This is a genomic window from Corynebacterium sp. HMSC074E01 (genome assembly GCF_001808885.1).
Lineage (GTDB): Bacteria > Actinomycetota > Actinomycetes > Mycobacteriales > Mycobacteriaceae > Corynebacterium.
Genome location: NZ_KV794835.1, coordinates 1 through 55,216 on the forward strand (window position 1 = coordinate 1; position 55,216 = coordinate 55,216).

General features: G+C 61.6%; 54 protein-coding genes, 2 tRNA genes and 1 pseudogene (1 of these 57 cut by a window edge). 37 read left to right on the plus strand and 20 right to left on the minus strand.

Annotated elements, in window-relative coordinates; all coding sequences use genetic code 11:
• Positions 1-122 precede the first annotated feature (122 nt).
• Positions 123-2,663 (minus strand): aminopeptidase N, encoded by a 2,541-nt coding sequence (gene pepN / locus HMPREF2537_RS03755; protein WP_070525675.1) that lies wholly within the window; start codon positions 2,661-2,663, stop codon positions 123-125.
• 101 nt (positions 2,664-2,764) lie between these two features.
• Here pepN and HMPREF2537_RS03760 point away from each other — a divergent pair, with 101 nt between their 5' ends.
• A complete protein-coding gene (locus HMPREF2537_RS03760) occupies positions 2,765-3,379 on the plus strand; it encodes a mycothiol-dependent nitroreductase Rv2466c family protein (protein WP_070525677.1) in 615 nt (204 codons plus the stop codon).
• 37 nt (positions 3,380-3,416) lie between these two features.
• Complete coding sequence (locus HMPREF2537_RS03765; protein WP_010191143.1) at positions 3,417-3,890, plus strand: ribose-5-phosphate isomerase; 474 nt, start codon at positions 3,417-3,419, stop codon at positions 3,888-3,890.
• On the opposite strand, the gene HMPREF2537_RS03770 is transcribed toward HMPREF2537_RS03765, so the two are convergent.
• A complete protein-coding gene (locus HMPREF2537_RS03770) occupies positions 3,887-4,714 on the minus strand; it encodes an aldo/keto reductase (RefSeq protein ID WP_070525679.1) in 828 nt (275 codons plus the stop codon). The genes HMPREF2537_RS03765 and HMPREF2537_RS03770 overlap by 4 nt on opposite strands.
• A 161-nt stretch (positions 4,715-4,875) precedes the next feature.
• Positions 4,876-4,950 (minus strand) — tRNA-Gly (locus HMPREF2537_RS03775).
• A 187-nt stretch (positions 4,951-5,137) separates the two neighbouring features.
• Here HMPREF2537_RS03775 and HMPREF2537_RS03780 point away from each other — a divergent pair.
• The 3 genes from HMPREF2537_RS03780 (at position 5,138) to tig (ending at position 7,603) form a co-directional block, all read left to right on the plus strand.
• Complete coding sequence (locus HMPREF2537_RS03780; RefSeq protein WP_070525681.1) at positions 5,138-5,959, plus strand: hypothetical protein; 822 nt, start codon at positions 5,138-5,140, stop codon at positions 5,957-5,959.
• Between the two features lie 138 nt (positions 5,960-6,097).
• Positions 6,098-6,171, plus strand: a tRNA-Pro gene (locus HMPREF2537_RS03785).
• A gap of 73 nt (positions 6,172-6,244) precedes the next feature.
• Positions 6,245-7,603: a trigger factor gene (tig, locus tag HMPREF2537_RS03790; RefSeq protein WP_070525683.1), complete on the plus strand. Its 1,359-nt coding sequence runs from the start codon at positions 6,245-6,247 to the stop codon at positions 7,601-7,603.
• Between the two features lie 173 nt (positions 7,604-7,776).
• Here the strand turns inward: tig and HMPREF2537_RS03795 are convergent, their stop codons facing one another.
• The 6 genes from HMPREF2537_RS03795 to HMPREF2537_RS03820 all read right to left on the minus strand — a co-directional run bounded on the left by HMPREF2537_RS03795 (position 7,777) and on the right by HMPREF2537_RS03820 (position 13,240).
• Positions 7,777-8,358, minus strand: a complete 582-nt coding sequence (locus HMPREF2537_RS03795; RefSeq protein WP_070447780.1) for an NADPH-dependent FMN reductase — start codon at positions 8,356-8,358, stop codon at positions 7,777-7,779.
• 39 nt (positions 8,359-8,397) lie between these two features.
• Entirely contained in the window at positions 8,398-8,670 is a 273-nt protein-coding gene (locus tag HMPREF2537_RS03800) for a hypothetical protein (RefSeq protein WP_034655492.1), read from the minus strand.
• The gene (gene nrdF / locus HMPREF2537_RS03805) at positions 8,654-9,679 is read right to left on the minus strand and encodes a class 1b ribonucleoside-diphosphate reductase subunit beta (RefSeq protein ID WP_023020918.1); all 1,026 of its coding nucleotides are present in this window, start codon (positions 9,677-9,679) and stop codon (positions 8,654-8,656) included. Before nrdF ends, HMPREF2537_RS03800 begins: the two co-directional genes overlap by 17 nt.
• A 51-nt stretch (positions 9,680-9,730) precedes the next feature.
• Positions 9,731-11,926, minus strand: coding sequence for a class 1b ribonucleoside-diphosphate reductase subunit alpha (gene nrdE, locus HMPREF2537_RS03810; RefSeq protein ID WP_070525685.1), 2,196 nt, complete (start codon positions 11,924-11,926; stop codon positions 9,731-9,733).
• A 50-nt stretch (positions 11,927-11,976) separates the two neighbouring features.
• Positions 11,977-12,444, minus strand: a complete 468-nt coding sequence (gene nrdI, locus HMPREF2537_RS03815) for a class Ib ribonucleoside-diphosphate reductase assembly flavoprotein NrdI (protein ID WP_005324049.1) — start codon at positions 12,442-12,444, stop codon at positions 11,977-11,979.
• A gap of 115 nt (positions 12,445-12,559) precedes the next feature.
• Positions 12,560-13,240: a metal-dependent transcriptional regulator gene (locus tag HMPREF2537_RS03820; protein WP_010190918.1), complete on the minus strand. Its 681-nt coding sequence runs from the start codon at positions 13,238-13,240 to the stop codon at positions 12,560-12,562.
• A gap of 138 nt (positions 13,241-13,378) precedes the next feature.
• Here HMPREF2537_RS03820 and HMPREF2537_RS03825 point away from each other — a divergent pair, with 138 nt between their 5' ends.
• Both HMPREF2537_RS03825 and HMPREF2537_RS03830 read left to right on the plus strand, forming a co-directional pair.
• Positions 13,379-13,978 (plus strand): ATP-dependent Clp protease proteolytic subunit, encoded by a 600-nt coding sequence (locus tag HMPREF2537_RS03825; protein ID WP_010190917.1) that lies wholly within the window; start codon positions 13,379-13,381, stop codon positions 13,976-13,978.
• A 21-nt stretch (positions 13,979-13,999) separates the two neighbouring features.
• The gene (locus tag HMPREF2537_RS03830; RefSeq protein WP_010190916.1) at positions 14,000-14,623 is read left to right on the plus strand and encodes an ATP-dependent Clp protease proteolytic subunit; all 624 of its coding nucleotides are present in this window, start codon (positions 14,000-14,002) and stop codon (positions 14,621-14,623) included.
• Positions 14,624-14,676: 53 nt separating this feature from the next.
• On the opposite strand, the gene fabG is transcribed toward HMPREF2537_RS03830, so the two are convergent.
• Together fabG and HMPREF2537_RS03840 are read right to left on the minus strand one after the other, a co-directional pair.
• Entirely contained in the window at positions 14,677-15,447 is a 771-nt protein-coding gene (fabG, locus tag HMPREF2537_RS03835) for a 3-oxoacyl-ACP reductase FabG (protein ID WP_070525688.1), read from the minus strand.
• Positions 15,448-15,487: 40 nt separating this feature from the next.
• Complete coding sequence (locus HMPREF2537_RS03840; RefSeq protein WP_070525690.1) at positions 15,488-16,792, minus strand: MFS transporter; 1,305 nt, start codon at positions 16,790-16,792, stop codon at positions 15,488-15,490.
• Positions 16,793-16,990: 198 nt separating this feature from the next.
• Here HMPREF2537_RS03840 and clpX point away from each other — a divergent pair, with 198 nt between their 5' ends.
• Positions 16,991-18,286 carry an ATP-dependent Clp protease ATP-binding subunit ClpX gene (gene clpX / locus HMPREF2537_RS03845; RefSeq protein WP_070525692.1) on the plus strand — a complete coding sequence of 432 codons (1,296 nt, stop codon included), beginning with the start codon at positions 16,991-16,993 and terminating at the stop codon, positions 18,284-18,286.
• 261 nt (positions 18,287-18,547) lie between these two features.
• Here clpX and HMPREF2537_RS03850 read toward each other — a convergent pair whose 3' ends face one another.
• Positions 18,548-19,291: a TetR/AcrR family transcriptional regulator gene (locus tag HMPREF2537_RS03850; RefSeq protein WP_070525695.1), complete on the minus strand. Its 744-nt coding sequence runs from the start codon at positions 19,289-19,291 to the stop codon at positions 18,548-18,550.
• A gap of 175 nt (positions 19,292-19,466) precedes the next feature.
• On the opposite strand from HMPREF2537_RS03850, the gene HMPREF2537_RS03855 reads away from it, so the two are divergent.
• Positions 19,467-20,429, plus strand: coding sequence for a malate dehydrogenase (locus tag HMPREF2537_RS03855; protein WP_070525697.1), 963 nt, complete (start codon positions 19,467-19,469; stop codon positions 20,427-20,429).
• On the opposite strand, the gene panC is transcribed toward HMPREF2537_RS03855, so the two are convergent.
• Both panC and panB read right to left on the minus strand, forming a co-directional pair.
• Positions 20,426-21,247, minus strand: coding sequence for a pantoate--beta-alanine ligase (gene panC, locus HMPREF2537_RS03860; RefSeq protein WP_070525701.1), 822 nt, complete (start codon positions 21,245-21,247; stop codon positions 20,426-20,428). The genes HMPREF2537_RS03855 and panC overlap by 4 nt on opposite strands.
• Positions 21,248-21,257: 10 nt before the next feature.
• Positions 21,258-22,079 carry a 3-methyl-2-oxobutanoate hydroxymethyltransferase gene (gene panB / locus HMPREF2537_RS03865; protein ID WP_070525703.1) on the minus strand — a complete coding sequence of 274 codons (822 nt, stop codon included), beginning with the start codon at positions 22,077-22,079 and terminating at the stop codon, positions 21,258-21,260.
• Between the two features lie 57 nt (positions 22,080-22,136).
• Between panB and HMPREF2537_RS03870 the strand changes: the two genes are divergently transcribed.
• Genes HMPREF2537_RS03870 through ndk form a run of 6 tightly spaced genes read left to right on the plus strand, consistent with a single transcriptional unit; the run spans position 22,137 to position 28,528 of the window.
• Positions 22,137-24,875 (plus strand): valine--tRNA ligase, encoded by a 2,739-nt coding sequence (locus HMPREF2537_RS03870; protein WP_070525705.1) that lies wholly within the window; start codon positions 22,137-22,139, stop codon positions 24,873-24,875.
• Positions 24,875-26,404 carry a bifunctional tetrahydrofolate synthase/dihydrofolate synthase gene (locus HMPREF2537_RS03875; RefSeq protein ID WP_070525707.1) on the plus strand — a complete coding sequence of 510 codons (1,530 nt, stop codon included), beginning with the start codon at positions 24,875-24,877 and terminating at the stop codon, positions 26,402-26,404. Before HMPREF2537_RS03870 ends, HMPREF2537_RS03875 begins: the two co-directional genes overlap by 1 nt.
• The gene (locus tag HMPREF2537_RS03880; protein ID WP_010190895.1) at positions 26,401-26,847 is read left to right on the plus strand and encodes a DUF4233 domain-containing protein; all 447 of its coding nucleotides are present in this window, start codon (positions 26,401-26,403) and stop codon (positions 26,845-26,847) included. The genes HMPREF2537_RS03875 and HMPREF2537_RS03880 overlap by 4 nt, the downstream gene beginning before the upstream one ends.
• A gap of 48 nt (positions 26,848-26,895) precedes the next feature.
• A complete protein-coding gene (locus tag HMPREF2537_RS03885) occupies positions 26,896-27,741 on the plus strand; it encodes an alpha/beta hydrolase (RefSeq protein WP_070525748.1) in 846 nt (281 codons plus the stop codon).
• Positions 27,742-27,746: 5 nt separating this feature from the next.
• The gene (locus HMPREF2537_RS03890) at positions 27,747-28,058 is read left to right on the plus strand and encodes a hypothetical protein (protein ID WP_070525709.1); all 312 of its coding nucleotides are present in this window, start codon (positions 27,747-27,749) and stop codon (positions 28,056-28,058) included.
• A gap of 59 nt (positions 28,059-28,117) precedes the next feature.
• On the plus strand, positions 28,118-28,528 hold the full coding sequence (gene ndk / locus HMPREF2537_RS03895) for a nucleoside-diphosphate kinase (RefSeq protein ID WP_039676402.1): 411 nt from the start codon (positions 28,118-28,120) through the stop codon (positions 28,526-28,528).
• A gap of 119 nt (positions 28,529-28,647) precedes the next feature.
• Here ndk and HMPREF2537_RS03900 read toward each other — a convergent pair whose 3' ends face one another.
• Positions 28,648-28,998, minus strand: a complete 351-nt coding sequence (locus HMPREF2537_RS03900) for an ArsR/SmtB family transcription factor (protein ID WP_046648980.1) — start codon at positions 28,996-28,998, stop codon at positions 28,648-28,650.
• A gap of 113 nt (positions 28,999-29,111) precedes the next feature.
• On the opposite strand from HMPREF2537_RS03900, the pseudogene arsB reads away from it, so the two are divergent.
• Positions 29,112-30,176, plus strand: a pseudogene (gene arsB, locus HMPREF2537_RS03905) (ACR3 family arsenite efflux transporter).
• Here arsB and HMPREF2537_RS03910 read toward each other — a convergent pair.
• Entirely contained in the window at positions 30,173-30,976 is an 804-nt protein-coding gene (locus tag HMPREF2537_RS03910) for a hypothetical protein (RefSeq protein WP_246818757.1), read from the minus strand. The pseudogene arsB and the gene HMPREF2537_RS03910 sit on opposite strands and share 4 nt — an antisense overlap.
• A 157-nt stretch (positions 30,977-31,133) precedes the next feature.
• Between HMPREF2537_RS03910 and HMPREF2537_RS03915 the strand changes: the two genes are divergently transcribed.
• The 20 genes from HMPREF2537_RS03915 (at position 31,134) to HMPREF2537_RS04010 (ending at position 50,968) form a co-directional block, all read left to right on the plus strand.
• Positions 31,134-34,337 carry a translation initiation factor IF-2 N-terminal domain-containing protein gene (locus tag HMPREF2537_RS03915; protein WP_070525713.1) on the plus strand — a complete coding sequence of 1,068 codons (3,204 nt, stop codon included), beginning with the start codon at positions 31,134-31,136 and terminating at the stop codon, positions 34,335-34,337.
• A 200-nt stretch (positions 34,338-34,537) separates the two neighbouring features.
• Entirely contained in the window at positions 34,538-34,843 is a 306-nt protein-coding gene (gene rplU, locus HMPREF2537_RS03920; protein ID WP_010190885.1) for a 50S ribosomal protein L21, read from the plus strand.
• A gap of 43 nt (positions 34,844-34,886) precedes the next feature.
• Positions 34,887-35,165: a 50S ribosomal protein L27 gene (rpmA, locus tag HMPREF2537_RS03925; RefSeq protein WP_010190882.1), complete on the plus strand. Its 279-nt coding sequence runs from the start codon at positions 34,887-34,889 to the stop codon at positions 35,163-35,165.
• Positions 35,166-35,324: 159 nt separating this feature from the next.
• Positions 35,325-36,854: a GTPase ObgE gene (gene obgE / locus HMPREF2537_RS03930; RefSeq protein ID WP_070525715.1), complete on the plus strand. Its 1,530-nt coding sequence runs from the start codon at positions 35,325-35,327 to the stop codon at positions 36,852-36,854.
• Positions 36,855-36,945: 91 nt separating this feature from the next.
• The gene (gene proB, locus HMPREF2537_RS03935) at positions 36,946-38,106 is read left to right on the plus strand and encodes a glutamate 5-kinase (RefSeq protein ID WP_246820232.1); all 1,161 of its coding nucleotides are present in this window, start codon (positions 36,946-36,948) and stop codon (positions 38,104-38,106) included.
• On the plus strand, positions 38,106-39,035 hold the full coding sequence (locus HMPREF2537_RS03940) for a D-isomer specific 2-hydroxyacid dehydrogenase family protein (protein WP_070525719.1): 930 nt from the start codon (positions 38,106-38,108) through the stop codon (positions 39,033-39,035). Before proB ends, HMPREF2537_RS03940 begins: the two co-directional genes overlap by 1 nt.
• A gap of 15 nt (positions 39,036-39,050) precedes the next feature.
• On the plus strand, positions 39,051-39,956 hold the full coding sequence (locus tag HMPREF2537_RS03945; protein WP_070525721.1) for a D-isomer specific 2-hydroxyacid dehydrogenase family protein: 906 nt from the start codon (positions 39,051-39,053) through the stop codon (positions 39,954-39,956).
• Positions 39,956-40,462 (plus strand): DUF1707 SHOCT-like domain-containing protein, encoded by a 507-nt coding sequence (locus tag HMPREF2537_RS03950; RefSeq protein WP_070525723.1) that lies wholly within the window; start codon positions 39,956-39,958, stop codon positions 40,460-40,462. Before HMPREF2537_RS03945 ends, HMPREF2537_RS03950 begins: the two co-directional genes overlap by 1 nt.
• A 76-nt stretch (positions 40,463-40,538) precedes the next feature.
• Positions 40,539-41,807 carry a glutamate-5-semialdehyde dehydrogenase gene (locus HMPREF2537_RS03955; protein ID WP_070525725.1) on the plus strand — a complete coding sequence of 423 codons (1,269 nt, stop codon included), beginning with the start codon at positions 40,539-40,541 and terminating at the stop codon, positions 41,805-41,807.
• 836 nt (positions 41,808-42,643) lie between these two features.
• Positions 42,644-43,549 carry a cutinase family protein gene (locus HMPREF2537_RS03960; protein WP_070525727.1) on the plus strand — a complete coding sequence of 302 codons (906 nt, stop codon included), beginning with the start codon at positions 42,644-42,646 and terminating at the stop codon, positions 43,547-43,549.
• A 10-nt stretch (positions 43,550-43,559) separates the two neighbouring features.
• On the plus strand, positions 43,560-44,417 hold the full coding sequence (locus HMPREF2537_RS03965; protein ID WP_070525728.1) for a cutinase family protein: 858 nt from the start codon (positions 43,560-43,562) through the stop codon (positions 44,415-44,417).
• The gene (gene nadD / locus HMPREF2537_RS03970) at positions 44,410-45,027 is read left to right on the plus strand and encodes a nicotinate-nucleotide adenylyltransferase (protein ID WP_070519506.1); all 618 of its coding nucleotides are present in this window, start codon (positions 44,410-44,412) and stop codon (positions 45,025-45,027) included. Before HMPREF2537_RS03965 ends, nadD begins: the two co-directional genes overlap by 8 nt.
• A gap of 93 nt (positions 45,028-45,120) precedes the next feature.
• Positions 45,121-45,588 (plus strand): ribosome silencing factor, encoded by a 468-nt coding sequence (gene rsfS / locus HMPREF2537_RS03975; RefSeq protein ID WP_070525730.1) that lies wholly within the window; start codon positions 45,121-45,123, stop codon positions 45,586-45,588.
• On the plus strand, positions 45,585-46,283 hold the full coding sequence (locus HMPREF2537_RS03980; protein ID WP_070525732.1) for a histidine phosphatase family protein: 699 nt from the start codon (positions 45,585-45,587) through the stop codon (positions 46,281-46,283). Before rsfS ends, HMPREF2537_RS03980 begins: the two co-directional genes overlap by 4 nt.
• The gene (locus HMPREF2537_RS03985) at positions 46,283-47,071 is read left to right on the plus strand and encodes a DegV family protein (protein ID WP_010190864.1); all 789 of its coding nucleotides are present in this window, start codon (positions 46,283-46,285) and stop codon (positions 47,069-47,071) included. Before HMPREF2537_RS03980 ends, HMPREF2537_RS03985 begins: the two co-directional genes overlap by 1 nt.
• Positions 47,072-47,156: 85 nt before the next feature.
• On the plus strand, positions 47,157-47,759 hold the full coding sequence (locus HMPREF2537_RS03990) for a ComEA family DNA-binding protein (RefSeq protein WP_070525734.1): 603 nt from the start codon (positions 47,157-47,159) through the stop codon (positions 47,757-47,759).
• Positions 47,756-49,006, plus strand: coding sequence for a ComEC/Rec2 family competence protein (locus HMPREF2537_RS03995; protein WP_070525735.1), 1,251 nt, complete (start codon positions 47,756-47,758; stop codon positions 49,004-49,006). The genes HMPREF2537_RS03990 and HMPREF2537_RS03995 overlap by 4 nt, the downstream gene beginning before the upstream one ends.
• A complete protein-coding gene (gene holA, locus HMPREF2537_RS04000) occupies positions 49,003-49,950 on the plus strand; it encodes a DNA polymerase III subunit delta (RefSeq protein WP_070525737.1) in 948 nt (315 codons plus the stop codon). Before HMPREF2537_RS03995 ends, holA begins: the two co-directional genes overlap by 4 nt.
• A gap of 11 nt (positions 49,951-49,961) precedes the next feature.
• Positions 49,962-50,330 (plus strand): ankyrin repeat domain-containing protein, encoded by a 369-nt coding sequence (locus HMPREF2537_RS04005; RefSeq protein WP_070525739.1) that lies wholly within the window; start codon positions 49,962-49,964, stop codon positions 50,328-50,330.
• Entirely contained in the window at positions 50,327-50,968 is a 642-nt protein-coding gene (locus HMPREF2537_RS04010; protein WP_070525741.1) for a LysE family translocator, read from the plus strand. Before HMPREF2537_RS04005 ends, HMPREF2537_RS04010 begins: the two co-directional genes overlap by 4 nt.
• Here HMPREF2537_RS04010 and HMPREF2537_RS04015 read toward each other — a convergent pair.
• The 4 genes from HMPREF2537_RS04015 to HMPREF2537_RS04030 all read right to left on the minus strand — a co-directional run bounded on the left by HMPREF2537_RS04015 (position 50,965) and on the right by HMPREF2537_RS04030 (position 53,849).
• A complete protein-coding gene (locus HMPREF2537_RS04015) occupies positions 50,965-52,143 on the minus strand; it encodes a type II restriction enzyme (protein WP_246820230.1) in 1,179 nt (392 codons plus the stop codon). The genes HMPREF2537_RS04010 and HMPREF2537_RS04015 overlap by 4 nt on opposite strands.
• Complete coding sequence (locus HMPREF2537_RS04020; RefSeq protein ID WP_070525744.1) at positions 52,136-52,945, minus strand: DNA adenine methylase; 810 nt, start codon at positions 52,943-52,945, stop codon at positions 52,136-52,138. The genes HMPREF2537_RS04015 and HMPREF2537_RS04020 overlap by 8 nt, the downstream gene beginning before the upstream one ends.
• Entirely contained in the window at positions 52,946-53,209 is a 264-nt protein-coding gene (rpsT, locus tag HMPREF2537_RS04025; RefSeq protein WP_010190855.1) for a 30S ribosomal protein S20, read from the minus strand. It lies immediately after the preceding gene.
• A gap of 118 nt (positions 53,210-53,327) precedes the next feature.
• The gene (locus HMPREF2537_RS04030; protein WP_070447893.1) at positions 53,328-53,849 is read right to left on the minus strand and encodes a type II toxin-antitoxin system PemK/MazF family toxin; all 522 of its coding nucleotides are present in this window, start codon (positions 53,847-53,849) and stop codon (positions 53,328-53,330) included.
• A gap of 18 nt (positions 53,850-53,867) precedes the next feature.
• Between HMPREF2537_RS04030 and lepA the strand changes: the two genes are divergently transcribed.
• Positions 53,868-55,216, plus strand: partial view of a translation elongation factor 4 gene (lepA, locus tag HMPREF2537_RS04035; protein WP_010190853.1) — the 5' portion only. Its footprint extends 499 nt past the window's final position; the window shows 1,349 of its 1,848 coding nt (coding positions 1-1,349); its start codon is at positions 53,868-53,870; its stop codon lies beyond the right edge, outside the window.

The following is a 55,216-nucleotide window of genomic DNA, read 5'->3' on the forward strand; positions in this document are numbered from 1 at the left end:
GTTGGCCACAGGTCGGGTTAATGCCGGCCAAAGGGCGGGAAAGGGAGTGGCTGCGGGCAAGGGGGGGAGGAGGAGGAACTGGCATGAGAAAAGCCCCTCAGGGGAGGGGCTAGACGCGTGTGCTAACCGCGGTCGACGGCGCGGTTGCGCAGGGCGCGGGCGAGGCGGTCACGTTGCTCGGTCACGGCGCGGCGCAGGCCACCGGCCAGGTCGCGGGAGAGGAACTCGTCGGCGCGGTCGAGGGTCTCCTGGCTGACATCCCAGCGCGGGAACAACCCGGTCACCGTGGTCAAGGCAATCTCGTTGGACTGCGCGGACCAAATCTTTTCCGCCACGTCGAAGAACTCAGTACTCGGCAGGAGTTCATCGGAACCCACGAAAGTCAGGCCCGCTAGCTTCGACTCCAAGTCGCGGTTGCCCAGTTCACCGGCGACAATCTCGTCCCACACCGCGCGCTTGTTGTCCTCGGTATTAACCGCGGCCAACGCTTTAAGTGAGGCCTGGTAGCCCGTCGCGGTGTTATCGCGCTTGAGTTCCTCAGCCACCGCCGTCATGGCGGCGCCGGCGGCCTCGGGGCCGGTGACGTCGGCAAGCGAGCCATCGGCGATGAGCGCGGTGAGCGCCTTCCAGCGCAGGCCCGCATCCGAGGAGGTCTTAAGGAGCTCCTGGAAGAAGGCGCGGGAGGCGTCGTGAAGCTTGATGCCGGCCAGCGCCTGGGTGAAGACGATGGAGCGCTCGGCGCTATCGGAGCGGGCGCCGTCAAGGAGGGCGCGAGCAAGCTGCGTATCCTCCTTTGCCCACTCTGGGTCGGCGTAGGTTGATTGGGCCGTTGCGGCCTGGGTGAGGATGCGCTCCAATACGGCGAGCTCGGTCTCCGCTGCCGCACCGCGGGCCACGAGCGCCACGAAATCGCGGGCGCGCATGGTACCTGCCCGGGTCATCTCCCACGCGGTGGACCAGCACAAAGTGCGGGCCATGGGGTCCTCGAACTTGTCGACATTCTCCAACAGGAACTGCAGGGAACCGGCGTCCAGCTCGATGAGGCAGTAGGTCAGGTCATCGTCGTTAGGCAGCACGAAGTCGATGTCCGCCTGCTTGCGGCCAATGAGTTCCGGAATCTCGGTGGAGGCGCCATCGATATCCATCTCGATGCGCTCGGTGCGCACCACCTTCTCACCCTGCAGGGCGTAAACGCCGACGGCGACGCGGTGTGTGCGCAGAGTATCGCCGCGCTGGGTGAGATAGGCCTGAGTAATGGTGCCGGACTCGTCCGTCGCCAATGCCATGCCCAGCGTGTTGACTCCTGAAGTCTTCAACCACTGCTGCGCCCAGAAGGACAGGTCGCGGCCCGAGGCCTCCTCCAAGTGGCGCAGCAGATCCCCGAACGTGGCATTCGACCACTGGTGCTCCTGGAAGTGGCGGCGCACCCCGGCAAAGAAGTTCTCGCGGCCCACGTAGGCCTGCAACTGCTTCAGCACCGACGCCCCCTTGGCGTAGGTGATGCCGTCGAAGTTCTGCTCCACGGTCTCAATGTCAGAAGCATCCGTGGAAATCGGGTGCGTCGTGGGCAGCTGATCCTGCTGGTAGGCCCAGGCTTTCTCCACGTTGGCAAAGGTCACCCAGGCGGTGTCATATTCGGTCTCTTCTGCTTGGGAAATCGCCGCCGACCAGGTGGCGAAGGACTCGTTGAGCCACAGGTCATCCCACCACTGCATGGTCACGAGGTCACCGAACCACATGTGCGCCAGCTCGTGCAGGATGGTGTCCGCGCGGCGCTCGTACTTGTAGTGCGAGGCTTGCGACGTAAAGACGTACTCATCGCGAATGGTCACGCAGCCGGCGTTCTCCATTGCACCGGCGTTGAACTCCGGCACGAAAATCTGGTCATATTTGCCAAAGGGGTAGGCAAAGCCGAAGTTGCGGTGGTAGAAATCGAAGCCCTGCTTGGTCTCCGTGAACAGGCGCTCCGCATCGAGCGATTCCAGCAGGGAGGGGCGGCAGTAAATACCCAACGGCACCTCAACGGACTTAGCAGGTGAGCCCTCCGGGTGCTCCGTCAGCGTGCCTGTCCACGTATCCGTCACGCCCACGTACGGGCCTGCGCACAGCGCAATCAGGTACGTCGACAGCGGGTAATCCACCGCAGCGCTCACGGTGTTGCTTGAACGCGTGATGGGGGAGTTCGTAATCACCGTCCAGTGCTCTGGGACCTCGAAGGTCAGCGAGTACGTCGCCTTCAAATCCGGCTGGTCAAAGCAGGCGAAGACACGCTTGGCGTCGGCAGTCTCGAACTGGGTGTAGAGGTAAGCCTCGCCGTCGACCGGATCGACGAAGCGGTGCAGGCCCTCGCCCGTGCGTGAATAGCGGATTTTCGCCACGACCTTCAGCTCATACTCTGCCACCTGCAAACCCGATAGCGGGATCCCGTACGTCGGGTCATAAGCACTGGTGGGCAGGGGAGCGCCGTTGAGGCGGACCTCGAGAAGCTCGTCACCGCGCAAGTCAATAAACGTAGAACCGGCCTTCTTAACTCGGAACTTCACCACCGTGGTGGAGGTGAAATACTCCTCTCCGGTGAGGTCCAAGGCGACGTCGTAGTGGCTTACCTCCACCATGTCGGAGCGCTGCTGGGCTTCCTCGCGGGTGAGGTTAATCGAGGTCATAAGGTGCATCTCCTCTTTCTCTGTACCTAAAGTCTCTGCACCAGCGTAGTCACCCGCCTAGGGTGGGGTGCCAAAGACCACACAAACAAAGGAGATTTACTATGGCTCAACAAGTTACGTTCTGGTTCGACTGCTCATGCCCCTTCGCATGGCTAACCTCGCGCTGGATTAAGGAGGTGGAGAAGGTCCGCGATATCGAGGTTACCTTCCAGCCGATGTCCCTGTCCGTGCTCAACAAGGGCCGCGACCTGGATCCGGAGTACATGAAGATGATGGAAGCCAACTGGGGTCCTGCCCGCGTGGCGGCCAAGATTGCCGTGGAGGCCCCGGAGAAGGTCGATGCCTTCTACACCGCGATGGGCACCCGCATCCACACGGAGGGCCAGGGCGGCAAGAAGGGTTACGGCGCCTACGACGACATCATCAAGCAGGCGCTTGACGACGTCTCCCTCCCCGCCGACTTCGCCTCCGTGGCCAACACCGAAGAGATGGATGAAAAGCTCACCGAGTTCCACAACCGCGGCATCTCCGAGGTCGGTGATGAGGTCGGCACCCCGGTGGTGAAGTTCGGTGATACTGCCTTCTTCGGCCCGGTCATCACGCGCGTTCCCACCGGTGAAGAAGCCGGCGAGCTTTTCGACGCCTCCGTGCGCCTCGCCCAGTTCCCCTACTTCTTCGAGCTCAAGCGCTCCCGCACCGAATCCCCGCAGGTTTAGTGCGTGGGATGGCCCACAGGCCGGTAGGATGTGGGCCATGCGCGTTTATTTAGGAGCAGACCACGCAGGGTTCGAGACGAAGAACGTCATTGCCGAACACCTGAAAAAGCAGGGCCACGACGTCATTGATTGCGGTGCCCACGAGTACGACGCCGAGGATGACTACCCGGCATTTTGCATTGAGGCCGCGTTGCGGACCGTCAACGATCCGGGCTCGCTCGGCATCGTGCTGGGCGGTTCCGGCAATGGTGAGCAGATTGCCGCTAACAAGGTAAAGGGCGCGCGCTGCGCCCTGGCGTGGTCCCCGGAGACCGCACGCCTGGCCCGCGAGCACAACAACGCCCAGCTCATCGGCATCGGTGGCCGCATGCACTCCGAGGAGGAGGCACTCGCCATCGTGGATGCCTTCCTGGATCAGGAATGGTCCCGTGCCGAGCGCCACCAGCGCCGCATCGACATTCTTGCCGAGTACGAGCGCACCAACATTCCGCCGGAGCTTCCGGAGGCTTAGTTCATATCCTTGGGGTGGGTGCCGCCGCGGCCCTCTTCCCCGAGGTCAAGATCAGTAATCGCAGCCATCTCGGATTCATCAAGCTCGAAGCCGAATACATCGAAGTTCTGCGCGATGCGCTCCGGGTTTTCGGACTTCGGGAAGACGATGACGCCATTTTGTAGATGCCAGCGGATAATCACCTGGGCGGGGGAAACGCCGTATTTTTCGGCAGGCTCGGTGATTTCCGGCTGCTCGAAGAGATCCGTCTTGCCCTGGCCTAGTGGGCCCCACGCCTCAATCTGTACCTTGTGAGCGCGGAAGGCATCGAGCTCGCGCCAGCGCTGCAGGTAGGGGTGCAGCTCCACCTGGTTGACCACGGGGGTTTCATCAGTCTGGGTTTCCAGCTGGTCCAGGTGCTCGAGTTCGAAGTTGGATACACCGATGGACTTGGCCTTGCCGGCCTTCTTTAACTCGATGAGCTGCTTCCACGCTTCGACGTAGTGGCCGTTGTCTGGGCAGGGCCAGTGGATGAGGTAGAGGTCCACATAGTCCAGACCTAGCTTTTCCAGGGACTCGTCGAGAGCTGCGGCTGCGTCGGTCTGGCGGTCATTCCACAGCTTCGTGGTGATGAACAGCTCTTCGCGTGGGATGCCGGACTTAGCAATCGCGCGACCCACGCCTTCCTCGTTGCCATAGATGGCAGCGGTGTCGATGTGGCGGTAGCCCACCTTGAGGGCTTCGAGGACCAGTTCCTCGGTCTTGTCGGGGTCTACCTTGAAGACGCCGTAGCCGAGCTGGGGGATGGTGTTGCCGTCGTTGAGTTTAATATTAGGTACAGTCATGCGGCCCACTCTACGCAGAGCATGGTCACCCGTGCAGAAACGGGAAATGATGGCCTAATCGAATCACAGGGATGCCTCGAGCGCGGCCTAGCACCGAAGAATTTGAAAACGACTAAAGCCGCACCGACGACCTAAAAGAGGTGCTCGGTACAGCTTTTTCTTGGAGGGAATGACGGGAATCGAACCCGCGTCTTCAGCTTGGAAGGCTGAGGTATTAGCCACTATACGACATTCCCACAACCGAGGATCTTCAACTTTCAAGGACTTGACTTTGAAAGCCGTTGAATCGGCGTGCCGATTACTTTAGCGCACGTGGTCGCTGAAAGAAAAATGGGAACTAGAACAGGGCCAAGGGCGTTAGTTTGGGTAGGTAGACAATTACAACAACACACAATTCGACTCTGAGATGAAAGTGGTGCTTTCGTGAGCTCGTTATTGCTCCTTATCCTTGTCGTCGGTGGCGGCGCATGGTTTCTGTCCTCGCGTAACGGGAAGAAGCAGCAGGAGCTGCGAGAATCCCAACGTTTTGATGACGCGATGGCGGATGCGCGCCGCTGGACTGAGCGTCTCGGCGGTCAGGTGATGAACCTCAGCGGCACGGATACCGCCTCCCAGCAGGCCATGGCGGATGCTTCCGAGCGTTTTACCGCTGCAAACTCGGCAATTTCTCAGGCCACGACAGCGAAGCAGGCGCACCTGGCGCGCGAATCTGCACTGGAGGGGCTCTACTACGTTGCGGCCGCGCGCGAGATTATGGGCATGGATCCGGGCCCGGAGCTGCCACCGCTGGAGGGCCAGCGCCAGGCCGGCAAGGTGACGGAGACCCGTACGGTGGAGGCAAACGGGGAGACGCTGACGGCGTCGCCAAGCGCATCTGCAGAAACCCCGAACTACTACCCGGGCGGTGTCGTGGCTGGGCGCCCGGTCCCGGCCGGTTGGTACTCGCGCCCGTGGTGGGCTGACGCGTTGACTACCGGCGTGTGGATGGTGGGCTACTCCATGATGTTCAACGCCATGTTCGCGGGCATGTCCGGCGTCGGCTACTCCGCAGCGGCGGCTGAAAGCGGCGACTGGGGCGGAGGCCTCGGCGGCGCTGAAGGCATGGACGGTGGTGCCATGGACGGAGCCGGCGGCGATATGGGTGCCGGTGATGCCGGGGGAGGCGACGAAGGTGGCTTCTTCGATGGCCTCTTCGGCGGCGACGGAGGCGATGGCGGCATGTTTGATTTCGACTTCGACTTCTAGGAATAGAAATATCATCTGACATGCGCAAATGAACATAAAATGGGGCCGGTGTTGGGATAGTCAAGCTGCTATCGGTACACTAGCCCCAGTATGAAGCGCAGCTGCGTGCGGAACTTCCGGGCGCAGAGGCTTTCCATACGGGGCGTGGCGCAGCTTGGTAGCGCACCTGCTTTGGGAGCAGGGGGTCGCAGGTTCAAATCCTGTCGCCCCGACGTATGGGGGCCTGGACACTCATCCAGGCCCCCTAATTTCATCTTTGAACGATCACAATCAGGAGAGTTTCTCGTGAAGACCACCGTAGACAAGCTGAGCGATACCCGCGTCAAGCTCACCGTCAACGTTCCGTTCGCTGAGCTGGACAAGGAAATCGATCAGGCCTACGCGGCGATCGCGCAGCAGGTTTCCATCCCGGGTTTCCGTAAGGGCAAGGCTCCGCGCCAGCTTATCGACGCCCGCTTTGGTCGTGGCCCCATCCTCGAGCAGGTAGTCAACGACATGCTGCCGTCCCGCTACGAGCAGGCCGTTACCGAAAACGATCTCAAGGTTATTGGTCAGCCGGAGATTGACATTGCCAAGCTGGAGGACAACGACTTCGTCGAGTTCACCGCTGAGGTAGATATCCGCCCCGAGTTCGAGGTGCCGGACTTCTCCAAGATCTCTGTCAAGGTGCCTGCACTGGAGACCTCCGAAGAGGACGTCGACAAGGCGCTCGAGGATCTGGCTTTCCGCTTCGGTGAGCTCAAGGACACCAAGCGCAAGATGAAGACCGGTGACTTCGCTGTCATCGACATCACCACCGAGGTGGACGGCACCAAGCTGGATGAGGCTTCCCACGAGGGTATGACCTACCGCATCGGTGACGACAACCTGATTAAGGGTCTCGATACCGCACTGCGCGGCATGAAGACTGACGAGGACAACGAGTTCACCACCGCCATCCAGTCCGGTGAGCACGAGGGCGAAGAGGCCACCGTGAAGGTCCACGTCCAGCAGAGCAAGGAGCGCAAGCTGCCGGATCTCGACGACGAGTTCGCACAGATGGCCTCCGAGTTTGACACCATCGACGAGCTGCGTGAGGACACCAAGTCCCGCGTCGAGGAGACCAAGAAGTCCGAGCAGGCTGCTGCCATCCGCGATGAGGTCCTGAAGGCTGCTCTGGCTGAGGTTTCCTTCGAGCTGCCGTCCTCCATCGTTGATGAGCAGGTTCACGCTCAGCTGCACCAGGTCATGGGCCAGCTGGCTCACGACGAGAAGGCTCTGGCCCAGCTGCTTGAGGCACAGGGCACGACCCGCGAGGAGTTCGACGCTGATGCTCGCAAGTCCGCTGAGGAATCCGTCCGCACCCAGCTCTTCCTCGACGCCCTGGCTGAGATCGAGGAGCCGGAGGTGTCCCAGCAGGAGCTGACCGACCACATCCTGTTCACCGCGCAGTCTTACGGCATGGACCCGAACCAGTTCATCCAGCAGCTGCAGTCCAGCAACCAGCTGGGTAACCTGTTCTCTGACGTTCGCCGTGGCAAGGCCCTGGCAATGGCCATCTGCCGTGCCGAGGTCACCGATGAAGAGGGCAACAAGGTTGACGTTGACCAGTACTTCGGTGAAATCGAAGAAGCGGACGCTGCTGAAGCTTCCGAGGAGAAGTAATCTCCCGCTTGTAACGCGCTGCTGCCACATGTGTGGTGGCGAGCGCGCATGAAACCCCGGATTCAGGTAACTCAAGGATGAGCCTGAATCCGGGGTTTGTGTCATTGTGAACGCCCTCTAGGAGTCTTTGAGTACTTCGTAGAGGGCGCGATGGGTGTTGGCTGGGGATACCGCTAGCCGTTCGTGGCTCTAAAGGCCTCGTCGGTCAACTGCAGGAAGCGCATAACGTAATCCTTGACAAAGTCTGCGGTGCGTTGATTGAGATGTCCGGACTCTTCGAAAAGGGTGGGGGATTGGCCCAGAAATACTTCGGGCTGACCAGGGAGCGGCATATCGAAGTAGGACAGGGCGAGGCGAAGGTTCTTCTGTGAACTGTAGCCGCCCATGCGGCCTACAGAGTGGCTAATGATACCTGCGGGAAGGTTCTTCCACGCCACATCTGAGTTGGGCTTAGAGCCGATGTCCACTGCGTTCTTGAGGCAGGCAGGGATAGTGCGGTTGTTCTCTGGCGTAATGAAGAGGATCCCGCTCGAGTTCTTGATGGTCTCGCGAAAGGTGGTGTACTCAGCCGGAGTGGGCTTGTCCGTGACGGCGGGGTCATCGTAGTCGAAGTCATAGAGCGGCAAGTCACGGATTTCCACGATGTTTGCCTCGTAGTCTTCAGGGATCATCGTGAGCACCTCGTGTGCAATCTTGCGTGCAAATGACTCTCGGCGCAGGCTGCCGACGATAACGCTGATACGTGGGGTGGTCATGGTAAACCTTCTTTCTTAGTTGGGTGTAGGGAGACGTGGTCAAGGGAGAAAAGGCTTGCAGCCAAAGGCCGGTGGTGGGCCGGCAGCGTGGGCGGCGGTGAGGAAGCCATCTACTTTGTCTCCTTCTTCATGGCGGAAGTACAGTTCGATGAGCCCTAGAAGACCCCCGAGGACGGCCTCTCGTGCGGCGGATGTATTCAACAGCCGCATGGCTGCGGGTTGGTTTCCTTCGCGGATGGCTTCAAACAGCGCGATGGTCTCAAGCCAGCTTCCTTGGTCCGGTCGCGGAAAAGGTTTAGAAATCCCAGTCATCATCACTCGTTTCTTCAGCAGTACCAATGACATAGGAGGAACCAGATCCGGAGAAGAAGTCATGGTTCTCATCTGCTCCGGGGGCTAGGGCCGCGAGGATTTCTGGGTTCACTTCCGTTTCTTCGGGCGGGAAATAGTCCGGGTAGCCCAAATTCATGAGTGCCTTATTGGCGTTATAGCGAACGAACACGGCTACATCATCCATGAGTCCCAAAGGCTCATATAGCTCGCCGGAATAGTCCAGCTCTAGTGCATAAAGCTCTTCGAGCAAAGAAATGGTGAAATCATGCATTTCCTTCTGCCGTAGCGGGGTCGTGGATTCCAAACCGCGCTGATACTTGTAGCCCGAGTAGTAGCCGTGCACTGCCTTGTCACGCAGAATGAGGCGAATCATGTCTGCCGTATTTGTCAGGGTGGCGTGGACAGAAAAGTGCAAGGGAAGATAGAAACCCGCGTAGAGAAGCAATGAGGAAAGGAGCGTCGATGACACCTTGCGTTTGAGTGGATCCGGCCCAAAATAGTGCGCGAGCACTTTCTTGGCGCGTGCCTGGAGAAGGTCGTTATTCACCGCCCAGCGGTATGCTTCATCAATTTCCTTTGTACTGCTCAGGGTAGAAAACACTGAAGAGTATGAACGGGCATGGACTGACTGCATGAAGGCGATGTTGGTATACACGGCCTCCTCGTGTTCGGTGCGGGCATCTTGAATCTGACAGATTTCTCCCACAGTGGCCTGGACAGTATCCAGGGTGGTGAGTCCCGTGAACACCCGCATGGTGAGGTTGCGTTCCTCGGGCGTCATCTTCTGCCACGCCGGGAGATCATTAGAAAGCGGGACCTTCTCTGGCAACCAAAAATTGGCGGTGAGACGGTTCCACACTTCAAGATCCTTGTCATCGCTCACCCGGTTCCAATTGATGGCGCGGATGCGGGCTGAAGGATCATGCCGGTAGCTCGGCGGGGTAACTGAAATGCTGGTTAGTTCAGCACTGTTCGATGTTGAAGACATAGCTTCCTTCTTTCTGAGTGAATGGTTGTAGACAAGGGGAGGACCGTGCTCCTACAAAGCACAGGAGACGCAGCCTTCGACCTCGGTTCCTTGGAGCGCGGATTGGCGTAAACGGATGTAGTAGAGGGTCTTGATTCCGGCTTTCCAGGCATAGATTTGTGCCTTGTTGATGTCTCGCGTGGTCGTATCAGCGGTAAAGAACAAGGTCAGGGAAAGTCCTTGGTCCACGTGTTGGGTGGCCATGGCGTAGGTGTCGATGATTTTTTTGTATCCCACGGCGTAGGAGTCATCGAAATACTCCAGGTTGTCGTTGGTCATTTCCGGCGCGGGGTAGTACACGCGCCCCAAGCGGCCTTCCTTGCGTATTTCAATTTTGGAGGCAATCGGGTGGATGGACGCGGTGGAGTCATTGATGTAGGAAATTGATCCAGTGGGTGGAACTGCCTGCAAGTAGGCGTTGTAGATGCCGTCTTGCATCACTTGTTTCTTGAGCCGTAGCCAATCCTCGCGTTGAGGAATCTGCACGCCTGCTTCATGGAAGAGCTGTTTTACGTGTTCAGTGGCTGGCACCCAGTCTTGGTCGATGTATTTGTCAAAGTAGGCGCCAGTGGCATAGGTGGATTCTTCGAAGCCTGTGAATCGTTGACCTTTTTCAACCGCGAGTGCATGGGATGCGCGGAGCGCATGGTAGGTCACCGTGAGGAAATAGATATTTGTAAAGTCCAGTGCCTCGGCGCAGCCATAAGGAATACGCTGTGAAGCAAGGAAGCCGTGGAGATTCATTTGGCCCAGACCAATGGCATGCATGGAGGCATTTCCGTGAGCGATGGAAGGAACAGCTTCGATATTCGTCAGGTCTGAAACCTTCGTGAGGGCACGTACTGCGGTTTCGACGGTCTCCCCAAAGTCCGGTGATTCAAAAGCCTTCGCAATGTTGAGCGAACCTAGATTGCAGGAAATATCCTGGCCGACGGTGGTGTAGTCACCCGAAGCTCCGTAGGTCGATGGCGTGTTGACCTGGAGGATTTCACTACACAGGTTGGACATATTGATATGTCCTTTGAGGGGATTAGCGCGGTTGACCGTATCCTCAAAGAGGATGTAGGGGTATCCGGATTCAAACTGAAGCTCAGCCAGCGTGGTGAAAAACTCGCGGGCCTTAATGGTCGTGTGAGAAATTCGCGGATTGGCAACCAACTCGTCGTAGCACTCGGTGATGGACATGTCAGACATGGCTACGCCGTACTCGCGAGCGATGTCATACGGGCTAAAAAGATGCATATCCTTGTTCTCTTTGGCCAGCCGGAAGGTTATATCTGGAATAACAACCCCCAGCGAAAGAGTCTTGATGCGGACTTTCTCATCGGCATTTTCCCGCTTGGTATCCAGGAAGCGAAGAATATCTGGATGGTGCGCATGCAGGTAGACGGCTCCAGCGCCCTGCCGGGCGCCCAATTGGTTGGCATAGCTGAAGCTATCTTCGAGAATCTTCATGACTGGGACTACGCCGGAAGCCTGGTTCTCTATCTTTTTGATTGGGGCTCCGGATTCGCGCAGGTTGCTCAGCAACAAGGCCACTCCACCACCGCGCTTTGATAGTTGCAGTGCAGAGTTCACGCTGCGACCAATGCTCTCCAAATTGTCTTCGATTCGCAGGAGGAAGCAGGAGACCATTTCGCCGCGCTGGGCTTTGCCTGCGTTGAGAAAAGTAGGGGTGGCGGGCTGGAATCGTCCTGTCATGATGTCATCCACCAGCTTTTCTGCGAGCTCTTCGTCGCCCTGTGCAAGGTATAAAGCTGTGGTGGCGACGCGTTCTTCGTAGCCTTCTAGGAATCGGGAGCCATCAAAGGTTTTCAGTGCATATGAAGTAAAGAACTTAAATGCGCCGAGGAAGGTGCGGAACTGGTGCTTAGCTCGATGAGCTCTGTCATACATGGCGCACAGAAAGGCGTCATCATAAAGCTCAAGGAAATCCCGCTCGTAGTACTCGTTATCAACCAACCATTCCAAGCGTTGCTTGGTGGAATCGAACTGATGCATGCGGGGAGCGACATGGTGCGTGACATAGTCTTGTGCTGCCTGAATGTCCTTGTCAAACTGGATTTTTCCAGAAGCGTCGAACAAGTTCAGCTGCGCGTTGAGTGCGTGGTAGCTCTTGCGCTTGCCGACACCGCCGGCATTGTTTGCTGAAGCGGTGCGGAGCGTAGTGCCATGAGGTTGTGTGGGGGTGGCATCGAGAGGCCACATTGTGTCTTCCAATCTGTGTGATGCGGATGGGTTCTTCATCTTGCGGGGGATTAATGGGGTGTCATCGTTAGCTGCTTTTGCTGCTCCCAAAACTTTTGAAGGCCCTGCTTTACGGCGGCAATGTCCTTCTGGGTGCCGAGAAGCTCGAAGTGATACAGCTCCGGTACGTGGCACTTGGCGGAAATGATGCGTCCGGCGACGCAGTAAGCACTTCCGAAGTTGGTATTCCCTGAGGTAATAACGCCCCGGATAAAGGAGCGGTTGATTGGGTCATTGAGGAAGTCGATGACCTGTTTGGGGACTGCGCGTTTGAGCGAGCCTCCGCCGTAGGTGGGAACGATGAGTACGTACGGGTGTGAAACCTGGATCATCCCGGTTTTCTTGGGGCGCAGTGGAATGCGCACCGCGGGTCTATCTAAGCGTTCGACGAATCTTTTTGTATTTTCTGAAACGCTAGAAAAATACACCAAATCTGGTGAGTCTGACATAGCAATCCTGCTCATCCTGGCCTTAGCCATAAGTGGGATAGGTGATATTCGAAAAGACTAACTACGCAATGGCGTAGTTGCAACTACGGCCCAACGTAGTTTTGAAAAGGGCAGGTGAGAGTAGGATTAATGCAAAGGGGAAGGTCTAACGGCTGTGGTGTGCTACAAACACTGCGTCGGTAGCTGGGCGTCCAAGCACTACCCACTGAGTGCTGCCGGCCACCTGTATTTCGAGAGAATCTGAAAAGGGCGCTCCCTCGCGCGTGCTAAGAACAGCCCCTGTGACAATGCCGCGCTCTTCAAGGAACTTCAGCAGTTGTGGGTCGGAATCAGAAATGCGTTCCACGGTCACTTGCGGTTGCGCACCGCTGTCGGTGAGACGGTGCGCACTGGGGATTGTGATCTGTCCATCAACCGTAGGGATAGGATCGCCGTGCGGATCCCTAGTGGGGTAATTAAGGAACTTATCTACACGTTCTATGAGCATGTCGGACACCGCGTGTTCGAGATTTTCGGCTTCATTATGGACTTCGTCCCACGTGTAGTCCAATGCTTGAACCAAAAAAGACTCAAGCAATCGGTGGCGGCGCACCATGACCAATGCGTACTGCCTGCCAAGTTCGGTTAACTCCACAGAGCCATAGGGCGTGTGTGACACGAGCCCTTGCTTCGACATTTTGCGCACTGCATCGGAAACCGAGGAGAGCTTGAGTCCCAACTGTTTCGCTATAAGTGTGGCGGTAACGGGCTCGGACGACCATTCCTTTAGCCCCCAGATTGCTTTCAAATAGTTCTGGGTACTGGTGGATAGCTCGGAAACAGACATGAGCAAATGTTAACCCAGCTTCCGTATGCGCCTTTGGTGCTGCGCCCCAACGCTCATAGCGAACAGAGGCCAAGTTTGAGAGGAATGCCGGTAAGGTGGGGCCAGTTAAAGCATTCTTCACTTGAAGGAGAACCATTAATGTCTGAGAAGATTTCAATGAACTCGTCGTCTACGGGTATGAATCTGAGCGATAGCGTGTATGAGCGCCTGCTGCGCGAGCGCATTATTTTCCTGGGAACCCAGGTGGATGATGAGATTGCCAACAAACTGTGCGCCCAGATCCTCCTGCTGTCCGCAGAGGACCCCACGCGCGATATTTCGCTTTATATTAATTCGCCGGGTGGCTCGGTCACCGCGGGCATGGCCATCTACGACACGATGAAGTACTCGCCGTGCGATGTGGCTACGTATGGCATGGGCCTGGCCGCTTCGATGGGCCAGTTCCTGCTCTCCGGCGGCACCAAGGGCAAGCGCTACGCCCTGCCGCACGCACGCATCATGATGCACCAGCCTTCCGCTGGTGTGGGTGGTACCGCCGCAGATATCGCCATCCAGGCCGAGCAGTTCGCGCAGACCAAGCGCGAGATGGCTGAGCTCATCGCTGAGCACACCGGCCAGACCTTCGAGCAAATCACCAAGGATTCGGACCGCGACCGCTGGTTCACCGCCCAGCAGGCCAAGGAATACGGCATCGTCGACCACGTCATCGAGTCCGTCAACGGTCCTATCACCAACTAGGGAACAAGGAGCTTTATCACTATGTCTAACCTTCAGATGCCTTCTTCCCGCTACGTTCTGCCGGAGTTCATTGAGCAGAACGCACAGGGATCGAAGACCACCAACCCGTATTCCAAGCTCTTTGAAGAGCGCATCATCTTCCTGGGCACCCAGGTCGATGACACCTCCGCCAACGACATCATGGCGCAGCTGCTGGTCCTCGAGTCCCAGGACCCGGACCGCGATATCACGATGTACATCAACTCCCCGGGTGGCTCGTTTACTGCGCTGATGGCTATCTACGACACCATGCGCTACGTCCGCCCGGACGTGCAGACCGTGTGCCTGGGCCAGGCGGCATCCGCAGCGGCTGTTCTGTTGGCCGCCGGTGCTCCGGGCAAGCGCGCTGCGCTGCCGAACTCTCGTGTGCTGATTCACCAGCCGCGTACGCAGGGCACGCAGGGCCAGGTGTCGGACCTTGAGATCGAGGCCAACGAGATCGAGCGCATGCGCCGCCTCATGGAGGAGACCCTGGCTGAGCACACCGGCCGCACTGCGGAGCAGGTGCGCATCGATACTGACCGCGACAAGATTCTTACCGCGCAGGAAGCCGTTGACTACGGTCTCATCGATACCGTCTTTGATTACCGCAAGCTCAACGCCTAAGTAATCAAGCTTAAAGCCCCGCTGTCTAGTAGATAGCGGGGCTTCGGCCATGCTTAGGCTTCGTAGGGCGGCAGGATGGCCTCGGGGGACTCGGGGAGGATCTGGCCGCCGTCAATGATGATGGTCTGGCCCGTTATGTAGCCTGCTTCGCGGGAGGCGAGGAAGGCCGCGGCGTTGCCGATATCGCGCGGGGAACCTAAGCGGTGCATAGGGACGGAGCGTGCCATTTGGTCGAGGTACTCCTGACCCTGGCCCTCCAAACCCTCGGTGAGGATGTTGCCTGGCAGAACACCATTGATGGTGATGCCATCACGGGCAACTTCCAGTGCCGCGGAGCGCATGAAGCCTTGTTGTGCGGCCTTCGAAGCGCCGTAGTGCGCCCAGCCTGGGTAGCCGGTGTGCGAGCCGGTGATAGACGTCGTGATGACGATGCGCCCGTAGCCCGCTTTCTTCATGTAGGGCAGTGCTTCCTGCACCACGGTGAACGTGCCGTGCGTGTTGATGGCGAACATGGCGTCCCATTGCTCGTCGGTTATGTCCTCGAGCGGGCAGTTGGGGAAGACACCGGCGTTGGAACAGACGATGTCGATGCGGCCATAGCGCTTGACGACGTCCCTGTAGAGGTTGCGGACGGAGTCGCGCGAGGTGACGTCGACAAGCAGGGCGTCCGCCCCGAGTTCTTCGGCAGTCTTCTGCGCGGCCTCGAGGTTGAGGTCAGCGATGACGACGGTCGCGCCGGCTTCGCGTAGAGCGCTGACGATGCCGCGGCCGATTCCGGCGGCGCCGCCGGTGACGATGGCAACGTGGTCCTGAAGATTAAACATGTACTGCTCCTAAGCGGTTGGGGCTGTGTGCCCCTCCAGCCTAGGCCGCCACGGTCTGGGGTGCTGTCTGCTTGGTGGTTGCCGTGTAGGCGCGCACACCGATGAGGGAGATTGCGGCCAACACAGCGGTAGCGCCGGCGAGGGTGTAGAGCCCCGTTGGGGTCCAGCCGCTTTCGAGCAGATAGCCCGCCAGGATGGGAGCGAGGGTAGCGCCCACGCGAGCGATGCCGATGGCAGCGCCCGTACCCGTGGTGCGCAGCGCCGAAGGGTAAGCCTCCGGGGTGACGGTGTAAAGGCCGGAGATGCAGGCGTTGAGGGTAAGACCTACGCCGACACCGAGGGTGAACATGAGGGTGGGCACCGCGGTGGAGTTGATGAAACCGACGAGCACGACGGAGGAGACGAGGCAGAAGGCGATGAGAAGCGGGCGGGCGTCGATGCGCGTGGTGAAAAGGCCGAAGAGGATGGCGCCGATTGCACCGCCGAAGGAGAGCATGATGCCGCCGATGATGCCTTGCTGGGCGGTTAGCCCCTCGGCGGTAAGCAGCTTCGGGGTCCACTGTGAAGTGAAGTTGTAGGCAAACATGATGAAGCTGAACGCCAGCCAGAGCTTGATGGAGGTGCGCAGGAACTGTGGCGAGACGAGGTCTTTGTAGGAGGCCTTGTGGGTGGTGCGGGGGCGGACGCTGACCTCGCCCTTGAGGCCGAGTTTGGCGGCGATGGTGCGGACCGAATCCATGCGGCCGCGGGCGGCGAGGAAGTCGGCGGACTCGGGGACGAAAGCAACCGTGAGGATAAGGGCTAAGACGGTGAGCGCTGCGCCAACCCAGAAGATGGGCTGCCAGCTATCGAAGGAGGAGGCGATAACTCCGCAGAATGAAGCACCCAGGCCATAGCCGGAGGCGTAGATGGCGACGGCTAGGCCGCGGAAGCGCAGGTTGGAGTACTCGCTGACGAGTACGGTGACACAGACAAGCACGCCGCCGACGCCAATGCCGGTGATGAGGCGGCAAATCAGGAGAAGGCTGAACGTGGGCGCGAGCGCGGTGAGCACGAGGCCGACGAGGTCGATGATCAGCGAGACCGTAATGAGGGTGGTGCGCCCGAGGCGGTCAGCTAACGGGGCGAGGAAGAGTGAGCCGAGGCCGATACCGATGAGTGCGGCGGAGAGGAGCCAGCCTAGGGAGGAATCGGATAAGACGAATTCTTCGCTGACAGGTCCGGCGCCGAAGGCCATGGCGACCATGTCGTAGCCGTCGAGGGCATTGAGGAAGAGGGCAATGACGATGATGAGCCACTGGCGCGCGCCCATGGGGGGGCGGTCGATGAGTTCGCGGATGTCCATGAAAATCTTTCTGCTGATGGAGCGGTTTCGATGTAAGTTAGTGAACCGCTCTGTCTATGTCTACTGACTGCCGTTTTAAATTCAGTGGCGCGCCGCCGCGTGCGGAATAGCGCTGGGGTCTGGGTGGTTTACTAGAGTGGAATAAACTGCGGTAAAATCGCTCCACCCAACCCCAGAGAAAAGAGTTGAAAGGCCTTCATGGCACGTATGCAAGAAAGCGCTGACCTGCTCAAGTGTTCCTTCTGTGGAAAGAGTCAGAAGCAGGTGAAGAAGCTTATCGCCGGCGGCGGTGTCTACATCTGTGACGAGTGCATCGAGCTCTGCAATGAAATCATCGAGGAGGAGCTCGGCGCGGCTCAGGCCGAGGCGGACGAAGAGAAGGAAATGCGCCTTCCGCGCCCTTCGGAGATTTCGGCTTTTCTGGATAAGTACGTCATTGGCCAGGACCAGGCCAAGCGCGTGTTGTCGGTGGCTGTGTACAACCACTACAAGCGCATCAAGGCTGAGGAAGCCGCGGGCCTGGAGGGCCGTCGGAAGAAGTCGCAGGATGAAGAGGTGGAGATCTCTAAGTCCAACATCCTGATGCTGGGACCGACGGGCTCCGGAAAGACCTACCTGGCGCAGACCCTGGCGCGCCTGCTCGACGTCCCCTTCGCCATCGCGGATGCCACGAGCCTGACCGAGGCCGGTTATGTGGGCGAGGATGTGGAGAACATCCTGCTCAAACTGCTGCAGGCAGCGGACTTTGACGTGGAGCGTGCGCAGCACGGCATCATCTACGTCGATGAGGTGGACAAGATCTCCCGCAAGTCGGAGAACCCCTCGATTACCCGCGATGTGTCCGGTGAAGGCGTGCAGCAGGCCCTGCTGAAGATTCTTGAGGGAACCGTTGCAGCAATCCCTCCGCAGGGCGGGCGCAAGCACCCGAACCAGGAGTTCATCCAGCTGGATACCTCGAACATCCTCTTCATCGTGGCCGGTGCTTTCGCGGGCTTGGATAAGGTGATTTCGGAGCGCGTGGGCAAGAAGGGCGTGGGTTTCGGCGCCAAGCTGGAGACCAAAGACGAGAAGGAATCAGTCGACTTCTTCTCCCAGGTGCGCCCGGAAGACCTAGTGAAGTTCGGCCTCATCCCAGAATTCATCGGCCGCCTGCCGGTGGTTGCCACGGTGGATAACCTGGACCGCGAATCGCTGGTGAAGGTGCTCGTGGAGCCGAAGAACTCGCTGGTCAAGCAATACCAGCGCCTGTTCAGCATGGATGGTGCGGAGCTGCACTTCGAGGATGAGGCGCTGGAGGCAATCGCCGAGCTCGCGCTCGAGCGCAAGACCGGTGCCCGCGGCCTGCGTGCCATCATGGAGGAGCTGCTCGTGCCCATCATGTATGACCTCCCAGACCGCGAGGACATCGCCAGCGTCCACATCACGCAGGACTGCGTGACTGACGGCGGCGAGCCGGAGTTCGTGTACTCGGACGAGGCGAAGGAATCCGCCTAAACGGCATCTCTTAAAAGGCATCTTCAAGGCTGAAGATGCCTTTTGTGCTGTCTACATGGCGTTTTCAGGTCTAAAAACGCCTTCTGTCAGATGCCATCTGCCTGTTGGGGCAAAGGAACCAGATGAATGGGACCATTTAGCTGTGGAGTGAGATCGTGACCTGGGCTTTTGCTCAGGCCGGCGCGCAGATGGTTCCTTTGCTTTGGTTTCTTTGCTCGCGCGGTCCAGTCGCTTGGCTCGCGCGGTGCTGGTAAAAGGGTTCTATTCGTAGAGGCCCGCGGGCGCGCCGCCCTCGTCCTCAGTGGAGTAGACATCCAAGGGCGCGGACTCAGCATCGAGCTCGGTTTCGTTCTGGGTGAGGTAGGACTCGAAGCCGATGTCCGGGATGTTCGCCGTAAGGAAAGCCAGCACAGCATCGACCGCCATGCGGTGCAGCCCCTCAGTGTTGTTGTGGGTGTACATGTTGATGTCGAGCAGGTTGCTCATCATCGCGTGATTCGTCACCCGGTACATCGAGAGCGCAGAAATCAGCGTGAAAATATCGTTGGCGGAAATTCCCGGGCGGAACGCGCCGGAATCTTGGCCCAGCATGAGCAGCCTGTCGAGGTGGAGGGAGATCTCGGACACGTCGACAAGCGCCTGCGAGGACTCCAGCACACTGTGGGAGGATTCCATCGTTAGCATCCGGATGGCTTCGGGGTTATTCACATGTTGGCGGAACAACCAATCCACCAAGGTGCGCACGCCCTCGACTGGGACAGCAGAATTGATCTCGAGGCTGCCCTCTGGCGGGTTGAGGCGCCGCGCTGCCGCTGCCAAGGCTTGCTGGTAGAGCCCCTTCTTATCCCCGAAGTAGTAGTGGATCATGCGCTTGGACATCCCAGACAGCTTCGATACGGTCTCGAGCTTGGTTTCGGCATAACCATGCTCCGAAAACTCCGATATCGCAACATCGATCACGTGCTCAACAGAGCCGGAGTCGACCGATGAAGTCTCAGTGCTCATGGAAAGTCCCGTCTAGTCGATGGAAATGCGTACAGTTGTCCACTATGCCGAAAAAAGACGGCCGTGGAGCTCAAGTACAAAGAACTCGCATCTTTCGGGGGTAAAATCACACCCCACGGGGGCGAAAAACGGGACTAGGGTGGGGAGGTGAATACCCAGCCGAAAGGACTCGCACATGAATGCAACGCAACCCGTCAAGATCACCGTCACCGGCGCCGCCGGCAACATCGCCTACTCCTTGCTGTGGCGTATCGCTGCGGGCGATGTCTATGGCAAAGACACTCCGGTGGAACTCGCATTGCTGGAAATCCCAGCCGCCGTGGGAGCCGCTGAAGGCGTGGCCATGGAGCTCAATGACTCCGCGTTCCCCCTCCTGCGTGGCATTACCGTCACCGATGATCCTCAGGTGGCCTTCAAGGACACCAAGGCTGCTTTCCTCGTTGGCTCGCGCCCGCGCAGCAAAGGCATGGAGCGCGCCGACCTGCTGGAGGCCAACGGCGCCATTTTCACGGTCCAGGGCAAGGCGCTGAACGACGTCGCTGCGCGCGATGTCCGCGTCCTCGTCGTGGGTAACCCGGCCAACACCAATGCTTATATCGCTGCCAACAGCGCACCGGACCTGGACCCGAGCCAGTTCACCGCGCTCATGCGCCTGGACCACAACCGCACCCAGAGCCAAGTCTCCCTCAAGACGGGCGTGCCTACCGCGGAGCTGACCAAGGTTGCCGTGTGGGGCAATCACTCTGCCTCCCAGTTTCCGGACCTGACCTTCTCCAACGCCGAGGTTGATGAGACCTGGTACAAGGAAGAGATGATTCCGAAGGTGGCCAAGCGCGGCGCTGAGATCATCGCCGTGCGCGGTAAGTCTTCAGCTGCCTCCGCAGCCTCTGCCGCGGTGGATCACATGCACGATTGGATCCATGGCACCGAGGACTGGCGTACCGCAGCCGTCGTCTCCGATGGCTCCTATGGCGTGGACGAGGGCCTCGTCGCAGGTTTCCCCACCGTCGCCCGCGACGGCAAGTGGGAAATCGTGCAAGGCCTCGAGCTCAACGATTTCCAGAAGGAACGCATCGAGGCCTCGGTTCAAGAGCTGCGTGAGGAGCGCGAGGCCGTAGCCCACCTGCTCAAGGACTAAGACTCAAGCACTAAGTTATCGATGAGCCGCACTGGCCCCACCTGCGCTGCAACGAGCGCCAGGGCGGGCCGGTGTTGTGCATCAACGGGCTCGAGCGTGGCTGGATCCACCACGGTGAGGTAGTCCACCGTCACGCCGGGGGAGGAAGCAAGCTGGGCTTCAGCCTCCTTGAGGGATGCACCATCCCGCAGTGCGAAGAGCGCCTGGGACAGCGCCACGGCCTGCTCGCGCTCGGCAGGGCTCAAGCGAGCGTTGCGGCTGGACTCGGCCACGCCGTCCGCCGCGCGGACGATGGGCGCGCTGACGATGTCGAGTGGCAGGTCGAGGTCCGCCACCAAGCGCCGAATAATGGCTACCTGCTGGGCATCCTTCTGCCCGAAGTAGGCGCGGTCGGGGCGCACGAGAGTGAATAGCTTGCTCACCACAGTGGCCACGCCGTCGAAGTGACCGGGGCGCGAAGCGCCTTCCAAGACCGAGCCCATCTCACCCGTGCGCACCCACACCCGCGGGGTGCCACCCGGGTACATCTCCTCCACGGTGGGAGCGAAAACCGCATCCACGCCTAGAGAATCGAGCAGTGCTGCATCCGCGTCGAGGTCGCGCGGGTAGGCGCGGTAGTCCTCGCAATCGCCGAGGTCGGTGAATTGGAGGGGATTGACAAAGACCGAGCACACCACGGTGTCATTCTCCTCGCGGGCGCGGCGAACGAGGGAAGCGTGGCCTTCGTGAAGCGCGCCCATCGTGGGCACCAATCCCACGGTGCCGGATGCGGCCGCGCGGAAGGCGTGGAGTTCAGATTTAGTTGTAAGGATCTGCATGGCCCAAACTTTAGTCCTCGAAGGATTCCTCGGCGTTGGGGAAGGAGCGCTCGCCCACATCGGCCACGTAATTCTTCGCACCCTTCAGCAGCGCGCCGCGCAGGTTTGCGTAGCGGCGCACGAAGCGCGGCGCCTTGGGTCCGCCCAGCCCGAAGGCATCGGTCCACACGAGGATCTGGCCGTCGGTCTGTGCGCCGGCGCCAATACCGATGGTGGGGATGGGCAGTTCCTTGGTCACCTCCTCAGCCAACGCAGCTGGGACCATCTCCAGTACCACGGCGAAGGCGCCGGCGTCGGCAAGCGCGCGGGCGTCCGTGTGCAGCTTCTCCGCACCGGCACCGCGGCCCTGGACCACGAAGCCGCCCAAGGCGTGAACCTGTTGGGGCGTGAATCCGATGTGGGCGCAGACGGGGATGCCGGCGGCGACAAGCGCGGCAACAATCGGTGCGCGCTCGGCACCGCCCTCGAGCTTCACGGCCTGCGCGCCGGTTTCCTTCATGACGCGCACGGCAGACTCCAGTGCCTGGGCGGGGCCGGCCTCATAGGAACCGAAGGGCAAGTCCACCACCACGAAGGCGCGGGAGGTAGCTGAAACCACGGCGCGGGCCAGCGGAATCATTTCATCGAGGGTAAGCGAGAGCGTGGTTTCGCGGCCCAGGACCACATTGGCCAGGGAATCGCCGACGAGCAGGAGATCCACCCCGGCTTCATCGAAGATTTCGGCGGTCATGCAGTCATAGCTCGTCAGGCACGCAAAGGCCTGAGAGTTCTCTTTGGCTTGAGCAAAGAAGCGGGTGCGGAGACGGGCGCGGTGGCCAGGATTGTGAGACATGCTCTTACTCTAGACAGGGCGCTAGTGCCAGTTGACGTACAGGGTAGAGTTGGCCAGGTGACTGATCAGAATAAAGAGCAACTCGTTGGCACCAACCGCGCGGACCAGCTTCCCAAGTCCTGGGAGCCGCAGGCAGTAGAGAAAGACCTCTACGAAGGCTGGGTAAACGCCGGTTACTTCACCCCGGACGCGTCCTCGGAGGCCGAGCCCTATTCCATCGTGCTGCCGCCGCCGAACGTCACCGGCCAGCTGCACATGGGCCACGCGTTGGACCACACTCTGATCGATTCCATCATTCGCCGTAAGCGCATGCAGGGCTATGCCACCCTGTGGCTGCCGGGCGCTGACCACGCCGGTATCGCTACCCAGACCAAGGTGGAGGCCCGCCTGCGTGAGCAGGAGGGCAAGAAGCGCTGGGATTATGAGCGCGAAGAATTCATCAACAAGGTCTGGGAATGGAAGGAAGAGTTCGGCGGCACCATCCAAAACCAGATGCGTGCCATCGGTGACTCGGTGGATTGGTCCCGTGAGCGCTTCACGCTGGATGATGGCCTCTCCCGCGCCGTCCAGACCATCTTCAAGACCCTCTACGACGAGGGCATGATCTACCAGGCCAACCGCCTGGTCAACTGGTCCCCGGTGCTGGAGACCGCCGTCTCCGATATCGAGGTGGTGTACAAGGACGTCGAGGGCGAGCTTGTCTCCATTCGCTATGGCTCGCTGAACGACGATGAACCGCACCTCATCGTGGCCACCACCCGTGTGGAGACGATGCTGGGCGATGTCGCCATTGCCGTCCACCCCGAGGACGAGCGCTACGCCCACCTGGTGGGCCAGGAGCTGCCACACCCCTTCCGCGATGACCTGAGCCTGAAGATCATTGCCGATGACTACGTGGACATGGAATTCGGTACTGGTGCAGTGAAGATCACGCCGGCACACGATCCGAATGACTATGCCATGGGCCTGCGCCATGACCTGGACATGCCCACCATCATGGACACCACCGGACACATCGCGAATACCGGCACGAAGTTTGACGGCCTGACCCGCGAAGAGGCCCGCGTAGAGATCCGTGAGGCGCTGCGCGAACAGGGCCGCATTGTCAAGGAGATCCGCCCCTACGTCCACTCCGTGGGCCACTCGGAGCGCTCCGGCGAGCCGATTGAGCCGCGCCTGAGCCTGCAGTGGTTTGTGGCCGTGGAGAAGATGGCGAAGATGTCCGGCGACGCCGTCCGCGAGGGCGATACCACCATCCACCCGAAGTCCCTGGAGCCGCGCTACTTCGAGTGGGTCGATGACATGCACGATTGGTGCATCTCCCGCCAGCTGTGGTGGGGTCACCGCATCCCCATTTGGTACGGGCCAGAGGGCGAGGACGGCCAGCGCGACATCATCTGCCTTGGTCCCGACGAGGAAGCGCCGGAAGGCTACGTCCAGGACCCGGACGTTCTGGACACCTGGTTCTCCTCTGCGCTGTGGCCTTTCTCCACGATGGGCTGGCCGGAAAAGACCGCCGATCTGGAGAAGTTCTTCCCCACGAACGTGCTGGTTACCGCCTATGACATCCTCTTCTTCTGGGTCGCACGCATGATGATGTTCGGCACCTTTGCCGGCGCGCACACCCCGGAGCTGCTCGGCGAAGGCAAGGATGGCCGCCCGCAGGTGCCGTTCACGGATATTTACCTCCATGGTCTCGTGCGCGATGAGCAGGGCCGCAAGATGTCGAAGTCCCTGGGCAACGGCATCGACCCGATGGATTGGGTGCGCGACTATGGTGCGGACGCGCTGCGTTTCACCCTGGCCCGCGGTGCCAACCCGGGCGTGGACCTGCCGCTGGCAGTCGACGCTGCCGCCGCCGGACGTAACTTCGCCACCAAGCTCTTTAACGCCACCAAGTTCGCGCTCATGAACGGCGCGGGCGTGGCGGAGCTGCCGGCACGCGACGCGCTGACCGACGCCGACCGCTGGATCCTCGACCGCTCCGAGGAGGTCCGCGCCAAGGTCGACGCCTACCTGGATGACTACCAGTTCGCCAAGGCCAATGAGCTGCTCTACCACTTCGTGTGGGATGAGCTGTGTGACTGGTACCTGGAGATTGCCAAGACCCAGATCCCGCGCGACTTCGATGCGGCGAGCGCCGAGGAGCAGGCCACCGGACGCACGACCCAGATCGTTTTGGGCCGCGTTCTTGACCTGGTTCTGCGCTTGCTGCACCCGACCATGCCTTTCGTCACCGAGGTCCTGTGGAAGGCTCTGACTGGCGGGGAGACCATCGTCACCGCGCAGTGGCCTACCCAGGAGCACACCAACGGTGGCGCGGAGAAGGATGAGGTGGCTGCCCGCCGCATTCAGGATGCCGACAAGCTCATCACCGAGCTGCGCCGCTTCCGCTCCGATCAGGGCGTCAAGCCTTCCCAGAAGGTCCCGGGCCGCCTCGACTTCGCCGCGGCTGACCTGCAGGAGCAGGAGGGACTCATCCGCAACCTGGCCAATACCACGGAGCCGGGCGAGGACTTCACCGCGTCTGCTTCCATCGAGGTGCGTCTGTCCCAGGCCACCGTTGAGGTCACCTTGGATACCTCCGGTGCCGTCGACGTCGTCGCTGAGCGCAAGCGCTTGGAGAAGGATCTGGCCAAGGCCCAGAAGGAGCTGGACCAGACCGGCAAGAAGCTGGGCAACGAGGCCTTCCTGTCCAAAGCACCGGAGGCAGTTGTGGAGAAGATCCGCGTTCGCCAGCAGGTGGCTAAGGAAGAAGTCGAGCGCATCACCGCACGTCTGGAGGGCCTCAAGTAGTGGCGGAGGAGAAAGACCGCGAGGAATTCGAGGTCGTCGATGCCCTCGCGGAGGGCACCGATGGCGGGCCGGTCGAAATCACCGATTCTGGCCTAACCCTCAACCTCGGCGGCGAGGATGACTACGAGGAGGCAGCGCCTGAGCAGGCCACGCCAGAGGAGCTAGCGGAGCTGGCTCAGGTGACGGCGGAGCTTAACGCCCGCGCCCCCGAAACCATCATTGAGCCCAGCCTCGAGCGCATCGAGATGCTCATGGATCTCCTGGGTAATCCGGAGCGTTCCTTCCACGTCATCCAGGTCGCCGGCACCAACGGCAAGTCCTCGACCGCGCGCATGATCGATTCGCTGCTGCGCTCCTTCCATCGGCGGGTAGGCCTCGTCACCAGCCCCCACCTGCAGCTGGTGACCGAGCGCATTGGCATCGACGGCCACCCCATCCACCCGCGCGACTTCGTGCGCATTTGGCGCGAAATCAAGCCTTATGTGGAAATGGTGGATTCCCGCTCCGACATCCCCATGTCCACCTTCGAGGTGCTGGTCGGTATTTCCTACGCAGCCTTCGCCGATGCCCCCATCGACGTCGCCGTCGTCGAGGTCGGCCTCGGCGGCACGTGGGATGCCACCAACGTGGTCAACGCAGAGGTGGCCGTGGTCATGCCGGTGGGCCTCGACCACACGGATTACCTCGGTGACACCATCACGGAGATTGCCGGTGAAAAGGCCGGGATCATCAAGGCCCGCGAACACGATGCCGATGATGTGCTTACGCCCGGGGAGAACATCGCCATTGTGGCCGAGCAAGACCCCGAGGCAATGCGGGTTATCCTGCAGCGCACCGTGGACGTCGGTGCGGGCGTGGCCCGCGCCGGTTCTGAGTTCGCCGCGCTGGAATCCCGCATTGCCGTCGGCGGCCAGCAGCTCACCATCCAGGGCCTGGGTGGGATGTACGAAGACATCTTCCTGCCGCTGCACGGCGAGCACCAAGCCAAGAACGCGGCCGTCGCTTTGGCTGCGGTGGAGGCTTTCTTCGGGGCGTCGGCAGGCAATCAGCTCGACATCGCCTCCGTGCGCACCGGCTTTGCCAAGGCCGTTTCACCCGGCCGTTTGGAGCGCGTGCGCACCAGCCCCACGACCTTCCTGGATGCTTGCCACAACCCGCACGGGGCCAAGGCCCTGGCCGCAGCGCTCGACCGCGATTTCGATTTCGCGCGCCTCATCGGCGTGGTGTCCATCTTCACGGACAAGGACGCCGCCGGCATCCTCACTGCCCTCGAGTCGGTCCTCACGGAAGTCGTGATCACGCAGAACACCTCCCCGCGTGCCCGCGATGCCTATGAGCTGGCGGAGCTCGCCCGCGACATCTTCGGCGAAGAGCGCGTGTACGTCGAGCCCGACCTCCCCAGTGCCTATACTCAGGCCGTTGAATTGGCGGAGGATGCCGACGTGCAGTCTGGGTCTGGCATCGTGATTACTGGCTCGGTGGTCACAGCCGGTGACGCCCGCGCACTCTTTGGAAAGGAACCCGCATGAGCCCCCGCAAACCCGTCCCTGAGGAAGAGATTGGCCCGCTTGGCTTGGGCGAGGCACCAGCCAAGGATCCGCTCAAGCAATTCGGCGGCATGGTGGTGGCCAGCTCCCTCACACTGGAACTCATCACCTTTGTCTTGGCGCTGCCGATGCTGTACAAGCTCTATGACGGCACCCTGTGGACCCCGTTCAACTATGGCGTGGTGATCGGTTTTATGGTGCTGCTCCTGGCGTCCTTCCCCTTCATGAATAAGCCGTGGATCGTTGGAGTGCAGATTGTCCTCCACGTCATCGGTATCGTTCTCGGCTTTATGGTCCACTGGTCCGTGGCGACCATCTTCATCATCTTCGCCCTGCTCTGGGCACTCGCGGCCTATATGCGCTCGGTGATCGTCGCCCGCATGGAGCGCGGCTACCTCACCACGCAGCACCTGACTGAGAAGTAGGTCGCTGCGGTGTATATCCGGCCCGAGCTGCGCGCGGGAGCGGTATTCATGTCTTTGTGGGATCCGACCAACCCGCTGATCCGCCGCGCCGGGCGCATCATGCCAGCGCTGTGGCCCGCGCCCTTAATCCAGGGCGTGCGCACGCGGCGGGTGAAGAACGCCGAAATCCACGCGACTATCTATAGCCCGGAGAAACCGCGCGGCGCTGTGTTGTGGATCCACGGTGGCGGGCTGCTCATGGGGCATCCGCGCCAGGACGTCAAACACCTCAAGGAGACGGCCGCGGAGGTTGGAGTCGCCGTTGTCGCGCCACGCTACCGCTTCGCCCCGGAGAACCCTTATCCGGCCGCGCTTGACGACGTCCACTCGGCCCACCACTGGCTCCTCACGCATGCGGAAGAGCTGGGAATCAGCCAGGATCGGATTGTTATCGGCGGGCAGAGCGCCGGGGGAGGGCTCGCCGCGGCACTGTGCCAACGCCTCCACGATGAAGGCGGGGTTCAACCAGCAGGGCAGTGGTTGTTCTGCCCGATGCTCGATGACCGCACAGCCTCCACCGACCGCAACCCCATCTGGGACGCGGACTCCAACGCACAGGCTTGGCGCTACTACGTCAACGGCAACCCGGACGCCCCCTATGCCGTGCCCGGCCGCCGCGCGGATCTGTCTGGCCTACCGCCGGCGTGGCTGTACGCGGGCAGCAGCGAGCTTTTCTACGGCGAAATCGTGGATTACGCCGAGCGCCTGAAAGCTGCTGGCGTGCCTACACAGTGCGAGGTCATCGACGGCGGGGTGCATGCCTTCGAGCTGTGGGCTCCCCATACTGCGGCGGCAAAGCGCCTGCTCATGAGCTCTCGTGTCTGGCTGCAGTCGATTCTCAACGCGCTAGACTAACGGGCATGCTCTTTCTGCTCTACGGTCTTTCCGCACTGCTGTGCATCGCCGCACTCGTGGCCAAACTGTACTTTGGTGGCTTCGCGTTTCCGCTCGCATTGCTGATTCCGGCTTTCGTCTTCCTTGTTGTTGGCATGCTCAAGCAGCAGCGCGATGAGCGGCCGGTGGAGTTTGCGGATCTGGAAGAGTGGCATCGCGAGGAGCTGAAAAGCCTGCTAGACAGCGGCCAGTACGGCACGGCGGTGCGCCAAGTGCAGTTGTGGTTTCGTGGCACGAGCCATGAGCGCGCGGAGGAAATCGTGCAACATCTCACGTAGCGCTTAATTATTGGCCCACTGTCGGGACGAGGGAGCACCTGTTCTGTACTATGTGCCCTATGACTGAACGTACACTCATTCTCATCAAGCCGGATGGCGTCAAGAACGGCCACGTGGGCGAGATCATCTCCCGCATCGAGCGCAAGGGCCTGAAGCTCGTCGCCATGGATCTGCGCGTCGCCGACGAGGAGACCGCCAAGAAGCACTACGCCGAGCACGAGGACAAGCCTTTCTTCGGCGAGCTCGTTGACTTCATCACCTCTGCGCCGCTGGTTGCTGGCATCGTCGAGGGCGAGTCCGCTATTGCCGCATGGCGTCAGCTGGCCGGTGGCACCCACCCGGTTGAGAAGGCCACCCCGGGCACCATCCGCGGTGACTTCGCTCTGACCGTTGGCGAGAACGTTGTCCACGGTTCCGACTCCCCGGAGTCCGCTGAGCGCGAGATCTCCATCTGGTTCCCGAACCTCTAAGAAGTTCATCGCACCTAGCGCGCAATAAGGCCCGAGCATAGCGCTCGGGCCTTTGTTATTTCTGCCCCTTACCCCGAACCCGTCCTGTGTGCTCGAGCGCAGATCCGATCAGGTACCGGTTAGTCGAACGACAGCAGCGTGCGCAAGGCCGCAAAAGCGTCTTTGTGCACCTGATGGGTGACGGTGCGGCCGCATTGCTGTCTGGATAGCAAGCCGGCTTCCCGCAGGCGCGCTAGGTGGTGCGAGACCGTGGGCTGACTCAGCGCAGTGAGCTCGGTGAGTTCCGTGACACTCATGGGCCCACAGCCTTCATCACACAGGATGGACAAAAGACGCAGGCGGGCAGGGTCTGCCAGCACTTTGAATTGCTGCGAAAAATGCCTCGCCTCGGCGTCGCTGAGCGGGCCTGTGCTTAAGGAGCAACACTCAGTGCTGGGCGCGCTGGTTTCGGGCGTGGAAGAGGAAGCCATGCGATCAGTATAGGGGTTATCCTTGCACCCTACGTTATATTGACGTGTATCAATACGTGCTGTACATTGCATGTTCGTATCGTGCTCTGTTCAACCTTGAAGGAGGGAGAGGCATGGCCGTGTCGCAGCGCCCGACGTTGTCTTTTCTTGATCGATTTTTACCCATGTGGATCATTCTGGCGATGGCTGCCGGACTGCTCATTGGCCACTTCATTCCCGGGATTGGCCAAGCCTTGGGCGCCGTTGAAATCGGCGGGATTTCCATTCCGATCGCCATTGGTCTCCTCGTCATGATGTACCCACCCTTGGCCAAGGTTCGCTACGAGAAGACCAAGGAAATTGCCACGGATGGCCGCCTCATGGCGGTATCGCTCGTCCTCAACTGGCTGGTGGGGCCGGCGTTTATGTTTACCCTGGCGTGGCTGTTCTTGGCGGACCAGCCGGAGCTGCGCACCGGCCTCATCATCGTGGGCCTTGCTCGCTGTATCGCCATGGTGCTTGTGTGGTCGGACCTCTCATGCGCTGACCGCGAGGCAACGGCTGTGCTTGTCGCCCTGAACTCCATCTTCCAGGTCGCTATGTTTGGTGTTCTGGGCTGGTTCTACCTGCGCGTCCTCCCCGGATGGCTGGGACTGGACACGACGAGCGCTGACTTTTCCTTCTGGGCCATCGTCAAGGCCGTACTCGTCTTCTTGGGCATACCGTTCCTGTTGGGTGCGCTGTCTCGCGTGTGGGGCGAAAAGGTAAAAGGACGGGAATGGTTTTAGAACCGCTTCCTCCCAGCCGTATCGCCCCTGGCCATGATTGGTCTGCTGTACACAATTGTGTTGCTCTTTTCCCTGCAGGGCGAGCACATTGTGGAGCAGCCAGCAACGGTAGTGCGCGTGGCCGTGCCGCTGGTTATCTACTTCGTGGGCATGTTTGTGCTGTCGCTGGGCGTAGCAAAGGCCGTTGGCATGAATTACGCGCAGTCTGCCAGCGTGGCGTTCACTGCAGCAGGAAATAACTTTGAGCTTGCTATTGCGGTATCCATCGGCACCTTCGGAGCGATGTCTGCTCAAGCCCTTGCCGGAACGATTGGTCCCCTTGTTGAGATCCCAGTCCTCGTTGGTTTGGTCTATTTCATGCTGTGGATTGGTCCGAAACTCTTCCCAGGAGATGACACTCTTCCGCGCTAGCGCGTGCGTGCAGCGTCCATGCTGCGCACGCCGGATTCGGTCAGAGTGATGTTAAAGGTCCGCTCACCACTCCACTTGATGAAACCAGGCAGCTTCACCACGCCGGCTGCTTCGAGTTCACGGAGTTCTTCTTCGAGCCCCTCCTCGTAGCCGATCAGCCGCCCCAGCTCAGAGATGGAGGTGGTATTGCCAGTGACTGCGCCGGCGGCGACCAGCCCGCTGAGGACTTCCGGGTGAGTTTCTACCGCGGCGATGCTCGCTTGAGTGACGCCTTCGAGGCTTCCTTGTTCGGTGATCGCCTTGATGCGGCGCCTGCCCACTCGGTAGGAGGTTGTGCCGAACGCACGGCCGCCGAAGATGAACGCGGGGATGGAGAAGGCAGTAAGTCCAGCGGCGATAAGGATGGGGTTGGGTGAGATATCGCCGATAATCCCGGTGGACTTAATTCCCTCAGTGATGAGAGGGGAGAAGATAGCAAGCACCGGTAGAAAGTAGGCGAGAAGAGGGTAATCGCCCGCCCGGTACTCTTCTTGCGCAGCTTGGACGAACTTTGGCTCGCTGCGAATGATGCGGAAGGCTCCGTAGAGCATCACCATGATGAGCACCCCGTAGACCGGAACCGCGTAGGGATAAGGGAAGTCAACGACGCGAAGGCCGGAGGCGATGCCCGCGGGCACGGCCACGGTGACAATATCCTGTAGCGCAATCTCGTTCCGGGCGCGCGCCTGGGCCACAGTACGTGGTGCCGGTTCAGGCAATTTCCGCTCTGCCGGTGTGTTTGTGGGCGCGCTATCGGGCATAGCGGCGATACTAACATGTGAGCCTCGTTCGAGCTCTGTGCCAGAATGGAAGGCGCTGACAACTTAATAAAGACGAAGAGAATTTTTTCAAAGACTCACTACCGTGTGGCGGCAACCTGCGCCCGGGGTGAGCACAACCTCAGGAGATTAGCCACTGATGGCATCCAAGAAGAAAACAGAAGAAGTACGCACTGAATCGACGCTGGCCGCAGCTGTAGCGGGGATTGACCGCGAGGCGCTCGCACCCAAGACCCGCCTTTATGCTTTGGCAAAGCAGCTGGGTGTGGCCTCCAAGGAGTTGGTGGCTCAGTTTGCGGAGATGGGAATCAAGAAGTCCGCGCAGTCTTCGCTGACACCGCAAGAGGTGGGCCAGCTTATCGACGCCCTCGCGCCCGCCACCGAAGCCCCCGAGCAGGCCGCAGCCGAGGACGCCGACCAGTCGGCAGCTCAGGTCGACGATGCTGACCAGCCGGAGGTTCCGGCAGAGGACAAGCCAGAGAAGACCGTCAAGAAGAAGCGGACCAAGCGTGCGGTCAAGCGCGTGAGCAAGGCAGGCAAGAAGGCTGAGTCGAAGGAGCAGGCAGAGGAACCTGCACCGGAAGAGTCTGCGGCGCAACCGGATGGCGCGGGGGAGTCCCGGGAAGTCACGCCGGTACAGACTGCGGAGCCGGAGCAGCTGAGCGAGGAAGAAGAGAAGCTGCGCGAGCGCGTTCGTAAGAACGTTGATAACGAGATTTCGCAGATCGTCGACAAGGTCGATGCAGAAATGCTGCACGAGGCGCTCGCTGAGGCCGGCGAAAGCGACGAGGAAGATGACCTCACCCCGCTGATTACCCCGATGGCGGAGGAAGACCCGGACGTGTACGACTTTGCGCCAGTCTTCATGGCGCCGAAGATCACGCCGCCAGCCAAGCGCCAGAAGCCGGAAGTACGCGAGGAAGAGACCGAAGAGGATGCAGCGCCGCTAAGCCAGCCGCGCGGTCGCCGGCGTGGCAGCCGCGGCACCTCCCGTGGCCGCGGGGCAGAAGGCCGTGGGCCCGCCCGTGAGGAAGTCGAGCACATCGAAGAGCCGAAGGCGATTAAGGGCTCGACCCGTATCGAGGCACAGCGCCGTCGCCGCGCGGAGTTGCGGGAGAAGGGACGGGAGCGCCAGCACATTGTCTCCCAAGCGGAGTTCTTGGCGCGCCGCGAATCGGTCGAGCGCACCATGGTGGTGCGCGATAAGCAGCGCACCGACGGCGCGGGCATCATCACGCAGGTTGGTGTGTTGGAGGATGACCTTTTGGTCGAGCACTTCGTCACGACCGAAACGCACCCTTCCCAGATAGGCAATATCTACTTGGGCCGTGTGCAGAATGTCTTGCCTTCGATGGAGGCGGCCTTCGTCGATATTGGACAGGGCCGAAACGGCGTGCTGTACGCGGGCGACATCGACTGGCGCGCCTTGGGGATTGGCGGGCGCAGCCGCAAGGTAGAAAACGCCTTGAAGTCTGGTGATCAGGTTCTCGTCCAGGTGGCCAAGGACCCCATCGGTCATAAGGGCGCGCGTTTGACCACCCAGATTTCCCTGGCCGGTCGCTTCCTGGTGTACGTGCCCGGCGGGCGCAGCGCGGGAATCTCCCGCAAGCTGCCGGCACCGGAGCGCAAGCGCCTCAAGGGAATCCTGGAGCGCGTCATCCCAGGAGATGGCGGCGCCATCATCCGCACGGCCGCGGAAAACGTGTCGGAGGAGGACATTGCCTCCGACGTCAACCGCCTGCACTCCCTGTGGGAGGACATCAGCGCCCGCGCCGCGCATGAAAAGGCAACGAAGGGCGCCAAGCCGGTCACCCTGTATGAAGAGCCGGATTTGCTCATCAAGGTGGTGCGCGACCTCTTTAATGAGGACTTCAGTACCTTGGTGGTGGATGGTAAGCGTTCCTACAACACGGTCAGCGCCTACGTGGATTCCATGGCGCATGACTTGGCCGACCGCGTGGTGCGCTATGACGCGCGCGAGCACGATGGTGAGGATGCCTTCAGCTCCTACCGCATCGATGAGCAGCTGCAGAAGGCTCTCGGCCGCAAGGTCTGGTTGCCGTCGGGCGGCACGCTCGTTATTGACCGTACGGAGGCTATGACGGTCATCGACGTCAATACCGGCAAGTTCACCGGCTCCGGTGGCAACCTCGAGGAGACGGTGACGCGCAATAACCTCGAAGCAGCCGAGGAGATCGTGCGTCAGATGCGCCTGCGCGATATCGGTGGCATGATCGTCGTGGACTTCATCGATATGGTCCTGCCGGAGAACCAAGACTTGGTGCTGCGCCGCCTCAAGGAAGCATTGGGGCGTGACCGGACTCGCCACCAGGTTTCCGAGGTGACCTCACTGGGCTTGGTGCAGATGACGCGCAAGCGCGTGGGCACCGGCCTCATCGAGACTTTCTCCACCGAGTGCGAGGCCTGCCACGGCCGAGGAATCATCATCCACGACTACCCGGTTGATGAGGACACCGAGGAAGAGAACTCGAAGCCGCAGCGCCATGCTCGGAAGGAACGCCGCGCACCGCAGCGGGATCCAAAGAAACACCCGGCAGCCGTCCGCATGCACCGCCATGACGAGGACACACCGTCTGAGCACGAGGTTTCCCAGGCTGATAACGAAGAAGCGGCGCGTGACGAGGAATCCTCACTGGAAGAGCTCGTGGCCAGCGTGGTCGTTGTCGATGAAGATGACACGGATACGCCGGATAGCGCGTCCATTGGTTATGCCGTAGCGGAAAGTCTGGAAGCACAGCGTTCGAGGCCGAAGTCAAAGCAGAAGCGCTCGCGCAAGCCGCGCCGGGCAACGCGTACCTTCCAGGAACCGCAGCGCGAGGAAATAAGCGAAGACCCACGCGCACAGCAGGAGAAGCAGGATAGGAACGCTAACAACGCTGAAGCGGAAAAATCCTCCGCGCAGCGCTCGGAGCAGACCTACGAGGAGGCCGTATCGGCCTTCGAGAACTCACCGCGTCGCAAGCGCCGCACACGCGGAAACTCCCGCTCGGATATTCGCCCGAAGCGCGAAGACTTCGCACAGGAGGAGGCTCCGGCTAAGGACGCCCAGCTGGCTACCTCTAAGAAGGAGGGCAAGGCTGAGCGAAAGAACGCGGACTCCGGTGTAAGCACAAACGCGCGTACTTCCCGCGGACGGGGCCGCCGCCGAGTGGTGCGCAAGATGGCGCAGAGCCACTCCGCCCAAACTCCGAATGAACGTGGCACGCACGTGGAGCGCAGCACCGAGGCGAAGGAGCGCGAGGGCGCCGCACGGACCGGCGCGCCGACGACACGTAGGGGTGGGCGCGGGAGGCGTCGTGTGACACGGCGCAGGTCGCGCTAGAAAAGGCGTTTTGCCTTTTCGCCCCCTCACGGGGTAGTCTTTGACAGTCGCTGTTTAGACCATGAATGCGCTGGATGGGACGAACGCGGTTTTCGCGCGTCTCTCGCGGCTTATGATCTGAACGCAATTGTCCAATGTCCATTCGCTAGCGGCACCACCCAGCTGCTAGCGAGCCGAGTTTAGATAAGGGGTAGCCCTCTATGTACGCGATCGTCAAGACCGGCGGAAAGCAGTACAAGGTTGCTGAAGGTGACCTCGTCAAGGTCGAGAAGATCGAGGGTGAGCCGGGTTCCTCCGTTGCTCTCACCCCGGTTCTGCTCGTCGATGGCGCAACCGTCAAGTCGAAGGCTGCAGACCTGGAGAAGGTCTCCGTCTCCGCTGAAATTGTCGAGCAGGGCAAGGGCCCGAAGATCGACATCCTCAAGTACAAGAACAAGACTGGTTACAAGCGTCGCCTCGGTCACCGTCAGCCGGTGACCACGCTGAAGATTACCGGTATCAAGTAAGCCTTAACCGGCACTAATTCATCCCTGAAGGAGGGGAAACCACATGGCACACAAGAAGGGTGCTTCCAGCTCCAGCAACGGTCGCGATTCCGAGTCCAAGCGTCTCGGCGTCAAGCGCTTCGGTGGTCAGCAGGTTAAGGCCGGCGAGATCATCGTGCGTCAGCGCGGCACCAAGTTCCACCCGGGTGAGAACGTTGGTCGCGGCGGCGACGATACCCTGTTCGCTCTCGCTGCAGGTTCTGTTGAGTTCGGCGTCAAGCGTGGACGTCGTCTGGTCAACATTGTTCCGGCTGAAGAGGCCGCTGCAGAAGCTACTGCCTAAGAGCTTCATGGCTTAATCCCGAGCTTTTTGCTCGGGATTTTGTCGTTTTCACGCGTCCGGCGTGGTGGGGGAGCGTGGAGAAAACTAAAGGGGCGTTGCTTCAGATCCCCGGCAGCATTCAACTAGGACGGTATGCCAGGAACCGTTAGACTAGCGGGCATGGCACGATTCATTGACCGAGTGGTTTTGCACCTGCAGGCAGGCGACGGCGGACATGGCTGCGCCTCCGTTCACCGCGAAAAGTTCAAGCCGCTCGGCGGGCCCGATGGCGGCAACGGCGGCCACGGTGGAGACATCCTGCTGGAGGTCTCAACCCAGATCCACACACTGATGGACTTTCACTACCGCCCGCACATCAAGTCCGAGCGCGGCGGCAACGGTGCTGGCGACTGGCGTAACGGTGCGCGCGGCAAGGACCTCATTCTGGAGGTGCCGGCAGGCACCGTGGTCTATACCGAGGATGGGGAGATGCTCGCGGACCTCACGGTCCCGGGAACCCGCTTCGTGGCCGCGGAGGGCGGCTTCGGTGGACTCGGCAACGCAGCACTGGCCTCCGCAGCCCGCAAGGCCCCGGGCTTCGCCCTCCAGGGCGAGCCGGGCGAGGCGCGCGATCTCATCCTGGAGCTGAAGTCCATGGCGGACGTCGGCCTCGTCGGCTTTCCTTCCGCGGGTAAGTCCTCGCTCATTTCGGTCCTCTCGGCGGCCAAGCCAAAGATTGGCGACTATCCTTTCACCACCCTCCAACCCAATCTGGGCGTGGTGGACATGGGCCATGAGTCCTTCACCATGGCGGATGTTCCGGGTCTGATCCCCGGTGCCGCCGAGGGCAAGGGTTTGGGACTCGACTTCCTGCGCCACATCGAGCGCACCGCCGTGCTCGCGCACGTGGTAGATACCGCCTCCATCGAGCCCGGCCGCGATCCGCTCTCGGATATCGAGGCTCTTGAAACCGAGCTGGCCAAGTACCAAGAACTGCTCGAGCAGGACACCGGCCTGGGTGATCTGCGCGAGCGCCCACGCGTCATCATCCTCAACAAGGCAGATATCCCCGAAGCCGAAGAGCTGGCGGAGTTCGTCAAGGAGGACCTCGAGGAGAAGTACGGCTGGCCGGTTTTCATCATCTCCGCCGTCGCGCGCAAGGGCCTCGACCCACTCAAATACAAGCTCATGGAGATGGTCAACGAGCACCGCAAGTCCCAGCCCAAGGTCGCCGCGGACAAGAACCACACCATCATTCAGCCCAAGTCCGTGGGCAAGAAAAAGAAGGGCAGGTTCGCCGACTTCACCGTCACCCCAGACCCCGAGGTGGAGGGCGGATTCATCGTCGAGGGCGACAAGATCGACCGCTGGATTCGCCAGACCGACTTCGAAAACGACGAGGCCGTGGGCTACCTCGCAGACCGTCTGGCGAAGGCCGGCGTCGAAGAGGAACTGCACCGCCAGGGCGCGGAGGAAGGCTGCCCGGTGACCATCGGGGACATCACCTTCGAGTATGAGCCCATGGCTGGTGGCCGCGCGACTGATGCTGGCCGCGGACAGGATGGCCGCCTCATGAGCACCGAGCGAGTCTCGGCTGCCGAGCGTAAACGCGCTTCCCAGGCACGCCGCGGTCTCGTCGACGAGTTTGACTTTGGTACCGATGGGGAGGTTACGCGCGAGTCCGCAAACCGCGATCGCTGGCAGGGCTAGCCCGGTATACTGAGCCGGTATGTCATCCGAACACGACAACCAGATCGACTATCCTCTTCCCCTCGAACCCTTTGAGGGGCCAACCCCGGATATGGACTATCCGGAAACGACCACGCTGTCGGAAAAATCCAGCGGCTTCTCCTCACCCCTGCGTGAGGAGATCTCCAAAGCCAAGCGCATCGTCATCAAGATCGGCTCCTCCTCGCTGACGCGCGATGACTTCGTGACCTCGACGGAGAAGATTGACAAGATCGTCGATGCCGTGTGCGCCCGCATGAATGTCTCGGACATCATTATCGTCTCCTCTGGTGCGGTGGCTGCGGGCATGGGCCCGCTGGGCCTGACCACGCGCCCCACCGACTTGGCTACCAAGCAGGCAGCCGCCGCGGTGGGCCAGGTCCACCTCGCCTACGAGTGGGGCGTGTCCTTTGCTCGCTATAACCGCACCATTGGGCAGGTGCTGCTGACTGCGTCGGACGTCGGCAAGCGCGATCGCGCACGCAATGCCCAGCGCACCATTGACCGCCTGCGCCAGATGCGCACGGTGCCCATCGTCAACGAGAACGACACCGTCGCGACCTCCGAGATGCACTTCGGTGACAACGACCGCCTGTCTGCGCTCGTGGCCAACTTGGTCGGCGCGGATGCTCTCTTCCTCTTCTCCGACGTGGACGGTCTCTATGACAAGAACCCGGCGGAGCCCGATGCCAAGTTCGTGGAGGAGGTGCGCACCGGCAAGGACCTCAAGGCGGTCGTTGCCGGCGATGGCGGCAAGGTCGGCACCGGCGGCATGGCCACGAAGGTCTCGGCTGCCCGCCTGGCCACGCGCGGCGGCATTCCCGTGCTGCTGACCTCGGCCGATAACATCGGGCAGGCGCTTGACGACGCCTCCGTCGGCACCGTTTTCCACACCCGCGAGGAGCGCCGCCTGTCCGCATGGAAGTTCTGGGCGCTCTACTGCGCGGATACCGGCGGCTCCTTGCGCCTCGACGAGGGCGCCATGGAGGCCGTGGTTCGCGGCGGAAACTCCCTGCTGGCCGTGGGCATCACGGATATCAAGGGTGAGTTCAGCGCCGGAGAGATCGTGGACATTTTGGGACCCAAGGGGCAGGTCATCGGCCGCGGTGAGGTGGGCTATGACTCCGCCACGCTGCGCAACCTTCTGGGCAAGCACACCGAGGAGCTCCCGGAGGACATGCGCCGTCCCGTTGTCCACGCTGATTACCTGTCCAATTTCGCCTCCCGAATTTGATGCGTTATTTCATGGGCCCCGATGTGTGGGCAGCGACCGTGGCAGATATCGACGCTGCTGGGCACGAGCGCGTCGGCAGTTTGGAGGAGGCGGAGGTCTTTGTGAACACCGCCTCCGATCCGGCGCAGACCCCGGAGATTCCGGAGAACATCCAGTGGGTGCAATACTGCTTCACTGGGGTGAACCGCCATATCGAGGCCGGGCTCATCCGGCGCGATGGCCTGCCGTGGTGCAACTCCGCGGGCGCTTTTGCCAAACCCGTGGCGGAATCCGCGCTGGGGTTGATGCTCTCCCAGGCGCACCACCACAAGGCTTTCGCGCTGGCGAAGTCGTGGTCGGTGGCGCGTCAGCTCGATGAATCCCAGGCTTGGCTCTATGACCAACAGGGGCCTACGCGAGTGCTCATCGTGGGCGCGGGAGGAATCGGCACGCAGCTCATGGCCTACCTCGCGCCCTTCGGCGCGCATATCACTGCGGTGAACCGCTCGGGCCGCCCAGTGGATGGCGCAGACGTGACGCTGCCCATCGAGCGCGTCGACGAGGCCTGGTCTGAAGCGGATTTCGTGGTGAGCATCCTGCCGGCGACGAGCGCCACGGAAGCCTTCTTCGACGCAGCCGTGTTCCGCGCCATGAAGCGCTCGGCGGTGTTTATCAACGTCGGCCGCGGCAGCACCGTAGTCACTGATGATCTCGTGGACGCACTGCGCACGGGCGAGATCGCGGGAGCGGGCCTCGAGGTCATGGACCCGGAGCCGCTTCCGGATGGCCACCCGCTCTACGATCTGCCCAACGCCACCCTGACGCCGCACATGGCGGCCTCGGATCACGTGGCCCAGTACCACCTGGGTGCTATCTTCAATGCCAACGCCGCCGCGTGGGAGCGCGGCGAGGACATGCCCACGCGCGTCGACCCGGACGCCGGCTACTAGTTAAGGAGGATATGCATGAAGTACGCCATCGAACCGCACCCCTGGGAGGAAACCATCAAGGTGCTTGACGCCGCGGGCTTTGAGCGCGCCCCGCTTGATGAGGCCTCCTTCCTCATCTACACCGGCAACGGCACTGATTTCCCGGACCCGCTGCTGGAGAACATCGGTTTTGTGCAGATTCCCTCGGCGGGCGTGGATCACGTGCTCGACGCAATGAAGGGGAGCAGCGTGCCGTGGTCAAACGCCGCCGGGGTCTATGACAACACGGTGGCGGAATCCACTATCGCGCTGCTCCTGGCGCAGCTGCATGCGCACCGCCGAGTCAACGGCACGTTCGATTCCTATGCGGACATGGAGGCCCACACCTCCTACCTCTACGACGATAAGACGGTGGCCATTATTGGTGCCGGTGGCATTGGCAAGCGTCTGATCAGCATGCTCTCCGGTTTTGGGCCGCGCATCATTGCGGTCAACCGCTCCGGCAACCCGGTCGAGGGCGCGGAGGAGACTTACCCGATTTCCCAGGTCGACAAGGTCTGGCCGCAAGCAGACTACTTCGTGCTCATCGCCCCGCTGACCCCGGAGACCCGTCACATGGTGGACGCGGAGGCATTTAAGCAGATGCCGGATCACGCGGTCGTGGTCAACGTGGGCCGCGGACCGCTCATCAAGACGGAGGACCTCGTCGCGGCACTGGAGGCAGGCGAAATCGCGGGTGCGGCACTCGACGTCACCGACCCTGAACCGCTGCCGGAGGACCACCCGCTGTGGCAGGATAAGCGCGTGGTTATCACCCCACACATTGCTAATACGCAGCGCTCCGTGCGCGAGAAGATTGGCGCGCACACCATCAAGGTGGCCAAGGCTTTCGCGGCGGGGGACAAGCTGCCTACTCTGGTTGACCCGAAGGCAGGCTACTAATGGAGAACCCCGATATCCGTGTTGGTGATGCGGAGCGCTCTGAGGCCCTGGAGCAACTGAGCCAGCACTTCGTCAACGGTGCGTTGGGTCCCGATGAATTTGAGCAGCGCACCGGCGAGGCTGCCGCGGCGCGCACGCGCGGAGACGTCGAAAAGCTCTTTGCGGACCTGCCGGAGCTTTCCACCCCACGTGCTTCGGCACCCGCCACCCGCCACGAGGCGGAGCTGGAGGATATGCTCTCCCGCGGGCGCAAGGTGCAGATAGTGGATTCCGTCATCTGGTCGGTGGCGATGATCGCCCTCTTCCTTGGGCTTTTTGTCTTCGACTGGAGCTATTTCTGGATCTCGCCCGTCATCGCGTTCTTCGCTTCCTGGGCTGCGCGCGGGGTACTGAAGTTCAGCGAGTCGGATGAAGAACTCTTCGATGAGCTTTCCGAAGGGGAAAAGAAAAAGCGCGCCGAGCGCCTGCGTGCCGCGGCGGAGCGCCGCCGCGAACTTGGGGCCTAAAACTGGCGCTCATTAAGAACCCATAGCTGCACAGAATCCCTGACAAGCGGGCAGACCTTCCGTACGCTGGTATGGCATGAGCAACACCGAACGTGAAGAAGTTCTGTCCAAAGCCCGCGCCGCCAAGGCGGTGGCGCCACAGTTCGCGCAGCTGCCCACCCCGCGCAAGAATGAAATCCTCAACCGCGCTGCCGAGAACCTCATCGCGCACACTGAGGATATCCTTGCTGCTAACCAGCTTGATATCGAGGCCGGCCGCGCCAACGGTATGTCCGAGTCCCTCATCGACCGCCTGTCGCTGGACGCCGACCGCATCGAAGGCATTGCCGGCGGCCTGCGCCAGGTAGCTTCCCTCCAGGACCCGGTGGGGGAGATCCTGCAGGGCCGCACCATGGATAACGGCATTCAGATGAAGCAGGTTCGTGTGCCACTCGGTGTAATGGGCATGGTCTACGAGGCCCGCCCGAACGTCACCGTCGATGCCTTCGGCTTGGCCCTCAAGTCCGGCAACGTGCCGCTGCTGCGCGGTTCCAAGTCCGCGAAGAACTCCAACGCCAAGCTCGTGGAGCTCCTCCAGGACACCCTCGTGGAGTTCGATCTGCCGCGCGAAGGCGTGCAGCTTCTGCCCTGTGAGACCCACGATTCTGTGCAGGACCTCATCACCGCCCGCGGCCTGGTGGACCTGGTCATCCCGCGTGGCGGCGCGCGCCTTATCAACGCCGTCGTGGAAAACGCCACCGTCCCCGCCATCGAGACCGGTACCGGCAACTGCCACTTCTATGTTGATGCCTCCGCCGACCTGGACAAGGCCATCGACATGGTCATCAATGGCAAGACCCGCCGCACTTCGGTGTGCAATGCCACGGAGGGCGTTCTGATCGACGCCGCGCTGGACGACGCCTCCAAGCTCCGCATCATCACCTCCCTTCAGGAGGCAGGGGTTACCATCCACGGCGATGTGAAGGAGCTTGAGGCCTTCGGTGTCAAGGACGCCGTGGAGGCAACCGACGAGGAGTGGTGCGAAGAATTCCTCTCCATGGATATCTGCGCCAAGGTGGTCGATGGTGTCAACGGCGCCATCGCGCACATTGCCGAGTACACCACCGGCCACACCGAAGCCATTGCCGCCCAAGATGCTGACGTGCTGCTGACCTTTGCTAACGAGGTGGATGCCGCAGCGGTCATGCTCAACGCCTCCACCGCGTTTACCGATGGCGAGGTCTACGGCATGGGCGCTGAAATCGGCATCTCCACCCAGAAGCTGCACGCGCGCGGCCCGATGGCGCTGCCGGAGCTAACGTCCACCAAGTGGGTGCTGCAGGGCACCGGCCAGACCCGCCCTTAGAGGCAGCTAGAAAAGCTACTCGAAAGCTACTCGAAAAGAATTTTTCGAGGTTGACCTGCGCAAAACAATCTACTCGAAAACTTTTCGAGTAGATTGTTTGCCTTGCGCGAGGTTCGTGCTGCACGCCGGGGGAGCACTGGGTCCTCTAACCCGACTTAGGACATAGGTGGGTGAGCAACGTCATTCTTGATACTACTACTTGGTGCTGTTCGGCGGTGGGGTGGGATTGTTCCGCACTACATTGCCCTCAGTCAGGAGGGCGTCTCGCAAAAGGCATCTGGCAGAAGGCATCTTTGGGTCCAAAAACGCCATCTGCAATGAGTAAAAGGCGTTTTTAGCCGTGAAAACGCCTTATGGCAGATGCCTTTTGCCAGACGCCTTTTGTCAGATGTCTCCAGCATGTCGATGGAGGCATGCAGACGTTGCGCGTTGCGAGGGGAGCAAAGAAGGTAATTCATTTCGCGAAGATACGTGCAGTGTTTTACGGAAACGGTCGTTGTGACCTGACTTAAGTCTTGGATGGGTGGGCAACGTGACTCTTGACACTGTTACCTGGTGGTTTTCGGTGGTGGGGTGGGATTGTTACACGCTACATTGGCCTAAATCAGGTGACGTCTACCAAGTGGGTGCTCTAATGCACTGGCCAGACGCGCCGCTGGAGGCTACTCGAAAGCTACTCGAAAGGAATTTTTCGAGCCTGACCTGCGCAAAACATCCTACTCGAAAACTTTTCGAGTAGATTGTTCGCCTTGTGTGGGGTTCGTGCTGCGCGGCGGGACAGGACTGGGTACTCTAAAGCGCGGTAATAACAAAGAACTGATTGGTGCCTTCCTCTCATGCTGTCCCGCATTGCTTCCTCCGTCGCCGCCGCCGTCGTGGCCGCAGCCGCCCTCATCGTCCCCCACACCATTTCCGCCCCCGCCGCGCATGCCGACGAACAGTGCCCCGCTGTGGTCGTCGTCGCCGCGCGCGGTTCCGGCCAGAACGGCCAGATCTACCCCACGCAGTACTCCAACCAGGGTGGCCGAGCCTCCAATGGATGGGAGGGCGAATCCATCCGCGCCATGCTGCAGGGCGCCGAGGCACGCTACCAGGCCACTCACGGCGGAAATTCGCTGATGAAGGACGTCTACGTGCTGGGGCTGGAGCCGCAGTACTATCCGGCGACCTACCCGGAATACTCTGTTCCGAACGAGTCGGTTCCGAACACCGCGGCTGACCTCGTGCGCCTGGCCACGCAGTACGCCAACCCGGTCATCAACACCGCAGTCTCCGCCATCAACCAGTTCATGTACTCCGTGCAGACCGGCAATCGTGGAGTGACCAGCGCGATCAACAGCTATGAAGCCGCCACCGGTTGCCACCCGCAATACATCCTGTCCGGTTACTCCCAGGGCGCCATGATCCTGGCCAACCACGAGGTGGAACTGGCCCGCCGCGGTCAGCTCGCTGGCGTCGTGACCTTTGGTAACCCGCTGACCCGTGCAGGGGACCCGGCCGTCGTCGGCGCAACCCAGGGCGCGGGCGGCCCGATGGGCTACTTCCCGCAGATGCGCGCCAACGTCAGCCGCGTGGACTACTGCCTGCCGCTCGACGCCGTGTGCGACCTCTCCGCCCAGACCCTCTACGCCGCCAAGCCCACCGGCGGCTCCCATGGCCAGTACTTCTTCACCAATCACCAGTGGGATAATCAGGTCTACGATTCCATCGGCCACATGGTAGATGGCGTTCGTTTCCGCTAAACAGGAAAGAATGAAGTCTCTTTCTTTTCGTGTTTCCTGTGTAGCTGCCGCCCTTGGTACGGTGGCGTCCCTTCTCAGCGCGCCGGTGGCCTCGGCGAGTGGTGTCGGCATGTGCCCCGACACCGTGGTGCTCGCCGCGCGCGGTTCAGACCAGAACGAGGAGCAGGGCGAATACGTAGGCCCGCAGCGTTACTCCGAACGTGCGCCGGAATCCACCGGCTTTGAGGGACGCAACTTTGCCGCTCTGTTCCATCAGGTAGAGCAGCGCCACCCCGGCACAATGGATGGCGTTTATGTTCTGGCTTTGGGGCCGGAGGCGTACCCGGCCTCGATGAACCTGCCGCCCTTGGCGCAGGAGGGGGAAGACTTGGGCCCGCTTCAGCTTGTGCAGCGAGCGCTCGGGATTCTCCAGGAGCATTCCATCGGGGAAATGGCGTATTCGGTGACGTTTGGAGCTGCCGACAGCCTGCGTACCGGGGCCCGGAATGCGCCGAAGGTGGTGGACAACTATGAGGCCACCACCGGCTGCCATCCGCGTTGGGTAGCCGCTGGCTATTCGCAAGGAGCGCTCGTCGCGACGAGCACGGAGGAGTACCTCGCAGAATCCGGGCGCCTGCATGGTGTGCTCACCTTTGGCAATCCCTTGCACCAGGTGCCGTGGGCTAAGAACCGCGCCGGGCTGCCGGCGCAGCGCTACGTCGACTACTGCCTGGAAGGGGATTTCGTCTGCGATTTCTCCCTCGACGCCGCTAGCCGCGCCCTGGCCACCAAGGCTGAGCGCCATGCCTCCTATTTCTTGGCGGAGCCTTCCGGGCAGGACATGCAGGTCATCGACTCCGTGGCCGGTATACTCACCAGCCATGACTAGTCCGCAACGCATCGGCATCATGGGCGGCACCTTTGACCCCATCCATAACGGTCACCTCGTCGCCGCCAGCGAGGTAGCCCACCGTTTCCGCCTCGACACGGTGGTCTTCGTCCCCACCGGCCAGCCCTGGCAAAAGGCCGATAAGCAGGTCACCGCCGCCGAGCACCGCTACCTGATGACCATGGTGGCCACGGCGTCGAACCCGCGTTTTACCGTTTCCCGCGTGGACATCGACCGCGAAGGGCCCACCTACACCATCGATACGCTGCGGGATCTGCGCGGAATCTTCCCGGACGCCGAGCTTTACTTCATCACCGGCGCGGATTCGGTGGCCTCCATCATGAGCTGGCGCAACTGGGAGGAGATGCTGGAGATGGCCCACTTCGTCGGTGTGACCCGTCCCGGCTATGACCTGCGCAAGGACATGCTGCCGCAGGATTCCCAGGATGATATCGAGCTGATTGAGATCCCCGCCATGGCCATTTCCTCCACCGATTGCCGCGCCCGCGCCCAGCAGGGCCAGCCGGTGTGGTACCTCGTTCCGGATGGGGTGGTGCAATACATTGCCAAGAACCACCTCTATAGCCCCCACCCGGAAAAGCCCCTGTAGCCTCCGCGCATTCTCGGGGAATTCGACTAGGAAAATGAGCCTTGTCGTGTAACACTAGAGATCTTAAGAAAACGTACTTGTGTAGGGATTGTCATGTCGATTACTGATGAAGCACGCCAGATGGCGGAAACCGCCGCCTTGGCTGCGGATGAAAAGCTGGCCACCAACATCGCCGCTATTGACGTTTCCGACGTGCTGGCGATTACCGAGGTCTTCGTCTTGGCCTCCGCTGATACCGAGCGCCAGGTGGGGTCCATCGTGGAGGAAGTCGAAGACGAGCTGACCAAGAAGGGCTTTGAACCCAAGCACCGCGAAGGCAATCGCGAGAACCGGTGGGTCCTGCTGGACTATGGCCCCATCGTGGTCCACGTTCAGCGCAATGATCAGCGCGAGTTCTACGGTCTGGACCGCCTGTACCACGACTGCCCGCTTCTCGACATCCCCGGCGTGGACACCCCGGAACGCCCCGGCGAGTGGTCTAATGAAGTCAACCCGCGCGACGTGGACTCGATCGATGAGATTCCCCTGGCCCAGCCAGAGCCGGAAGACGACGAATTATGACCCGCCGCCTCCTCCTCATCCGCCACGGCCAGACCACCTACAACGCCACCGGCCGGATGCAGGGGCACTTGGACACCGAGCTTTCGGAAGCTGGCCACTCTCAGGCCCGTGCCGCCGCCGACCTGCTGGAGGGCAAAGACATCACCGCGATCGTCTCCTCGGATCTCATCCGTGCCCGCGATACCGCCGAGATTATTGCTCGGCGCTTGGGGCTTGAGGTGTCCGTCGATAAGCGCCTGCGCGAAACCCACCTCGGTGAGTGGCAGGGGATGACCTCCGCTGAAGTAGATGAGCAGTTTCCCGGGGCGCGTGCGCTGTGGCGCCACGACCCCACCTGGGCCCCGCCGCAGGGCGAAAGCCGTGTCGACGTGGCTAACCGCGCGCGCCCCGTTATTGATGAGCTCATGCAGAGGCACCCGCAGTGGGACGAGGGAGCGGTGCTCGTCGTCGCGCACGGCGGCGCTATCTCCGCGCTGACCTGCCATCTTTTGGGCCTTGAGCACCACCAGTACGGGATCCTGTCCGGTCTGAAAAACACCCATTGGTCGCAGCTGACCGCGCGGCCCGAGTTCGACGCCGCTCGTCCGCTCTCCCCGCTGGAATTCACCCCGGAGAACGTCAGCCGTGCCCAGTGGTACTTCGACGGCTGGAACATGGGTGGCGCTGTCGTTGGTGGTGCAGGGGCGGACGTCTAGTGATTCGCGTCGTCACCGATTCCGCCGCGGGCTTGCCGGCGGATATCGTCGAGGAGCTCGACATTTGTGTTGTCGATCTGCACGTCATGGAAAGCCACGGCAAGGACGGCGCGGAGCTGTCCACCTCGGGTCTGACTGCCCTCGAGCTGGCTGCGTTGTATGGCCGTCAGATGGAGCGCTCCGGCGATGATGGGGTGCTGGCCATCCACCTGTCGAAGGAGCTGTCCTCGACGTGGTCAGCGGCGGTGACTGCCTCTGGCGTTTTCCCGGACACCGTGCGTGTTATCGATTCTGGCACCGCCGGCATGGCGATGGGCGCGGCCGCCATGGCGGCGGCCAAGCTTGCCCAGGAAGGCGCCTCACTCGACGAATGCTATGCCGCAGCCATCAACACCCTTGAGCGCGGGCACACCTGGGTCTATCTCAACTCAACGGAGGAGCTTCGCCGTTCCGGGCGCATGTCTGCGGCCACGGCGATGCTGTCCACCGCCCTGCTGGCCACCAAACCCATCATGGCTATCCAAGGCGGCAAGCTGGAGATGGTGGGCAAGACCCGCACCCAAACCAAGGCCTTTACCAAGCTCGTGGACCTGGTGGCCTCCCGTGCGGAGGGCAATCCGGCGTTCATTGCGGTGCAGTACAACGAGGATAAGGTCTCGGCCCGCCGGCTGGAGGACCTGCTGCGCTTGGCGCTGCCGGATTCCTCTTTCATGCTGGTGCCGCTTACCGACGTCCTCTCCGTCCACGTCGGCCCCGGAGCCATCGGCGTCTCCGCGGTCTTTAGCTGACGTTGTTGATGCCTTCAACAAGTTATCCACAGGCTGCGGCTTGAGCCCTCGACGGGGGTGAAGGCGCTTACGTAGCGTCGCGGGCATGAATGCCATTGCTGATCGCCTCCGTGACCTCACCCGCCCGACAGGCGAAGAAGAACTGCTCAACGTCGATTTCCCGCGCGTGCGCGTGCCACCCTGGCTGGCGCTTGTCGCGGCGGGCGTGGCCGGCGTCGCGCTCCTGGCCTGGCTGGGGATGAGCCGTAGCGCGGAGAACCCCTATGAGGTGGCCGCGCCGAGCAGCGAGGTAGCGGCCGATATCGTGGTCTCGGTCGTAGGTGAGGTAGAGCAGCCCGGGCTGGTGACCTTGGCGCCGGGCGCGCGCATCAACGACGCCCTCGAGGTGGCGCGCCCGCGCGTGCCCACCGATAACCTCAACCTGGCGCAGAAGCTTAACGACGGCGAGCAGATCACCGTCGGCGGCCCACCCAACGCCCCAGAAACCGCGGGGGAGGGGCTGGTGTCCCTCAACTCTGCCAGCGAGGAGGAGTTGACGGAGCTGCCCGGCATAGGGCCGGCCACGGCTGCGGCGATTATTGCGCACCGCGAGGAGGTCGGCAGCTTCACCACCGTGGAGCAGCTCGTGGACGTCTCCGGTATTGGTCCGGCGAAGTTTGCGCAGCTGAAGGATAAGGTCCGTCCGTGAGGGAACTGCGGCTCGTGCCCGCCGCGGTGGTGGCGTGGTTGGCCACGCTCGCCGTGCTTTTCGGGCATCCGTGGCTGTTGTGCGGGCTCGTGCTCTTCGCTTTCGCGCGCGGTCAGTGGCGCGGCCAGGGCATCTTGTGCGCGGCGAGCGGAGTCATCTTTGCCACCCTGGCTTTTGTGCGCTCGGTGCGTGCAGCGGGCTTTCACTTTGGTACGGAGGTGACGGGAAGGCTTGCCGCAGATCCTCTGCAGACGGCATCCGGGTGGATGGTGCGCCTGCGCGTGCCGGGCTACCCGGCGCAGCTGCCGGTCTTCCTCAAAGAAAAACCGGAGGCCTTCGGTGGCTCGCTGGTGACGGTGCACGGCCACCCCGGCGCCTCGGAGCAGGTCGGGGTAGGCACAACTGTCTTTAGCGGCGAGCTCACCGCGCACGCCCACAGCTGGACCGCCGCGGTGGCGGAAAACTTCCGCGCCGTGTGCGATAACGGGCTGATCCCCGGCATGGTGCTGGGCGATACTAGCCTGCAAAGCCCCGAGGATCAGCAGCTCTACATCGACACTGGGCTCTCGCACTTGAGTGCTGTGTCCGGCTCCAACGTGGCCATCGTGTGCACTGCAGCCGCGTTGGTGGTGTCGGGGCAGCGGGTGCGGGTGGGGGCGTCGGCAAGCGCGTTGGCGTTATTCGTAGCGCTGGTGGGGTGGGAGCCCTCCGTCCAACGCGCCACCGTCGCCGGGCTGGCGGGGCTGGTGGCGGTGCTGAACTCTTCGAGGATGGAGCCGCTGCACGCGTTGTCCCTCGGGGTGCTCTTCCTGCTGGCGGCGGATAGCGACCTAGCCGTCAGCTTCGGCTTCGCGCTCTCCGTGGCGGCCACCGCCGGCATCGTGGTGCTTAGCCCCCTGTTGCTGCGGGTGCTGGGGACTGGCATCGTTGCGCGTGCCTTCGCCGTGGCCATTGCCGCGGATATCGTGACCATGCCGCTCATCGCGTTGATGACCGGGCGTGTCTCGGTGGTCTCTGTCATCGCCAACGTGCTGGTGGCGCCCGTCGTGCCGGTCATCACCGTCGTGGGGCTCATCGCCGCCGCGCTTGCACAAGTGGGGCTGGGCAGGCCGCTGGTTATCCTCATTGAACCGCTGGCGGACTGGATCCACTTCGTCGCCGCGGCCATGCCGGTGACCACCGTGGCGGCGGGGCCCATTGCGATGCTCCTGCTTGGCGGGTGGGTCATTGCGGCGTTGCTAAGATGACAGGCATGTCTTCAGCCCCCGTGCACCTCATCCTCGGCGATGATGAATTCCTGGCCGAGCGCGCCCGCCTGAGTATCCAACACGGCGAGGTAACCAAGCTCAAGGCCTCCGAGGTGAGCGAAGGCGAAATCCTGGAAGCGACGAGCCCTTCGTTGTTCGGGGAAGACCGCGTCATCGTCATCAGTGACGTGGAGAGGGCCGGCAAAGAGGTAACCAAGATCCTTCTCGACGCCTGCGCCAACCCCATGCCCGGCATCACGCTCATCCTGATGTACTCGGTGACGGCGAAGACGCTGAAGAAAAAGAAGAAGCCGCCGGAGCTCATCGCGGCGCTGCGCAAGACGGCCGAGGTGCACGAGGTATTCTCCCTCTACCCGAACGAGCTCGCGCAATGGGCCACCCGCGAGTTCGCCTCGCATGGGGTGCGGCCTACACCGGATGTGGTGCAGGCGCTTCTCGACGGCGTCGGCTCCGACCTCCGCGAACTCGCCTCCGCCATCTCGCAGCTGGTCTTCGACACAGGTGGCAAGGTAACCCGCGAGGCGGTACACGCGTACTACGTAGGCGTGGCAGAGGTAGCCAATTGGGATATCGCGGATGCCGCCGTGGCAGGCCGCGTGGAGGCGGCGGTCTCCACGTGCCGCCGCGCGCTGCAGCTGGGGGCGAGCCCGGTGGCCATCGCCTCGGCGCTGGCGAACAAGGTGGGCAACATCGCGCGCCTCTACACCGCGCGCGGGGATCAGTATTCCCTGGCCTCCCAAACCGGCATGGCGCCCTATGCCATCAAGCTGACACAGCCCGTTGCTCGGCGCTGGTCGGGGGAGAATATCACCAAGGCCGTCATCCTCATGTCGGAGCTGGATGCCGCGGTCAAGGGCCAGGGCGGGGACGAGGACTTCGCCATCGAGGCGGCCGTTAAGCGGGTGGCGGAGCTGGCGCGCTAGACTAACCCTCCATGGATGACATCCAGAACTTTGCTACCAAGCTTTTTGACTTTGCCCGCAACGGCGATGCCACGCTGCTCGAGTACATCAAGCAGGGCGTCAACGTGGACATGGTGAACCAGGACGGGCAGTCCCTCATCATGCTCGCCGCCTACCACGGTCATGCGGAGCTGGTATGCCAGCTCGCCGCGGCGGGGGCCGACGTCAACCTCCTCAACGACCGTGGCCAGTCGCCATTGGCCGGAGCGATTTTTAAGAAAGAAGACGCGGTGATCGACGCCCTCCTCGACGCCGGCGCCGACCCCTCCGCCGGCCAGCCCAACGCCCTCGACTCGGCCCGCATGTTCGGCCGCGAGGACCTTCTCGAGCGCCTGTCATGAGCTGGTCCGCGTTCGCGGCCATTCTCCTGATGAACCTCGTCGGTGCGGCAGCGCCCGGCCCCGACATCGTCTTGGTGACGCGCTATGCCACGCGCTCGCGCCGCCACGCCATTGCTGCGGCGACGGGCATCCAGGTGGGCGTGCTGTTTTGGTGCACGTTGACCGTGTTCGGCGCGGCCGCCCTGCTCACCGCCTTCCCTGGCGTCCTCTCGCTGATTCAGGTGATCGGTGGCTGTTTCCTGGTGTTCATGGGCGTGCTCTCCATTCGCTCCGGGTTGGAGCTGCGTAAGCAGCCGCCGGTGGATGAGGAGGAGGCCGCCGCGCGCTTGGGCTCGGTGGGCAAGGTCTTCCGCACGGGGTTGGCCACCAACCTGTCCAACCCCAAGATCGTGCTCTTCCTCGCCGCCATGGTCGCCCCGCTGCTGCCGCCGCATCCGCCGGTGTGGATTTCTGTGGCACTGGTGCTGAGCCTGTCGCTGTCGAGCTACCTGCTCTTCGTCTTCCTCTCGACGGTGATTTCCACTCGCGCGATTCGCCGCCGCCTCCTGGCCGTGGGCCCGTGGATTGATATCGCCTCCGGCGTTTTCTTCGTGGTGGCTGGCTGCGCCTTGGCGTGGGCCGGCATTCAAGCCACCTAAGCCTGTGCGAGGAGCTCCGCCAGCCACTGCGACCACGCCGCGACCGTGCCGGAACGGCGGCGCAGGGTCGTGTCATTGAGACCCAGGTTGGCCGCGCGCATGAAGACCATCGCCTCTTCTTTATTCACCGCTCGGCGGCTAGTCACGACGTGTTGCACCATGTCCCGGAGCACCGGTCGGGAAGCCAGCGCCTCGATGAGGGTGAGGTTGCGTTCATCGCGCGTGCCGCTGAGCTTCGTCAGGCCCAAGTAGCGGGCGGCGTTGGTGTAGTAATCAGCCTGGCGCGGGGTAAATCCGAATTTCTCGGGCATCTCCGCTTTGGCCACTGGGTTCTCCAGTAAGCTGATGACCCGCGCAAAGGAATCCGCCTGGGGGAAAGGAACGCGCGTGCCCTCGACCTGTGTGCGCGCCAGCACCGCGCGCACCGTCGCCTCAGTCACGCCAGACTCGCCCAAAACATAGCGCGCCGCGCTGACCAGCTCGATGCTGCGGAAGTCCTCCGGTTGCCTAAACACGTAGCGGTAGAAGTGGAAGATGCCGTTGGAATACACCAGGTACACCGGCACCACCTCTTTGTCCAGAGCCAGCGAGAAGCGGCGGAAAGGGAAGTAGAGCTGGCGGATGTTGAAGTCGGGGGAGAGGTGATTCTTCGCCTCTACGAGCACGAGGTGCTCGGCGGATTCGAAGCCAGCATCGATCTCCATCTGGGCGCGGTCCACCACCACGTCGCGCCCGCCGATACGCATGGGCAGCGTGAGCGTCGACATGCGTCCGCTGACCGTCGGCACCAGCTCACTGCCCAGGAAATCATCGAGCATCCCGCTTAAGCTCGCCGCGGTGAGTGCCGCTGCCTCCGAGGTCAGGTTCTCGAAGTCAATGGATTGGATGTGTCGCGGAACCGGCATCGACTTCAACGGCCCAGCCTGCTCCGGGAAAGGCTGGTACAGGTCAAAGCGGCCAATCAGGTAGGCATCGCGGCGAATCGGCAGCATGGACAACCCGTGCTGGCGAAAGACCTCGGGGCGCGCGGCGGAAAAATCATGCTTAGCCATCAACCGCGGCTCGCGGCCGGAGAGCTCCTTGAGCTTCGCGGCGGGCAACACCGCAAAGCCCTGAGCCGCGATGTCGGCGGCGAGGTGGGGATAGACACGATCCCAGGCGGCGTCGTTAAGCATAATTGCGCACGAGCACCTCATCGACCTTGCCGCGCTTCGACGCCACGGAATTCACCGCGCGCGTAGCCCCCACGATCTCGATGAGGTAGTCCGCGTACAGCTCCTTGATGAAGTCCGTCGCCGAATTCGATAGCAGGAACTTCACCCCGCGGGCGTTGAGGTCGTCGCAGGTTTCCTTCAACCGAATCTGGTCCGCGCGCCCAAAACCACCCGACTGGTAGCCGGTGAAATTACTCGTGGGGTTGACAGGATCATAAGGCGGGTCGAAGTAAACGAAATCCCCCTCGTTGGCCTCCACCGCCGCATAGTCGCCGTTATAAAACGTCACGTCGTGGGTGGACAAATACTCCGAAACCGCGCGCAGATTGGGTTCATCACAAATCTTCGGGTTGGCATAGCGGCCAAATGGGGCATTGAACTGGCCGGCGTTATTCACCCGATAAAGCCCGTTGTAGCAGGTCTTATTCAGATAAATCGTGCGGGCAGCCCGTTCGACGGGGCTCAAGTGCGCAAAACCCGGCTCGCGGTCGCGGGCGCGCATCTCGTAGAAGAAATCCGAATCATTCGGATAGCCCTTTAACAGGGCGATGAGCTCGTCCACGTTATCGCGGACCACCTCGTAGACGGTGATGAGCTCGGTGTTCAGGTCATTGACCCGGGCGCGTTCGGGCGCTAAAGAAAAAAGAACCGCTCCGCCGCCCAAGAAAGGCTCGACATAGGTGTCGAAGCTCTCGGGCAGCACGGAGTGGATAACGGGCAGCAGTTGGCGCTTTCCCCCCACCCACTTCAGGAGCGGTTTCATTTAGGCCATCTTGTTGAAGGCGGTGGCCATGCCGGACTTCTTGTTAGCCGCGGTGTTGCGGTGGAAGACGCCCTTGGACACGGACTTGTCCAGTGCGCGGGAAGCAACGCGCAGCTGCTTCTCAGCGGCAGCCTTGTCGCCAGCGGCGACGGCCTCGCGGAACTTGCGGATCTCGGTACGCACGGCGGAGCGTACGGACTTGTTGCGCTGACGAGACTTCTCGTTGGTCAGGATGCGCTTCTGCTTGGACTTGATGTTTGCCATCGATATACCTCTTAGAGTCGTAGGAATTCTTTACCGAGGAAGGCGGACCCAAGGTCCTGACCGCCAGCGTGCCCCGGCATCCCAAAAAATTTAGCAGGGCGTGGGCTTAATTCCCAAATCACGCCCAGTGATAGCGGGAGCGCAACCTGTTGGCAATGCGCTCGAAGCGGCGCTCCGGGAAGAGCGTGCCCTGTCGGCGGCATTGTTCCTCGGAGATTTCCAGCACGCGGTCCATCCGCACCCAGCACTGCCGGCCAGATTCATCCCATTCGCCGGTGCCGATATCGAGCCATTCTTCCTTGTTCGCGTGGCCCGGGTTGGAGGAGATAAGCAGACCCAGCACGGTGGTGCGCGTGCGCGAAACAATCAGCACGGCGCGCTCACGCGGCGGGGACTGCTTGCCATCCGAGGGCGCCCATACCCACACGACCTCCCCGGAGTCCGCCTGCCCGTCCATGTCGGGGGTGAAGAAAACGCTGCGCGGGTGGGCGTCGGCACACTCGACGCGAATGTCGGCGGCTTTGCGGGGCTCCGTCACGGAATCATTCTGGTTTAGCCCTAGGCCTTCGGTGATGCGCTCGAGACCGACGTCGACAGGCTCGGGGCCTCCGATACCGAGAATGCGTGCCAACCTAGACATGTCGTCTATTCTAAACACATGTCTACAAACTTCGCGGCCACTACGTTTACGGATCCGTCCAAGATCCGAAACTTTTGCATTATCGCCCACATCGACCACGGCAAGTCGACGCTGGCTGATCGCATCCTGCAGTTGTCGCAGGTGGTGGAGGAGCGCGACATGCGCGACCAATACCTCGACAACATGGATATCGAGCGTGAGCGCGGCATCACCATTAAGGCGCAGAACGTGCGCCTGCCCTGGATTCCTCGCTCCGGTGAGTTCGAAGGCCAGGAGATCGTCATGCAGATGATCGACACTCCCGGCCACGTGGACTTCACCTATGAGGTTTCGCGCGCGCTCGAAGCCTGTGAGGGCGCCATCCTGCTTGTCGACGCCGCCCAAGGCATCGAAGCCCAAACCTTGGCCAACCTCTACCTGGCCATGGAAAATGACCTGGAGATCATCCCGGTCCTGAACAAGATTGACCTGCCCGCGGCCGACCCGGAGAAGTACGCCCTGGAGATTGCTCACATCATCGGCTGCGAGCCGGAAGAGGTGCTGCGCGTTTCCGGCAAGACCGGCGAGGGCGTGCCGGAGCTGCTGGATAAGGTGGCGGAGCTCATCCCGGCACCGACGTCCGAGTTCGGCGAGGATGCTCCGGCCCGCGCGATGGTCTTCGATTCCGTCTACGACACCTACCGCGGCGTGGTGACCTATATCCGCATGATGGACGGCAAGCTGACCCCGCGCCAGAAGGTCACCATGATGGCCACGGGTACCAACCACGAGCTGCTGGAGGTAGGCATCGTCAGCCCCACGATGCAGAAGTGTAAGGGCCTGGGGCCGGGCGAGGTGGGCTACCTGATTACCGGCGTGAAGAACGTGCGTGAGACCAAGGTGGGTGACACGATTACGTGGGCGTCGAATGGCGCGAGTGAGCCCCTCAAGGGCTACGCTGACCCGAACCCGATGGTGTACTCCGGCCTGTTCCCAATCTCCCAGGCGGACTTCCCGGACCTGCGTGACGCGCTGGAGAAGCTGCAGCTTAACGATGCCTCCCTCACCTTCGAACCCGAGACCTCCGTCGCCCTGGGCTTCGGCTTCCGCTGTGGCTTCTTGGGTCTGCTGCACATGGAAATCACGCGCGACCGTCTGGAGCGAGAGTTTGGTCTTGACCTGATTTCAACTGCGCCTTCGGTGACCTACCGCGTGGTGGCGGAGGACGGCGAAGAGTCCATGGTGCACAATCCGTCGGACTGGCCTGGCGGCAAGCTCCGTGAGGTCTACGAGCCGATTGTGAAGATGACCATCATCGTGCCGGAGGAATTCGTGGGCTCGACGATGGAGCTGTGCCAGTCCAAGCGCGGTCAGATGGGTGGCATGGA

Bases quoted from the DNA above. Each gene is read 5' to 3' on its own strand.
- HMPREF2537_RS03760 (WP_070525677.1), top strand. From the start codon at position 2,765: ATGGCTCAACAAGTTACGTTCTGGTTCGACTGCTCATGCCCCTTCGCA.
- proB (WP_246820232.1), top strand. From the start codon at position 36,946: ATGGACTATCCGGAAACGACCACGCTGTCGGAAAAATCCAGCGGCTTC.
- HMPREF2537_RS04030 (WP_070447893.1), bottom strand. From the start codon at position 53,849: ATGTCTAGGTTGGCACGCATTCTCGGTATCGGAGGCCCCGAGCCTGTC.
- HMPREF2537_RS03915 (WP_070525713.1), top strand. From the start codon at position 31,134: ATGGCATCCAAGAAGAAAACAGAAGAAGTACGCACTGAATCGACGCTG.
- panC (WP_070525701.1), bottom strand. From the start codon at position 21,247: ATGCAGATCCTTACAACTAAATCTGAACTCCACGCCTTCCGCGCGGCC.
- HMPREF2537_RS03890 (WP_070525709.1), top strand. From the start codon at position 27,747: ATGCTCTTTCTGCTCTACGGTCTTTCCGCACTGCTGTGCATCGCCGCA.
- HMPREF2537_RS03965 (WP_070525728.1), top strand. From the start codon at position 43,560: ATGAAGTCTCTTTCTTTTCGTGTTTCCTGTGTAGCTGCCGCCCTTGGT.
- HMPREF2537_RS03880 (WP_010190895.1), top strand. From the start codon at position 26,401: ATGAGCCCCCGCAAACCCGTCCCTGAGGAAGAGATTGGCCCGCTTGGC.
- panB (WP_070525703.1), bottom strand. From the start codon at position 22,079: ATGTCTCACAATCCTGGCCACCGCGCCCGTCTCCGCACCCGCTTCTTT.
- HMPREF2537_RS03945 (WP_070525721.1), top strand. From the start codon at position 39,051: ATGAAGTACGCCATCGAACCGCACCCCTGGGAGGAAACCATCAAGGTG.
- HMPREF2537_RS04010 (WP_070525741.1), top strand. From the start codon at position 50,327: ATGAGCTGGTCCGCGTTCGCGGCCATTCTCCTGATGAACCTCGTCGGT.
- HMPREF2537_RS04015 (WP_246820230.1), bottom strand. From the start codon at position 52,143: ATGCTTAACGACGCCGCCTGGGATCGTGTCTATCCCCACCTCGCCGCC.
- HMPREF2537_RS03795 (WP_070447780.1), bottom strand. From the start codon at position 8,358: ATGACCACCCCACGTATCAGCGTTATCGTCGGCAGCCTGCGCCGAGAG.
- HMPREF2537_RS03950 (WP_070525723.1), top strand. From the start codon at position 39,956: ATGGAGAACCCCGATATCCGTGTTGGTGATGCGGAGCGCTCTGAGGCC.
- HMPREF2537_RS03800 (WP_034655492.1), bottom strand. From the start codon at position 8,670: ATGACTGGGATTTCTAAACCTTTTCCGCGACCGGACCAAGGAAGCTGG.
- nadD (WP_070519506.1), top strand. From the start codon at position 44,410: ATGACTAGTCCGCAACGCATCGGCATCATGGGCGGCACCTTTGACCCC.
- obgE (WP_070525715.1), top strand. From the start codon at position 35,325: ATGGCACGATTCATTGACCGAGTGGTTTTGCACCTGCAGGCAGGCGAC.
- HMPREF2537_RS03960 (WP_070525727.1), top strand. From the start codon at position 42,644: ATGCTGTCCCGCATTGCTTCCTCCGTCGCCGCCGCCGTCGTGGCCGCA.
- rpsT (WP_010190855.1), bottom strand. From the start codon at position 53,209: ATGGCAAACATCAAGTCCAAGCAGAAGCGCATCCTGACCAACGAGAAG.
- ndk (WP_039676402.1), top strand. From the start codon at position 28,118: ATGACTGAACGTACACTCATTCTCATCAAGCCGGATGGCGTCAAGAAC.
- pepN (WP_070525675.1), bottom strand. From the start codon at position 2,663: ATGACCTCGATTAACCTCACCCGCGAGGAAGCCCAGCAGCGCTCCGAC.
- HMPREF2537_RS04005 (WP_070525739.1), top strand. From the start codon at position 49,962: ATGGATGACATCCAGAACTTTGCTACCAAGCTTTTTGACTTTGCCCGC.
- HMPREF2537_RS03770 (WP_070525679.1), bottom strand. From the start codon at position 4,714: ATGACTGTACCTAATATTAAACTCAACGACGGCAACACCATCCCCCAG.
- HMPREF2537_RS03855 (WP_070525697.1), top strand. From the start codon at position 19,467: ATGAATGCAACGCAACCCGTCAAGATCACCGTCACCGGCGCCGCCGGC.
- fabG (WP_070525688.1), bottom strand. From the start codon at position 15,447: ATGTTTAATCTTCAGGACCACGTTGCCATCGTCACCGGCGGCGCCGCC.
- HMPREF2537_RS03955 (WP_070525725.1), top strand. From the start codon at position 40,539: ATGAGCAACACCGAACGTGAAGAAGTTCTGTCCAAAGCCCGCGCCGCC.
- HMPREF2537_RS03940 (WP_070525719.1), top strand. From the start codon at position 38,106: ATGCGTTATTTCATGGGCCCCGATGTGTGGGCAGCGACCGTGGCAGAT.
- rplU (WP_010190885.1), top strand. From the start codon at position 34,538: ATGTACGCGATCGTCAAGACCGGCGGAAAGCAGTACAAGGTTGCTGAA.
- holA (WP_070525737.1), top strand. From the start codon at position 49,003: ATGACAGGCATGTCTTCAGCCCCCGTGCACCTCATCCTCGGCGATGAT.
- rsfS (WP_070525730.1), top strand. From the start codon at position 45,121: ATGTCGATTACTGATGAAGCACGCCAGATGGCGGAAACCGCCGCCTTG.
- HMPREF2537_RS03830 (WP_010190916.1), top strand. From the start codon at position 14,000: ATGTCTAACCTTCAGATGCCTTCTTCCCGCTACGTTCTGCCGGAGTTC.
- HMPREF2537_RS03980 (WP_070525732.1), top strand. From the start codon at position 45,585: ATGACCCGCCGCCTCCTCCTCATCCGCCACGGCCAGACCACCTACAAC.
- HMPREF2537_RS03900 (WP_046648980.1), bottom strand. From the start codon at position 28,998: ATGGCTTCCTCTTCCACGCCCGAAACCAGCGCGCCCAGCACTGAGTGT.
- HMPREF2537_RS03885 (WP_070525748.1), top strand. From the start codon at position 26,896: ATGTCTTTGTGGGATCCGACCAACCCGCTGATCCGCCGCGCCGGGCGC.
- HMPREF2537_RS03910 (WP_246818757.1), bottom strand. From the start codon at position 30,976: ATGCCCGATAGCGCGCCCACAAACACACCGGCAGAGCGGAAATTGCCT.
- HMPREF2537_RS03840 (WP_070525690.1), bottom strand. From the start codon at position 16,792: ATGGACATCCGCGAACTCATCGACCGCCCCCCCATGGGCGCGCGCCAG.
- HMPREF2537_RS04020 (WP_070525744.1), bottom strand. From the start codon at position 52,945: ATGAAACCGCTCCTGAAGTGGGTGGGGGGAAAGCGCCAACTGCTGCCC.
- HMPREF2537_RS03765 (WP_010191143.1), top strand. From the start codon at position 3,417: ATGCGCGTTTATTTAGGAGCAGACCACGCAGGGTTCGAGACGAAGAAC.
- HMPREF2537_RS03825 (WP_010190917.1), top strand. From the start codon at position 13,379: ATGTCTGAGAAGATTTCAATGAACTCGTCGTCTACGGGTATGAATCTG.
- HMPREF2537_RS03850 (WP_070525695.1), bottom strand. From the start codon at position 19,291: ATGAGCACTGAGACTTCATCGGTCGACTCCGGCTCTGTTGAGCACGTG.
- HMPREF2537_RS03820 (WP_010190918.1), bottom strand. From the start codon at position 13,240: ATGTCTGTTTCCGAGCTATCCACCAGTACCCAGAACTATTTGAAAGCA.
- rpmA (WP_010190882.1), top strand. From the start codon at position 34,887: ATGGCACACAAGAAGGGTGCTTCCAGCTCCAGCAACGGTCGCGATTCC.
- nrdE (WP_070525685.1), bottom strand. From the start codon at position 11,926: ATGTGGCCTCTCGATGCCACCCCCACACAACCTCATGGCACTACGCTC.
- nrdI (WP_005324049.1), bottom strand. From the start codon at position 12,444: ATGGCTAAGGCCAGGATGAGCAGGATTGCTATGTCAGACTCACCAGAT.
- HMPREF2537_RS03990 (WP_070525734.1), top strand. From the start codon at position 47,157: ATGAATGCCATTGCTGATCGCCTCCGTGACCTCACCCGCCCGACAGGC.
- clpX (WP_070525692.1), top strand. From the start codon at position 16,991: ATGGCACGTATGCAAGAAAGCGCTGACCTGCTCAAGTGTTCCTTCTGT.
- nrdF (WP_023020918.1), bottom strand. From the start codon at position 9,679: ATGTCTTCAACATCGAACAGTGCTGAACTAACCAGCATTTCAGTTACC.